Annotated in this window: 47 protein-coding genes; 33 read left to right on the plus strand and 14 right to left on the minus strand. The window is 41.5% G+C overall.

All coding sequences use genetic code 11. The features are described from left to right. Positions 1 to 328: 328 nt before the first annotated feature. The 4 genes from RMY31_RS35700 (at position 329) to RMY31_RS35715 (ending at position 5372) form a co-directional block, all read left to right on the plus strand. Entirely contained in the window at positions 329 to 778 is a 450-nt protein-coding gene (locus tag RMY31_RS35700; protein ID WP_322660427.1) for a phosphomannose isomerase type II C-terminal cupin domain, read from the plus strand. Positions 779 to 789: 11 nt separating this feature from the next. Next, positions 790 to 2007 (plus strand): GAF domain-containing sensor histidine kinase, encoded by a 1218-nt coding sequence (locus RMY31_RS35705; protein WP_322660361.1) that lies wholly within the window; start codon positions 790 to 792, stop codon positions 2005 to 2007. Positions 2008 to 3192: 1185 nt separating this feature from the next. Further along, positions 3193 to 4683 (plus strand): ATP-binding protein, encoded by a 1491-nt coding sequence (locus RMY31_RS35710; protein WP_322660363.1) that lies wholly within the window; start codon positions 3193 to 3195, stop codon positions 4681 to 4683. An 11-nt stretch (positions 4684 to 4694) separates the two neighbouring features. Beyond that, positions 4695 to 5372: a response regulator transcription factor gene (locus RMY31_RS35715; RefSeq protein ID WP_322660365.1), complete on the plus strand. Its 678-nt coding sequence runs from the start codon at positions 4695 to 4697 to the stop codon at positions 5370 to 5372. On the opposite strand, the gene RMY31_RS35720 is transcribed toward RMY31_RS35715, so the two are convergent. Continuing rightward, positions 5369 to 5668, minus strand: a complete 300-nt coding sequence (locus RMY31_RS35720; protein WP_322660367.1) for a hypothetical protein — start codon at positions 5666 to 5668, stop codon at positions 5369 to 5371. The two genes, RMY31_RS35715 and RMY31_RS35720, sit on opposite strands and share 4 nt — an antisense overlap. A 573-nt stretch (positions 5669 to 6241) precedes the next feature. On the opposite strand from RMY31_RS35720, the gene RMY31_RS35725 reads away from it, so the two are divergent. The 6 genes from RMY31_RS35725 to RMY31_RS35750 all read left to right on the plus strand — a co-directional run bounded on the left by RMY31_RS35725 (position 6242) and on the right by RMY31_RS35750 (position 12711). After that, positions 6242 to 7201 (plus strand): WecB/TagA/CpsF family glycosyltransferase, encoded by a 960-nt coding sequence (locus tag RMY31_RS35725; RefSeq protein WP_322660369.1) that lies wholly within the window; start codon positions 6242 to 6244, stop codon positions 7199 to 7201. Positions 7202 to 7324: 123 nt separating this feature from the next. Next, a complete protein-coding gene (locus tag RMY31_RS35730) occupies positions 7325 to 7657 on the plus strand; it encodes an STAS domain-containing protein (RefSeq protein WP_322660371.1) in 333 nt (110 codons plus the stop codon). A gap of 143 nt (positions 7658 to 7800) precedes the next feature. Further along, positions 7801 to 8493 (plus strand): sugar transferase, encoded by a 693-nt coding sequence (locus tag RMY31_RS35735; protein WP_322660373.1) that lies wholly within the window; start codon positions 7801 to 7803, stop codon positions 8491 to 8493. A 440-nt stretch (positions 8494 to 8933) separates the two neighbouring features. Further along, positions 8934 to 10361: an NAD(P)/FAD-dependent oxidoreductase gene (locus RMY31_RS35740; RefSeq protein WP_322660375.1), complete on the plus strand. Its 1428-nt coding sequence runs from the start codon at positions 8934 to 8936 to the stop codon at positions 10359 to 10361. 83 nt (positions 10362 to 10444) lie between these two features. Next, the gene (locus RMY31_RS35745; protein WP_322660377.1) at positions 10445 to 10960 is read left to right on the plus strand and encodes a DoxX family membrane protein; all 516 of its coding nucleotides are present in this window, start codon (positions 10445 to 10447) and stop codon (positions 10958 to 10960) included. A gap of 194 nt (positions 10961 to 11154) precedes the next feature. After that, positions 11155 to 12711: a GMC family oxidoreductase gene (locus RMY31_RS35750; protein ID WP_322660379.1), complete on the plus strand. Its 1557-nt coding sequence runs from the start codon at positions 11155 to 11157 to the stop codon at positions 12709 to 12711. Between the two features lie 148 nt (positions 12712 to 12859). Here the strand turns inward: RMY31_RS35750 and RMY31_RS35755 are convergent, their stop codons facing one another. Together RMY31_RS35755 and psbP are read right to left on the minus strand one after the other, a co-directional pair. Next, a complete protein-coding gene (locus tag RMY31_RS35755) occupies positions 12860 to 13456 on the minus strand; it encodes a Maf family protein (RefSeq protein WP_322660383.1) in 597 nt (198 codons plus the stop codon). A gap of 222 nt (positions 13457 to 13678) precedes the next feature. Continuing rightward, positions 13679 to 14224: a photosystem II reaction center PsbP gene (psbP, locus tag RMY31_RS35760; protein WP_322660385.1), complete on the minus strand. Its 546-nt coding sequence runs from the start codon at positions 14222 to 14224 to the stop codon at positions 13679 to 13681. A gap of 58 nt (positions 14225 to 14282) precedes the next feature. Between psbP and RMY31_RS35765 the strand changes: the two genes are divergently transcribed. The 3 genes from RMY31_RS35765 (at position 14283) to RMY31_RS35775 (ending at position 16296) form a co-directional block, all read left to right on the plus strand. Continuing rightward, positions 14283 to 14405: a hypothetical protein gene (locus tag RMY31_RS35765; RefSeq protein ID WP_409879628.1), complete on the plus strand. Its 123-nt coding sequence runs from the start codon at positions 14283 to 14285 to the stop codon at positions 14403 to 14405. A gap of 7 nt (positions 14406 to 14412) precedes the next feature. Continuing rightward, on the plus strand, positions 14413 to 15036 hold the full coding sequence (locus tag RMY31_RS35770; protein WP_322660387.1) for a hypothetical protein: 624 nt from the start codon (positions 14413 to 14415) through the stop codon (positions 15034 to 15036). Positions 15037 to 15303: 267 nt separating this feature from the next. Further along, entirely contained in the window at positions 15304 to 16296 is a 993-nt protein-coding gene (locus RMY31_RS35775) for a DUF2278 family protein (RefSeq protein ID WP_322660389.1), read from the plus strand. Positions 16297 to 16396: 100 nt separating this feature from the next. Here RMY31_RS35775 and RMY31_RS35780 read toward each other — a convergent pair whose 3' ends face one another. Then, positions 16397 to 20767: a PAS domain S-box protein gene (locus RMY31_RS35780; protein WP_322660392.1), complete on the minus strand. Its 4371-nt coding sequence runs from the start codon at positions 20765 to 20767 to the stop codon at positions 16397 to 16399. A 200-nt stretch (positions 20768 to 20967) separates the two neighbouring features. Here RMY31_RS35780 and RMY31_RS35785 point away from each other — a divergent pair, with 200 nt between their 5' ends. Together RMY31_RS35785 and cls are read left to right on the plus strand one after the other, a co-directional pair. Continuing rightward, positions 20968 to 21813: an endonuclease/exonuclease/phosphatase family protein gene (locus RMY31_RS35785; RefSeq protein WP_322660394.1), complete on the plus strand. Its 846-nt coding sequence runs from the start codon at positions 20968 to 20970 to the stop codon at positions 21811 to 21813. Position 21814: 1 nt separating this feature from the next. Continuing rightward, the gene (gene cls / locus RMY31_RS35790) at positions 21815 to 23260 is read left to right on the plus strand and encodes a cardiolipin synthase (RefSeq protein WP_322660396.1); all 1446 of its coding nucleotides are present in this window, start codon (positions 21815 to 21817) and stop codon (positions 23258 to 23260) included. A 19-nt stretch (positions 23261 to 23279) separates the two neighbouring features. On the opposite strand, the gene RMY31_RS35795 is transcribed toward cls, so the two are convergent. Further along, positions 23280 to 28556 (minus strand): eIF2A-related protein, encoded by a 5277-nt coding sequence (locus RMY31_RS35795; protein ID WP_322660398.1) that lies wholly within the window; start codon positions 28554 to 28556, stop codon positions 23280 to 23282. Between the two features lie 581 nt (positions 28557 to 29137). Here RMY31_RS35795 and RMY31_RS35800 point away from each other — a divergent pair. Both RMY31_RS35800 and RMY31_RS35805 read left to right on the plus strand, forming a co-directional pair. Further along, positions 29138 to 29404 carry a hypothetical protein gene (locus RMY31_RS35800; protein ID WP_322660400.1) on the plus strand — a complete coding sequence of 89 codons (267 nt, stop codon included), beginning with the start codon at positions 29138 to 29140 and terminating at the stop codon, positions 29402 to 29404. A gap of 540 nt (positions 29405 to 29944) precedes the next feature. Beyond that, positions 29945 to 30154, plus strand: coding sequence for a hypothetical protein (locus RMY31_RS35805; RefSeq protein ID WP_322660402.1), 210 nt, complete (start codon positions 29945 to 29947; stop codon positions 30152 to 30154). A gap of 151 nt (positions 30155 to 30305) precedes the next feature. Here the strand turns inward: RMY31_RS35805 and RMY31_RS35810 are convergent, their stop codons facing one another. Next, positions 30306 to 32297 carry a putative bifunctional diguanylate cyclase/phosphodiesterase gene (locus tag RMY31_RS35810; RefSeq protein ID WP_322660429.1) on the minus strand — a complete coding sequence of 664 codons (1992 nt, stop codon included), beginning with the start codon at positions 32295 to 32297 and terminating at the stop codon, positions 30306 to 30308. Positions 32298 to 33225: 928 nt separating this feature from the next. Here RMY31_RS35810 and aroC point away from each other — a divergent pair. Next, complete coding sequence (aroC, locus tag RMY31_RS35815) at positions 33226 to 34314, plus strand: chorismate synthase (protein ID WP_322660404.1); 1089 nt, start codon at positions 33226 to 33228, stop codon at positions 34312 to 34314. 46 nt (positions 34315 to 34360) lie between these two features. On the opposite strand, the gene RMY31_RS35820 is transcribed toward aroC, so the two are convergent. The 5 genes from RMY31_RS35820 to RMY31_RS35840 all read right to left on the minus strand — a co-directional run bounded on the left by RMY31_RS35820 (position 34361) and on the right by RMY31_RS35840 (position 40600). Beyond that, the gene (locus RMY31_RS35820; RefSeq protein WP_322660406.1) at positions 34361 to 35578 is read right to left on the minus strand and encodes an ABC transporter permease; all 1218 of its coding nucleotides are present in this window, start codon (positions 35576 to 35578) and stop codon (positions 34361 to 34363) included. A gap of 50 nt (positions 35579 to 35628) precedes the next feature. Then, positions 35629 to 37086 (minus strand): efflux RND transporter periplasmic adaptor subunit, encoded by a 1458-nt coding sequence (locus tag RMY31_RS35825; protein WP_322660408.1) that lies wholly within the window; start codon positions 37084 to 37086, stop codon positions 35629 to 35631. 725 nt (positions 37087 to 37811) lie between these two features. Then, positions 37812 to 38576, minus strand: a complete 765-nt coding sequence (locus RMY31_RS35830; RefSeq protein ID WP_322660410.1) for a MinD/ParA family protein — start codon at positions 38574 to 38576, stop codon at positions 37812 to 37814. 86 nt (positions 38577 to 38662) lie between these two features. After that, positions 38663 to 38962 (minus strand): ArsR family transcriptional regulator, encoded by a 300-nt coding sequence (locus RMY31_RS35835; protein WP_322660412.1) that lies wholly within the window; start codon positions 38960 to 38962, stop codon positions 38663 to 38665. Between the two features lie 12 nt (positions 38963 to 38974). Continuing rightward, positions 38975 to 40600 (minus strand): CHASE2 domain-containing protein, encoded by a 1626-nt coding sequence (locus RMY31_RS35840; RefSeq protein WP_409879635.1) that lies wholly within the window; start codon positions 40598 to 40600, stop codon positions 38975 to 38977. A 635-nt stretch (positions 40601 to 41235) separates the two neighbouring features. Here RMY31_RS35840 and RMY31_RS35845 point away from each other — a divergent pair. The 7 genes from RMY31_RS35845 (at position 41236) to RMY31_RS35875 (ending at position 45926) form a co-directional block, all read left to right on the plus strand. Then, positions 41236 to 42057 carry a DUF928 domain-containing protein gene (locus tag RMY31_RS35845; RefSeq protein ID WP_322660416.1) on the plus strand — a complete coding sequence of 274 codons (822 nt, stop codon included), beginning with the start codon at positions 41236 to 41238 and terminating at the stop codon, positions 42055 to 42057. Positions 42058 to 42188: 131 nt separating this feature from the next. Then, positions 42189 to 42842, plus strand: a complete 654-nt coding sequence (locus RMY31_RS35850; RefSeq protein ID WP_322660418.1) for a MotA/TolQ/ExbB proton channel family protein — start codon at positions 42189 to 42191, stop codon at positions 42840 to 42842. 187 nt (positions 42843 to 43029) lie between these two features. Further along, on the plus strand, positions 43030 to 43236 hold the full coding sequence (locus tag RMY31_RS35855) for a glycogen debranching protein (protein WP_322660421.1): 207 nt from the start codon (positions 43030 to 43032) through the stop codon (positions 43234 to 43236). A 330-nt stretch (positions 43237 to 43566) separates the two neighbouring features. Continuing rightward, entirely contained in the window at positions 43567 to 44115 is a 549-nt protein-coding gene (locus tag RMY31_RS35860; RefSeq protein WP_322660423.1) for a methylmalonic aciduria and homocystinuria type D protein, read from the plus strand. Positions 44116 to 44625: 510 nt separating this feature from the next. Then, positions 44626 to 45567, plus strand: coding sequence for a DUF3445 domain-containing protein (locus RMY31_RS35865; RefSeq protein WP_322667155.1), 942 nt, complete (start codon positions 44626 to 44628; stop codon positions 45565 to 45567). Positions 45568 to 45602: 35 nt separating this feature from the next. Continuing rightward, positions 45603 to 45755, plus strand: a complete 153-nt coding sequence (locus RMY31_RS35870; protein ID WP_322667134.1) for a hypothetical protein — start codon at positions 45603 to 45605, stop codon at positions 45753 to 45755. A gap of 21 nt (positions 45756 to 45776) precedes the next feature. Further along, positions 45777 to 45926 carry a hypothetical protein gene (locus tag RMY31_RS35875; protein ID WP_409879639.1) on the plus strand — a complete coding sequence of 50 codons (150 nt, stop codon included), beginning with the start codon at positions 45777 to 45779 and terminating at the stop codon, positions 45924 to 45926. Here RMY31_RS35875 and RMY31_RS35880 read toward each other — a convergent pair. Both RMY31_RS35880 and RMY31_RS35885 read right to left on the minus strand, forming a co-directional pair. Next, positions 45923 to 47794 carry an SUMF1/EgtB/PvdO family nonheme iron enzyme gene (locus RMY31_RS35880; protein WP_322667157.1) on the minus strand — a complete coding sequence of 624 codons (1872 nt, stop codon included), beginning with the start codon at positions 47792 to 47794 and terminating at the stop codon, positions 45923 to 45925. The genes RMY31_RS35875 and RMY31_RS35880 overlap by 4 nt on opposite strands. A 135-nt stretch (positions 47795 to 47929) precedes the next feature. Further along, on the minus strand, positions 47930 to 48994 hold the full coding sequence (locus RMY31_RS35885; RefSeq protein WP_322667135.1) for a potassium channel protein: 1065 nt from the start codon (positions 48992 to 48994) through the stop codon (positions 47930 to 47932). Positions 48995 to 49141: 147 nt separating this feature from the next. On the opposite strand from RMY31_RS35885, the gene RMY31_RS35890 reads away from it, so the two are divergent. Then, on the plus strand, positions 49142 to 50422 hold the full coding sequence (locus RMY31_RS35890; RefSeq protein ID WP_322667137.1) for an aspartate aminotransferase family protein: 1281 nt from the start codon (positions 49142 to 49144) through the stop codon (positions 50420 to 50422). 107 nt (positions 50423 to 50529) lie between these two features. Here RMY31_RS35890 and RMY31_RS35895 read toward each other — a convergent pair whose 3' ends face one another. Further along, on the minus strand, positions 50530 to 50916 hold the full coding sequence (locus RMY31_RS35895; RefSeq protein WP_322667139.1) for a hypothetical protein: 387 nt from the start codon (positions 50914 to 50916) through the stop codon (positions 50530 to 50532). A 357-nt stretch (positions 50917 to 51273) separates the two neighbouring features. Here RMY31_RS35895 and RMY31_RS35900 point away from each other — a divergent pair, with 357 nt between their 5' ends. The 7 genes from RMY31_RS35900 to RMY31_RS35930 all read left to right on the plus strand — a co-directional run bounded on the left by RMY31_RS35900 (position 51274) and on the right by RMY31_RS35930 (position 57651). Beyond that, entirely contained in the window at positions 51274 to 51489 is a 216-nt protein-coding gene (locus RMY31_RS35900; protein ID WP_322667141.1) for a hypothetical protein, read from the plus strand. Next, complete coding sequence (locus RMY31_RS35905) at positions 51446 to 53539, plus strand: bifunctional metallophosphatase/5'-nucleotidase (protein WP_409879644.1); 2094 nt, start codon at positions 51446 to 51448, stop codon at positions 53537 to 53539. Before RMY31_RS35900 ends, RMY31_RS35905 begins: the two co-directional genes overlap by 44 nt. 17 nt (positions 53540 to 53556) lie before the next feature. Beyond that, complete coding sequence (locus tag RMY31_RS35910) at positions 53557 to 53832, plus strand: hypothetical protein (RefSeq protein ID WP_322667145.1); 276 nt, start codon at positions 53557 to 53559, stop codon at positions 53830 to 53832. Further along, a complete protein-coding gene (locus tag RMY31_RS35915) occupies positions 53832 to 54179 on the plus strand; it encodes a GNAT family N-acetyltransferase (RefSeq protein ID WP_322667147.1) in 348 nt (115 codons plus the stop codon). Before RMY31_RS35910 ends, RMY31_RS35915 begins: the two co-directional genes overlap by 1 nt. A gap of 19 nt (positions 54180 to 54198) precedes the next feature. Further along, complete coding sequence (locus RMY31_RS35920; RefSeq protein ID WP_322667149.1) at positions 54199 to 54981, plus strand: class I SAM-dependent methyltransferase; 783 nt, start codon at positions 54199 to 54201, stop codon at positions 54979 to 54981. A 65-nt stretch (positions 54982 to 55046) separates the two neighbouring features. Continuing rightward, a complete protein-coding gene (locus RMY31_RS35925) occupies positions 55047 to 55736 on the plus strand; it encodes an SAM-dependent methyltransferase (protein ID WP_322667151.1) in 690 nt (229 codons plus the stop codon). Positions 55737 to 55974: 238 nt separating this feature from the next. After that, entirely contained in the window at positions 55975 to 57651 is a 1677-nt protein-coding gene (locus RMY31_RS35930) for a glycosyltransferase family 4 protein (protein WP_322667153.1), read from the plus strand. Positions 57652 to 57671: the final 20 nt, after the last annotated feature.

Consider the following 57671-nt stretch of genomic DNA (forward strand, 5'->3'; position numbering starts at 1 on the left):
TGCATAGAAAAAATTTCGGCGTTGCTGAATAAGGGGATGATTAAGGCTGACGCGGGGACGCAAAGACACAGAGACACGGTGAGACGGCGCTGCGGGAGGGTTTCCAACGCCAGTCGCTCATTGGGGAGACCCCCAAGACCGCGCTGGCTCCTCCGCAGGCGACTGCGTTAGCGCAGCGTTAGCGAGCTTGCGAGCGTCACCCGAAGGGGGATTACACTTGACGCAAATTCCAAAATCATCCCGTAATTATGCAACACCAAAATTTCATACTTTGCTCTGACAATTTTTGAAAACACAGAGATTTATTATGTCCGCAAATGAGGTAACTATGGCTCCATCTCAGGAAACAATGCAAATTAATGCCTTATCCCTAGTTAAAGTTGACAATTTCAATAGTCTAGCAGCAACTGAGTTGCGCCCTTGGGGTGCTTTTACAGTTTTGGAAGAAGGACGTGGATACAAAATCAAGCGCATAGAAGTTAAACCCGGACACCGCCTCAGCTTACAAATGCACCACCACCGTAGCGAACATTGGATAGTTGTTTCTGGTACGGCAAAAGTAACTTGTGGCGATCGCGAAGTATTGTTAACCAATAACCAGTCTACCTACGTACCTCAATGTACGCCTCATCGTTTAGAAAATCCTGGAGTTATTTCCTTAGTATTGATTGAAGTCCAAAATGGTGAATACTTAGGAGAAGATGATATTATTCGCTTTCAAGATGACTATGCCCGTACTAAGAATGACAACTTAGAAAGCAAAGCAATAAAAAAATAATAACCTCGTTAATGAAAGCTACATTGGCTCAAAATGAAATGGCAAGGCTGGAAGCCCTTCGCCGCTATCACATTCTGGACACAATCTGCGAAGCAGCCTTCGATGACCTAACCCGTTTAGCAGCACAAATTTGTGGCACTCCCATAGCTTTAATCAGCTTGGTTGATGAGTGTCGTCAATGGTTCAAATCAAAACTAGGAATAGATGCTGAGTCAACGTCACGAGATGTAGCGTTTTGTGCCCATGCTATTTTACAACCTAATGAGATTTTGATTGTTCCTGATACTCTACTTGACCCTCGGTTCGCCACTAATCCAGCGGTAACATCAGAGCCTTATATTCGGTTTTATGCTGGTGCGCCATTGGTTACACCTGAAGGATATGCATTGGGAACAATTTGTGTAGTTGACTATGTTCCACGACAGCTTAGTCTCGAACAACTTGAGGCATTGCGTACCTTGAGTCGTCAAGTCATTGCCCAACTGGAATTGAAGCGTAATCTAGACAAACTAGAGAAAATAACCATTGCTGAACGCCAACAAATAGACGATCTCATCTCCACCTTTTCACACGGTATGCGTACCCCTTTGCTAGCCACTCGTAGCGCTCTACACGCTGTGTTAGGTGGAGCTTTTGGTGAGATAAGCGATAGTTGCACAGATGTGGTTAAAGAATGTAGTTTGGCTAATGAAAACATCCTCAATCTGGTTGAAGGTCTCTTAGATGTCTCTCGTCATCAAAATGAGTTTGCTAATAGTCTAAACTACGAAATCCTCAACTGGGAAAATATCTTTATCCAAGCCATTAAGCAGAACAATAGTACCTGGAAGCAAAAGTGTACGATTACCTACAAGATTTCACCATCACTACCAACTGTTTACGGTGATGAACTTGAGATTCAACGAGTTGTACACAACTTGCTTGATAATGCCGTGCGAGTAAGTGCGCCTGATCGGAAAGTTATCCTTGAAGTAGAACATTCGGGACTCCATACAGTAAAGGTATCAGTACGCGACAATGGATTCGGGATTTCTCCCCAACAGAAGGAAAAGCTCTTCCATCGCTTTATACAAGGACGAAGAGGATCTAATGGAACTGGGCTTGGTCTGTACTTATGCCGCCAGATTGTAGAGGCTCATGGAGGAAATATTGGTGTTGAAACCAATCTCGGTGAAGGTAGCACCTTTTGGTTTACTCTACCTGTTGACTTAGGTTTACTCTGCCGTTGACTTAATTTCAATTGAATTTTCATACCTTGAGAGATAGAAAAATTCAAGCGCATCGCTTAAATTGCATGATAACAGTTAACTGCTATGTAATGTGATGTTACCTCGATCGTTTAAATACCGATTAGACGAGCGAGTTACACAAAAACTTTTCTACTATATTGCTTGTTTAAATCGTATTTACTCACAATTCTCTTTTGTCAAAGTTATAGCCGTAGCCACATAGGTTAGGACATTTTAAAAGCGTAAATACTAGGAATGGTAATAGTTTTACCTCTTGCCTCCTGCTATACATACCTAGCAAAAGTCATGTTATTAACTATTTAATATTGCATTAATTTTTTAATAAAAGTTGGCTTGCATTCATTAAGTCAGATTCAAATGTTTACAGTCGTCAACATACAACTTGACTATCAAAAAAAGTAAGAAAAGTAAGAAAAGTAAGAAAAGTAGGAAACTTTACTATGACTCATTTACTTTTAAGTAAAAAAACTGTAAATTAATATATTAAATATACTGGACTAAATTAATTAGGCTTTGTCTTTTTATTCAAACTATATTAGGGGAGGTGACACTAAACAGTACGTAAGTAAAGATATCTTTTTGTTTTATGTAGTTACATAGATTGCCTCTGTCAAAAAAAATAGAAACGCTTATAAGCGTTTTTATAAGCATTAATTTCAGAGAGCGATCGCTAAGCCCTGAAAGCAGTTGCACTAAAGCATCAACGTTAGCGTATTTTTACACGATCGAGAAAAAATGCTTGATCAGTGTAACAACTTGATGTTATTATTGCATCGTATACATCAGTTACATAACTTAGTAACAGCAGTCATGGTTCGTTGTTTTGTAATAAAATGACGTTTTTATAACTTGCTGTAACCATCACAGTAAAGGGAGTAATAGCTATTAGAATTAAACTAAATCTATGATTTGATAACCGTATTTACTTCTACCGAATATGGTTACAAAATTTCTTTAATTTGTTATGTCTTTGTTGAGTATTTATCTTGTTACTATTATAGCTACGGAGCTAGAAAAAGTAGCCGATAAACTGAACTGAATTCTACGCAATCTTTACCAATCAATTCAGTGCTGACAAAGATATTAAAGCAACATAACTTTGAATCAACTAATAGGCTGCCAAATATCTGGTATTACCTATATACGAGCATCCCAAACTGTCAGATGGTCTTAGCGATTAATTTGGTGCGTTTTACTGCTCCAAGAACTCTAAAAACCCATTTATTTGCCCCCTTGTATAGTAGCTTAATGGTGCTGGTGTTATTAATAATGGGGCAACAAAGTTTAAATATTTGGATAGCTATCCTCTGTAAGGAAGCAGCTAATGAGGTAAACCAAACTTTTATAGTAAAGCGTGAAGGAGAACATCTACTAAATGCTGTGGTAGATGAGGAAAGGAGTTGGCGAGAGAATCTTAATAATCAACCCTTCTCTTTCTATGGTAGTCTCAACCGCTTGAAAACTCTTGTAAAAGATAACCCCAATCAAGTTAATCAACTCTCTAAGATCGATAATCTCTACGTTGAATGGCAAGAGCAGTTGGCTGGTAGGGAGCTACTTAGCTCTAGCAGTGAATCTACAACAGAGGGGGAAAAGGTTTTATTTAATTCTCTACGTACTCAGATTCAGACATTGGTTGAACGCGAGGAAATTTATTTGAGCGATGTGGAAAATTGCTTACAGCAAATCCAGCAAATAAAAATTGTTGTGAATATCTTGACTTCATTGGTAATTATTACTGGAATGTGGATAAATTACCAAATTTTACGAGGACGAGTCGAGGTTCCTTTACGCAAATTGATAGAGGTAGGCGAAACTTGGCGAATAGGTCGAATGGAAGCCCGGCTTGCTTATTCAGCTCCTGATGAAATAGGCCGGCTAAGTGAAATTCTCAATGCAATGGCAGGCGAGGTTCGCGAGCGTCAGGAATGCATTGAAGTACGCAACAAACAGCTTGAAAACTTAATCTGCGCTCTTTCCCACGACCTGCGTACTCCCTTGCTTGCTAGCCGCATAACTGTGGATAGTATGCTCAAAGGAGCTTTTGGCCCTGTTAGCGATACTTATAAAGAAGTGTTCCAAGATTATCGTCAAGGTAACGAAGATCTTCTCAAACTTGTGGAAGCTCTCTTGAACATCTCCCGTTATGAAGCTGGTTACAGCGATCGCTTGAACTACGAGCCTCTTGATTGGGAGAAAATTTTTGTCAAAACAATTACTCAAATCAAAACTACTTCCACATCTGAGTTCACCTTCAACTACAAAATTCCCCAATCATTGCCGACTGTTTACGCTGATGAGTTAGAGATCCAAAGAGTTATCCAAAATCTGCTTGATAATGCCGTGCGGGTGAGCGAACCAAATAAAGAAATTTCTCTTGAAGTTGCAACTCTTGGGGAAAACGAAGTGCAGGTATTTGTATGCGACCAAGGTTCAGGAATTGCACCGCAGGATAAGGAACAACTTTTTCACCGCTTTGTTCAGGGGCAAGGTCGGCGTGGGAGATCTGGATTGGGTCTATACTTGTGCCGTCAAATCATTGAGGCTCACGGAGGCAACATCGGGGTTGAAAGTTCTCTTGGAGAGGGTAGCACCTTTTGGTTTACTCTCCCAGTTGCTACAGACAAGTTTAACTTCCAAGATGAACAGATATAGGAGAAGGAAAAATGCCTGAAAATGCTCAAGCAAATATAGTGCGAATTCTATTAGTAGACGATCATAGTTTGATACGTCGAGGCATGAAAGGTCAATTTTCCCTTGAGCCAGGCTTTAGTGTGGTTGGAGAAGCAGGGAACGGCGTACAGGCTATTGAATGTGTTGCTCAACTCCAGCCAGATGTAATTTTGATGGACATTGATATGCCAGTTATGGATGGTATCACCGCTACTCAGCAGATAAAAAGCGATCGCCCTGCTACTCGTATCCTCGCTTTGAGTGCATTCGATCGCGATACTCAGGTGATGGGGATGCTTGCCGCTGGTGCAGACGGTTACTGTCTTAAAACTATCGAATGGGGACAGCTAATTACTGTCATTCAATTAATCCTTCAGGGTGGTGCTTATCTAGATCCTCAAATAGCTCAAAAGGTTGCTCGGATGCTTAAACCCCCAGTTGTTTCAAGTGGAGTTCCGACATCTGATACGCCCCAACAAACGCTTTTGAGTAATCGCGAGCGAGAGATACTAAAACTGATTGCTAAAGGATGTTCAAATCAGGAGATCGCTGATCAGCTCTATCTCTCTTTAGGAACTGTAAAGTCATATGTGCGTATGATCCTCAACAAACTCAGCGTTGACGATCGCGTTCAAGCAGCAGCTATGGCTGTGCGTGAAGGGTTAATTTAAATCTGGAGTACTTCTTGCAGACGTACATACAATTCTGTGGGTGTGCTAACTAATGGTGTTTCTTCATCTATAGCCTCTTCCGACCATAAAATCCAAGGTTGAAGTATTGGGCACTGAAAATCTTGAGGTATGGGTACACATAGCACCAAAACATGAGGAGCGAAGACATTAATTTCTTCAACCAAGGGCACACCATAGTACGGAAAGACTTCTAAATTCTTTTTCAAACAGTGATTACTGACGCGTTGCACAGTATTGACATTACTACCAATGACCATTACCCGATGCCTTTCCATAGCAAATCAAGGTTATTAATTAGGGAACTTTATACACACAGTAATTAAGGAAGAGACACAGGGTTTATGGCAATAACCATAGCCAAGTAATTTCTTTTTAATTAGCTAAAAAAATATGCTAATGAAGATATTTAAATGTTGTGTTTTTAGATAAATATTGCATAGTTGTGCAACATTTTTGGCAGCGATAAATAAGCAATAAATACTAGTATTTTTATTTATTTAGCCAGTATGTATCTAGTATGAGGCTTAGACTGTCTTTACACTACGACCAAGCGGATAGCTAGGTGGACAGTTCTATCTACCTCTGAGGATACTGTATTCACTAGCTTCTAGGTAACTCTGAGAAATAACCGTCAGATAGTATTTGCGATCGCTGTTTGAAGAGGAAACTGTACGAAGAGTTACGGATAAGGTCTCAGGTTCTATCAAGTCTTTACGTTGTAATTACGTATGAATGTGTTACGCAAGTAAGCTAAAAGCATTGATATATCAAAGTTTCAGCTTATTTGTAGACATCATTTCTAATACAAGCAATTGTACTAGGTCGATCTCATTTAAACATCAGGCGGTATGTACTTGCTCAAAGAAAGCAGAAAACTGCCTGTGCTTCGCATTGCAGCATTTTCAAAATTTAAATCAGGAATCACAAGTTATATGGCACACCAACCCTTAGATCGCATCTTCCCATATCAAACACTCAAGTTTTTACCAGTACAGTTTTTGAAACCTCAGAGTAAATCGATTGGGCAGGAGTTAAGCCAGACACAAAAAGTTAATCTGTTAAATATTGAGATTGACAATGTATTCAAAACAGAAGTTTTAGAAAATCTTCGATCTGGTATTGTATTTACTCCTAACGTAGATCATCTGATGAAATTACAAGGCGATCGAGAATTTCTTCAGGCTTATAAGATGGCTGATTACAAACTGTGTGATAGTCAAATTTTAATGTATGCATCTCGATTCTTAGGTCAGCCAATAAAAGAAAAGATATCGGGTTCTGATTTCTTCCCAGCATTTTATAATTTTCACAAAAAAAATGAAAATATTAAAGTTTTTTTATTGGGAGCAGCAAAAGGAGTTGCTATTAAGGCTCAGGAGAAAATCAATGCGAAAGTTCAGAGGAATATGATTGTAGGTTCTTACTCACCACCTTTTGGATTTGAAAAAAACGAAGCAGAGTGTCAGAAAATAATTGAGATGATTAATCGTTCTGATGCCACAGTATTAGCAGTAGGATTAGGGGCACCAAAACAAGAAAAATGGATATACCAATACAGAGAACAACTACCAAATATTAGAATATTTTTAGCCATAGGTGCAACTCTTGATTTTGAAGCAGGTAATCTCCAAAGAGCGCCAAAATATATTAGTGATTTGGGGTTGGAATGGTTATATAGAATGGTTTCCGAACCTAAAAGATTATGGAAAAGATATTTGATAGAAGGATTACCTTTTTTTTGGTTAATTCTGCAACAAAAGTTGAATATTTATAAAATGACAAATCATGAAGTACAGAGTTACGAATAAAGAAAAATAATTAACCAGATTTCCGGAAATATTTAGTAATTGTTCAAACAACCTCTGACATAGATGGTGGCAGATATATATAAGAGTTCACCAACTATTACATCACAATCCACTGGAAAGCTTATGAATCTCACACAAGAATATCAACTAGTTGTGCTTCAGCCTCAGGGATGTTTAGACTCGGACAATAGTAAAACTTTTAGGGAACAGCTAGCTAGTTTAGTACCTCAACCCCATCAACTCTGGGTAATCGATCTAAGTAAAGTAGATTTTATTGATAGTTCAGGGTTAGCTGTTTTAGTCAATGGGTTTTCTGCTGCACGTTCCAGTGGTTGTCGCTTGGTAATTTGCAATATGCAAGCACCTGTCCGAATAATTTTTGAACTAACTCAGCTCTCTTTAGTGTTTGAAATTTTTGATAGTTACGACACTGTCCTAGACAAATTTAACCCTTAGGTATGAAGTATTGACCGAGCATTACACTCGCTTCTAGCAGCCATTTGCTAATGGTTAAGTAATTTCATTAATACGTAACAAGTGACTTAACTATTGGCTTTTCAAAGACTGAATTTGCAAACTCACTAACTGAAACTGTTACCATGTCTAATCTATCTACTTCACACCACATTCAGCTATCAATATCGGATGTTGCATACGACTCTCATTTGGCTCAACTTGTAGTTCATCCTTCTGTGACAAGCACAGTGAAGCGCATAATTGACATCATAGGTGCCATTGTAGGACTGGGGATTACAGCAGTCGTAGCAATTCCTGTTGCTATAGCTACTTTTTTGGATAACCCCGGACCGATATTCTACAGTCAAATTCGCTGTGGTCTTAAAGGTCGTACTTTCCATATTTGGAAATTTCGCTCTATGGTAGTCGGAGCCGATCGACTGCAACATCTAGTCAATAATGAAGCTAAAGGTCACTATATCTTCAAGAATGAAAATGACCCTCGGATAACTTGTATAGGCAAGTTTCTCCGACGCACTAGCCTAGACGAACTACCTCAGTTCTGGAACGTGCTACTAGGGGAAATGAGCCTTGTCGGTACCCGTCCTCCGACTGCTAATGAAGTGACACACTATTCAAGTTATCACTGGCAACGGTTGAATGTTAAACCAGGTATTACTGGCGAATGGCAGACTAATGGTCGCTCCTGCATCAAAGACTTTGAAGATATTGTTCGTATGGATTTAGAATATCAACGTAAATGGTCTATTACCTACGATATTAATTTAATCCTGAAAACTCTAAAGGTCTTGTTAACTAAAAGCGGTGCTTATTGAAGAAGGCAGGAGGACGGCAGTTGCTCCACTTGGGGAGACCCCAAGACCGCACTGCCTCCAGAGGGCAGAGGGTAGAAGGTTTCGTTTACAAGGGGATTTAGTCCCCAATGGCACTAAGTTTAGTTATTTATTGAGGTGAGGCAGGAGGTAGTTCTTGCTAGAGGCAGGAGTTTTAAAACCTTGTGCTGCAAGCTTTTCAGATATTTATCTTGTCTCTACCTTCTGCCTCCTGCCTCCTGCCTTATCTTCGTGCTATTCGTCTATATACCTTTGATATAACCACTATAGTAATTTAATAAACTGAATTATTGCTGAGAAAGTAGTGAAAACTATGTCGCAAATTCCCTTGAATTTCTCAGCCAAGCTTTATTCTTTCATCACTTAAGAGTTGTTAAGTGCCGCAATACTAAGAGCAGTTCACAAAAGCAACTCTTACATCTATGCAGCAAGCGTCTCATGCCACAGTCATCCTAGGTGGTGGCTTTGCTGGACTGTTTACAGCTCTGCACCTCAGCCATCAAAATTATCCGCATCCAATTATTCTAATTGAGCAACGCGATCGCTTCAGTTTCAAACCACTATTGTATGAACTGTTAAGCGGTGAATTGCATAGCGCACAGGTTTATCCCCGCTACAAGGAGCTTTTAGCAGGCAGTAGTGTAACTTTCGTGCAAGATACGGTGAAATCAATTCATCTCAATCAACGCAGAGTTACCGTAGCTTCTGGAAAGGTTTTTGACTACAGCAACTTAGTGTTAGCACTGGGCGGCAAAACAACCTACTTTAATACTCCCGATGCGGCAGAATATGCGATGCCGTTGACTTCTGGAGAAGAAGCGATCGCTTTGCGAAAACACTTGCGCCAAAGACTGCATCAGGCAATCCAAACTCAAGACTCAGAAAGTCGTCGGCTACTGCTGACTGTTGCCATTATTGGGGCAGGCCCGGCTGGTATTGAATTAGCGTGTACATTAGCAGATTTACTACCCATTTGGTATGACGAGTTGGGCGGCGATGCCAATGAAATTCAGATTGTTTTAATCAATCGCAGCCGGGAAATTCTCAAAGGGGATGTGAATAGCCATTTGCGTTGCACAGTCCAGCGGGCGCTCAAACATCGGGTAGTTCCCGTTGATTTCTTATTTGATGCGGCTGTCACTAAGATTCAGGCAGATGGTGTAGAGTACCGTCAACACGACAAAATACAAGTTTTGCAGGCTGGGACGATCGCTTGGACTGCTGGAACTGCTCCTAATCCGCTGTTGATGGAGTTACCAATCTTAGCCCAAAGACGCGATCAACGCGGGCGGCTAGTGGTGACACCCACATTGCAACTTCTTGATTTCCCCGAAGTCTTTGCGGCTGGAGACTGTGCCGCAGATAGCGATAATCCCCAACCACCCACAGCCCAAGTTGCCTATCAACAAGGAAAAGCGATCGCTCAAAATCTTCAGCGGCTTTGGGAAGGCAACCCAGCTATACCCGTGCAAATTCAGATGCGCGGCACTTTGATGAAACTGGGACTCAACGAAGGTGTTGCTAACTTATTCAATAAAGTCCAGATTAAAGGGCAGCCCGGTCATTTCATCCGAGAGGCAACATATTTACAACTGCTGCCAAACTCTGCACATAATCGCAAAGTTACAACTGAGTGGTTAACCGACGAATTATTTCAGCGCGATCGCCCTTTTTCGCATATACAGCTGGGACAAACTCCTTGGCTATCCGGGATTGCCACTGTTGCTGCCGGACTGATTTTGGCAACTCCCCTCGTCTGGCGGGCTGCTCAACCTATGCAATTTCAGCAAAACTTCGGTTGGACGGGCGTACCGACGTTACTCGACCAGCTTGCACCCCCTCCTCATTGAAGGGCATAGAGATTCCTAACAGCTTTACCATCGTTTCTTCTACCAACTATTAAAACCTCAATCTCATCTCTAGGAGTTTACTTATGAAATATCTACTCAACCTACGGACAGCTGTTGTTGTCAATCGCGTGACTATGGGTGTTTTCTTTTTTCTCTCTGGGATTGCTAACTATCTTAACTTCAGCGTTACTAACGGTTTCTACCAAACTGTTCTGACGCAGAAACTCCAAATAATTGGCCCTGGAATTCCGCCAGGATGGGAAGGTGTGGGGCCACTGCCTTGGTTAATTGCCATTCCTTATGGCTGGTTACTACCTTTAGCAGAAATTGTGCTGGGTGCTTTGTTTGCTCTCAACTTTTGGGTGCGGTGGACAGGATTACTACTGATTCTAATGACGTTTAGTATTATTCTGGCATTTGGCATTATTCCTGCTGGCAGTTTGTTTCCTAATGCAGCAGAAAGCTTTAACAAAAACATTTTATTCATGACTTTAATTTGGATGTGTATTGCTTACGATGCTTACGAACAGAAAATGAGCCGTCGTCGTACCCAAGTAGCAGCTGATTATACTCTCACCGCTTCTAACGACGATATGTAAAAGCTCACGCAGATTAAAATATCTGTGTGTGACAGTATCTTTGCGTAAAATCGGAGCGTTTTTAAACGCAGAGAAACGCAAAGGAACGCGGAGTTTTTTCGAGTAGAATTCGCTACGAATTACAAGTCTTGCAACGGACAGACATCACGCTTCATCTATTCTTATTTAGCCTTTGCTTTACTTGGAGAAAAATCATGACCGCTTCACACTACGATTTGATTATCATTGGTACTGGTGCAGGTGGCGGTACACTTGCTTATCGTCTGGCTCCCACTGGGAAGAAAATTCTGATTTTGGAACGCGGCCCTTTTTTGCCTCGTGAGAAAGCAAACTGGGACACGGTTGAAGTGGTTCACAAAGACCGCTATCACACTAACGAAGTTTGGTACGACCAAAAAGGAAATGCCATTCATCCGGGTACTGGCTACTTTGTAGGTGGTAACACTAAGGTGTATGGTGGTGCGCTGTTTCGCTGGCGCGAACAAGACTTCGATCGCGTGGTTCACAAGGGGGGTATTTCGCCAGAATGGCCGCTAAAATACCGCGATTTTGAACCCTACTATACTGAAGCTGAAAAGCTTTATGAAGTGCATGGCAAACGGGGTTTAGATCCGACTGAGCCATCTGCAACTGAAGATTATTTTTATCCGGCTATTCGCCACGAACCGCGTATTCAAGAGATTCATGACTCTTTGCAAGGTGAAGGTTATCATCCGTTTTATCTACCACTGGCAATTAAACTCAATGAGGTAAATCGTCGTTTGAGTACCTGCATTCGTTGCAATACTTGCGATGGGTTTCCTTGTTTAGTGGATGCGAAAGCAGATGCAGATGTGAACTGTGTACGTCCAGCAGAGCAGTTTGATAATGTCACCCTCATTACAGAAGCTAAGGTAAAACGTCTACATACTAGTTTTTCTGGACGAGAAATAACTGCTGTGGAAGCCGAAATTAATGGGGAAATTCATTTCTTTTCTAGCGATATTGTAGTCGTTTCCTGTGGGGCGATTAATTCAGCTGCTTTGTTGTTGCGTTCTGCTAACGAACAGCATCCTAATGGATTGGCAAATAGTTCAAATCAGGTAGGACGGAACTTAATGAAGCATCAGAACGGAGCCATCATTGGAGTGAGTTTGAAATCGAATCCAACTTCGTTTCAAAAAACCTTAGCAATCAATGATTTTTACTGGGGTGATGAAGATTTCGATTACCCAATGGGGCATGTGCAGTTATTGGGAAAAGTAAATGCAGATATGATTGCTCAAGAGTCTCCATCAGTTTTGGGAGTTTCATTTCAAGAGAGACATACTTTTGAAGCGATCGCTACTCGTTCGGTAGACTGGTGGCTGACTGCTGAAGATTTGCCAGATCCTAATAACCGCGTCAAACTTCGGGGTGATTCTATCCAGTTACATTACACTGAGAACAACACCGAAGCCTACAATCGCCTTCTCAATCGCTGGACGCAAGTACTGAAAATAATTGGTTGCGGTGAACGGATTATTCCCGCCTCCTTTTATTTCCGAAAAAAATTGCCGTTGCAAGGTGTGGCGCATCAATGTGGCACTTGCCGCTTTGGTGAAGACCGCAAAACTTCGGTATTGGATATTAATTGCCGCACTCATGACATCGATAACTTGTATGTAGTAGATGGCAGTTTCTTCCGTTCTAGTGCTGCTGTTAATCCTACTCTGACTATTATTGCTAATGCTTTACGAGTAGGCGATCGCCTCATTGAACGTATGGCTTAAGGTGTATAAAGACAACGGGAGTTTATTTACGCCATTTTACTTAGTGGGAACCCAAGTAAAATGGCGATCGCAGCCTGATTCAACCTTTAGCCCACTATCTCACGGAGCCTCTTCTGCAACGCAAACAGATGTTGAATGAATGATTAATTCACTGTTGCCAGAAATCAGTAACTTCGTAACCCAGTTCCGCTAACATTTGTCGCAGCAGAGGTAAGCTGAGTCCGATCACGTTTGTGTGACAACCTGCGATCTTTTCTACGAATAAACTACCAAAACCTTCAATGGCAAAAGCCCCAGCACACTTGAGAGGTTCGCCTGTGGCAACATAGGCTTGAATTGCGCGATCGCTCATTTGAGCAAAGTAAACTCTTGTCACCTGAGACTTGACTAAAGTGCGATTTTGGGAAAGGTCAATCAAGACATGGCCTGTGTATAGGTCACCAAAGTTACCTTGCATCACTTGCCAGCGAGCGATCGCTTCGGAGGCATCCTCTGGTTTTCCATGAATCTCACCGTTAACCGCCAAAACAGAATCACAACCCATAATCAAAGCCGATTCAAACTGCGGGGCGACAGTTTCTGCTTTTCGTTGGGCGAGAGTTTGTACCAACTGTGCCGGCTCGCTAAGTTGAATTTGCGACTCATCAAAATCACTAGGTCTAACTATCGGTTTAATACCAACAGTTTGCAGCAAGCGAAGCCGTGCAGGGGAAGCAGAGGCAAGTACAAAAGTTGGAATGCCCATAAATAATTAGGGGGAGCAGGGGGAGCAGGGAGGCAGGGGGGCAGAGAGGCAGAGGAGCAGAGGGAGATGAGGAAGAAATAATAACTATTTTTGCCTATTCCCCTTCGGGTGACGCTCCTTCGTCGCTAACGCTGCGCTAACGCTACGCTATCGTGACGGAGACCGCCAAGACGGGGGCTGGTCTCACCTGTTCCCTGTTCTCTTTTTCTCCTGACAACTGAACTAATAAACAGAAAAAGAATTTACAACATCTTCCATATTCCGTTTAACTTTCTGCCAACGCCTTTCGGGTATCGAAGCGTTAAAGGTAAAAAGTTTGCCACGGCTGACAGCAACACTAGCGATGTTATGCCTTTGCTGCTGATTGGGAAGTTTCACTAAATACTCTAAAATGTAGTATGTTTTGCCGTCGGATTCTCGCTCAAGGGCGTTAACTAATTCAGCTGAACGACCAGAGTCAGGAGGAGCAAGAGCAGCTTTTCCTAGTTTATACCCTACTTCTGTTGGTGTTCCCAGTTCTGCTAAAGTTTTGTCATCTGGAACTGGACTAATAACCACAGATACATTTTCAGATACTTCTATTAAATCGTGGAATACCACATCGGGCCCATTGGCAACTTTTACCTGTAACCAACCATTAGGATATAAAAATTCATAGCCATCAGTAGTATCTACAAAACTTTTCAATCCAGCCGCAGCAGCTACACCAGGATTACTCAAGCTGAGGCTCAATAATAATAGCAAAATAAATGCAATTCGTTTCCACATTTCTACAAATTCCTTTGGGCTGGGAGCAATACAAGGCAAGCTTTATTTATCGTTTACATTGTCCCATCAAGCGGGTCGCTACGAATGGCAAGATGAGGGAGCAGGGGAAGCAGGGGGAGAACTTTTAACTCCTAGCTCTTGTACAGACGCGATTAATCGCGTCTGTACTCCTAACTTCTGATAAATTTATGCTCACAACTAACGAATTGCGCTGGTTTTATCCTGGTACCATACCAGAAGACATTGAATTTTGGTTTCAGCAAAATTGTCTGATTGACCAAATGCGATCGCCCCAAGAGCGAGAAGATAGGTATCTCTACACTCCTGAGTGTGATTACCTGGGAATCAAACTGCGGCAAGGACGATTTGAAGTTAAATGGCGCAAAGCCGAATTAGGCGTATTAAGTTTTGGGGAATTCGTAGAGGGCAAGGCAGAAAAATGGGGCAAGTGGCTGTGTGACGATCCTACAAAAGAAAGTTTTCAGCTTGCCCAAATTTCGGACAGTTCGTCTTGGGTAAATGTCCAGAAAGTTCGCTACTCCCAACCTTACCAGGTTTTATCTAACCTTTCAGTACAAGCCGTTGCCGCTAATGAACATATCGCTAACGGTTGTAATGTGGAAATTACTCAACTAATAATTCAGGAGCATACTTGGTGGAGTCTTGCCTTGGAAGCGTTTGGTGAAGATGCGCGTTTGATGGATAATCTCCGGACAACAGCAAGTTGGGTATTCAATACTTATCAGGGTGCAAAATTACTAGCAGCAAACTCTTACGCTTATCCCCATTGCCTATCGCTTGTTTATCGATGACTGGTTATCAAAGAAGCAACAATCACCCCACAGGGTACTATCATGCATAATAACACTGAATTATTATATTGATATTATACAAATTTAAGTTATACATGTGCTTAGTAATACTTAGATATAATTCTCATGCCTGTAAGTAAAGACTTTAGAATGCAAAGTATAAAGTCTAAATTGTTACATGCCTTTACTGCGATCGCTTATGGCTCACTGACAATATTGTAAGTTCACAACCAGCAGCACCCGCACCATGAAATTGAGGAGAAATAGATGGCTTTAAAAAATTACGGTGTTCTGAAAAGTCGGGCTATAAATCGCAAGCTAGGAGAAGGGCCTTCTCCCCATTACCAAGTACTTGTGACTGACGAGAAACAAAAGTATCGCATTGCTATCAACGTCAAATCCAAGCAAAGTCCCTCAGAATTGCTGTACTTTGTAGACGAAAATTTCTCTCATCCCATCACCAAGGAATTACAGGAACTAGATTTCGGCTTCCAGGAGTTAGTCAGAAAACCTGGTGGACTAGCTTTAGATTTTATCCGAGGGAATTTATTCGATCCCAGTCAAATGAAACCCTTGCCATACAATGTACCAGGGCCAGACAACGACCTCAACGAATTACTAGAACTATATATTGCAAGAGCAATCGCATCACCAGATGCAGTCCTCTATCCCTTTGGTGAAAGGTGGGGACCAGAAGAAGATGTCAAGGATAAATATTTTGGTTTTCTTCCTGGTAATGGTATTCATGATATCCACATGAACCAGGGTAATGCTGCTCAATTTCAAAAGGATAATGGTGTTTGGCAAGATGGCGGACTGCTCATTTATTACCCAACCCGCAATCAATGGGTGGGTATCTTTTTAGCCTTCCAGTCCCAGTCCTTCCATACTGACGACACTACCGGCAACAGACTTGATGTAGTGATTCCGCCCACAACTGCGGCAATTCGCATTCTTGCTGCTTTAGTGAATCCCTTTGGAGACGATATAGGCAAAGAAACAGTGAGTTTAATCAACACATCACCGGAGAAAGTGGAATTGAACGGTTGGGCACTTGCAGATCGCCTCAAACGCAAGCAAAGCCTTAATGGTATTATTAATCCGGGTGAAGTTGTAAGAGTGTCTTTGGGCAAAGATGGCATTCAACTAGACAATAATGGTGGTATCATTAGCCTTCTTGATGACAAAGGAACCAAAATTGACGGCGTTTCTTATACCAAGAAAGATAGCGAAAAGCAGGGTTGGACGATTGTGTTTTGATGTCAGAAGGCAGGAGGCAGGAGGCAGAAGTGAAGAATTATCTCCCTTGTCTCCCTTGTCCCCGCGTCCACCTCATCCTCCTCTGCCCCCCATCCTCTCTTCACGTGCGTCCCACGAGACTAGCAACTACTGTAGCTAATTCAGCTGGCTCAATGGGTTTAGGCAAATGCAATTGATAGCCTTCCTTGATTGCGCGCGTACGATCCTCTACTCTAGCATAGGCTGTCAAGGCTGCTGCTGGAATCTTTCCGCCTTGTTCGGGAGGTTGCGATCGCAGTTTGCGGATCAAGGAGTAACCATCCTCTTCAGGCATACCAATGTCGCTAACTAAAACATTTGGTTGCCACTGGGAAATTGCCTGCAATGCCTCTTGTACCGAGCCGACTGCTAGAACTTCGGCTTGACACTGTTGAAGTACTGTGGAGATAAAGTCACGACTATCGGCTTCGTCGTCTACAACCAGCACCCGCACGCCTGAGAGTGAAGAACCCAGGACTGGGGTAGAGGAAATGGGGGGCAGAGGGGAGGACACTTCCGTGCGGGGGTTCCCCCCGTTGAGGAAAGTGTCCGTCGCAGAGGAGCAGAAGGGCAGAGGAGCAGACGAGTTCTGGGGCAGCTTGACTGTAAACGTTGCTCCCTGCTGTTCGCCTCGGCTGTCTACGCTGACAGTACCGCCATGCAATTCTACTAAATGACGGACGATCGCTAATCCTAATCCCAATCCACCGTGTGACCTGGTACTGGAACTATCAGCTTGACGAAAGCGGTCAAAGACGTAAGGAAGAAATTCTCGATTGATGCCAATGCCTGTGTCAATCACTTGGATTTGAGCGTAGTTGTCGGTTTTCCATTGTTTTTCTTCACAACTAACAGTAGACAGCTTGATTTCAACCTTGCCGCCTCGCGGTGTAAATTTAATGGCATTAGATAACAGATTCCAGATGATTTGCTGCAAACGCTCGGCATCACCAGAAACTAAGACACTTGTAAAATGCTTGGCTATGAGCAAGCCAGTCTCTGGATTGTCGTTATTTACCTTTGATTGCGATTCTAGATTTTGTGGTTCCTCAATCGAAGACAGGAAAAATCTCAAATCGATTTCTTTGGCTTGGGCGGCTAGCTGGACAGTCTCTATTGCTGACTCAATAATCGGAATTAAATTGCAAGTACGAACATTGAGCCGCAACTTGCCTCTAATCATGCGTGAGATATCTAGCAAGTCTTCAATTAGCTGGGTTTGCATTCTAGCATTGCGCTCAATGGTTTCCAAGGCTTTAGCTGTCTGAGGTTCGCTAAGTTTGCGCGCACGTAGTAATTGTGCCCAACCGAGAATAGCGTTGAGGGGCGATCGCAATTCATGGGATAATATGGCTAAAAACTCGTCTTTCATGCGGTTGGCTTCACTCAACTGCTCTGTTTGTTGCTGTAAAGAAGCAATTAAGCTAGCACGTTCCATGGCAATCGCTATTTGGTCGCACACTGCTTGCATCATCCCTCTTTGATTATCGGTGAAGCCAGAGCGACTGCGACTGCCAAAGGAAAGAGTACCCAAAAGCCGCCCTTGGGTCATCAATGGGTAACAATAGTAAGCAGTAATGCCTAAAGAGCGGATCAAGTCTGTTTTTGGATCGTTTGAGTGCTGTACATGTTCTACAGAAATTGGTCGGCGTTGCTGGGCTACAGTACCGCAAACTGCTTGACCGTACTCCAGCCACTCGATTTCTTTGGCTAGTTTCTCAGAAATGCCTGTGAAGGAGGCTAGCCGCATTAAGCGATCGTCTTGAACTAAATAGTTAAAGTAAACATCCAAACCAATCTGTTCTGCAAGTTTGCGAAATACACTGTCGAGTAATGCTATTGGCTGTTGGCTAGATAGTAAATCGCTGGCTGTACTGAAAAGTAGTTGGAGCCTTTTGTAACCTAATGAAAGCGCTTTGTCTACCTGTTTAAGGTTGGTAATGTCTTGAAACGCCAACAAACAGGTGGCTGGATAACCGTGCATAGGAGGCAGACTATCAGCAAATATATGTAGCGATCGCACGCCTTTACTCGTATGCCAGTTTACTTCCAAGCCATCCAGTCGTTCTCCACGGGCAACCCGTACCCCAGGCATTTGCTCGTTGGGGATGCGTTCACCCACTGCATCTGTGTAGTGGTAAGCTGTATGATACTCCTCGACTGATACACCTTTAGGAAATTCGCCTCCTGCCAATTCATCAGCAGCTCGATTCGCAAAAGTTACTCGCGCCGTTCCTGGTTCGATAAACAACAGTGGCATCGGCATTAAGTTCAGCACATCTTCTAGCCATTTTTGCTGATTCCAAAGTATCGCCTCTGCCTGCTTACGCTCTGTAATATCCAAAAATGCACCAACTGAGCCTCTGGTTTTACCCTCTTCATCAAACAGTGGTGCAACATACTCTAGCAGCTTGACAATTTTTCCATTTTCATGAACGATATCAGCTTCAAAATCCAGGACTTCTACGCCATGAGTGGCAGCGTACTGCATGGGGAGTTCTTCTGGCGACAGTTCTTTACCCTCGCGGTAGACTTTAAACCTCGGTCTTTCGTTAATGGGAGCACTGAGGGAGGCATTGATATCTGATGATATCCCCAACTGCTTGGCGAAAGCGGGATTGACTTTGATATTTTGGCACTCAGGATCTTCGGCGATGCCAATCCCAATGGGAATGACTTCAAACAAAGTTTGTAACTCGGTGATGCGACGCTGTAGATCCTTGTTAAGTTGTACTATTTGTTCTTTTGCCTGCTTGCGCTCGGTGATGTCACGAGTTACAGTTGCTAAAGCTATTGGTTGACCAGTTTTGTTGTCTGTAACAATGAAAATGTTGTACTCAACTGGTATTGGCAAACCTGTCTGGAAGTGCCGAAAGCGGAATTCTCCCTGCCAGCGTCCTTGTGCTAGTACAGTCGGCAGAATATGTTCTCGAATAAAAGCTTTGTCTTCAGGCATTAGGTAATCTAATAATACCTTTTGCTTAGCTTCTTCAATGCTTTCAAGCCCTACAAGCTTTTGACCTGCATCGTTAAGATAAAGGGATTCACCTTCTAGGGTAGCTATGCTGATAAAGTCAGAGCTATTTTCTATCAGAGATACTAATTTTTGTTTCTCTGCCTCTGCTTGCTGGCGTTCGCTCAAGTCAAAGATAAAAGCAACTAATTCTTCCCGTTTTTCTCCTACTAGTACGTAACCAACTAATACCGGAATGCAGCTACCATCCTTATGAATGAATTCTTTTTTGTAAGGCGTACAAGTACCTTTTGTATTTGCCTTTGCTTGAGCGACACCTTGCTCGTCCAAGTATACATACTCTGGTGGTGTGATATTGCTCCAGTTTAATCTCCCTGCTAGTAGCTCTTCTTGCGTATAACCGAGCAACCTGAGAAATTCGTCGTTTGCTTGTTGGATACCCCCGTACACATCGCCAAACAAAATGCCAATGACGTTAGAATCTACAAAACTTCTGAGTTTTTCTTCATAGGTTCTCACAGCAGAATCATTTTGGCGGCAGAGGCGTTCAATAACTGTGGCACTTTGCCAAACCAAAAAAACAAAAATTACAATCAGGATGATAGCAAACAAAGATAGTGCGAAAGCTGGACTGTAATGTCCTAATTGTTGACCTTGAAGAATTAGCCACCCTAATACAAAAGGTACTGCGATCACGGCTACCAACAAACGACGTGCTAGTAAGCCACCGTAAGTATTGCTCGTGATTACCCCCATACATCCTTGGTCTGGACGCACCCACAAAATACCTGTACAAAGCACGATGAATGTCAATGCCGTGTGTAATGCCATTGATGTTGTGTAAGGGGCAAAACCGTAGAGAACTTGCACTTTGTAGGTATAGCCAATCACAGCCTGTAAGGAAATCAAAGCGGCTAAGAGGGCGAGAATCTGGGCATACCAATAGCTACGGTGGTTTTTTTGGTAGACTAGGAGATTGAAAGCTATGCTAATCAGCAAAAAATTTAATGCCGTATTCAACCCCATTAGCCCTGGACGGAATGTCGTCACAGCGGTTGGGGAGTCACGAAACATTAGTTCATTAATACTGAGATGCCAGCCGAACAGATATTCAACAAGTGCGAGCAAACTAATTAAGGCAACCGCTGTTGCTAAAATTCTGGAGAGCCTTAAATAGAAAACATGAGAACGAGGAGAGTTCTTTTTGTTTACCCTTGTTTTTGTCTGCTCATCCAAATCGAACCTATTACCCTTTGCTTTTTGCGACAGCCACAGCAAGATGCCAGATAGTATAAAGCATAGTGCTGTATTTGCCTTCATTGTTGCTGGACTGCCAGGGAAACCAGCCTTGAGAAATTCGATGTGGAAATTCCAGCCTAGTAGTACCAAGACACCGACCAGAACCGCGATCGCACTTGCAACTCGTACCACTAGTGAATTATGAAAATCTTGCGATCGTAAGCGGCTAACATTTAACATTGACGTTCTTCTAACCGCATCTATCTAGCGTAGTAATTTTTCTTACATTTTTCTACTTGAATGCGGTTATGTATATAATGCTACTGTCTAATGGCTAATTTTTCATCTATCTATGTGCATATCTTTTTTCAAAGTAGTCTAAAGTTGATAATTATTCTCCTTGCCCCCCTGCCCCTCTGCCTTATACTTAATTGCTAGTAATGCCTGATATTCAAGAACACGTAGATACTCTTGCCAGAAAATTTGTTCCATCCTACAGATTTCTTCGTTCACAAAAATCCACGATTGATAGCAGCCATTTTATTCAATCTGAATTCAAAAGCAAATCAATTAAAGTGTTGAGTTGGAACATTGCTAAGAACAATTACGATAAAATTTGGCTAAGAGATTTTTTAAACATTCGTAAACAATATCAACCAGACCTGATATTCTTACAAGAATTTCGCCTAGAAGTAGGAGTAGAAAAGGTAATAGAATGGCTAGATATGAGTTGGAATTTTGCTCCTAATTTTATAGATGCTCATCATCAAAGTTATTCTGGAATTTTCACAGCAGCTAGAACTAGTTCGCTTTCCAAAAAAGTTATAATCACTAAACATCACGAGCCGATTATCAAAACTCCTAAAATTTCGCTGATTACTGAGTATCCGCTATCTCATAACGGAGCAACTCTTTTAGCAATTAATAGTCATCTTATAAATTTTGTAGATATAAACAAATTTAGAATCCAACTGCATGAGTTAGAATTGGCTTTATCTGCACATCGTGGACCCATTATCTTTTCAGGAGATTTCAATACCTGGAGTCGAAAACGAGCAATTATTCTGGATAAAGCAGTAACTAAACTGGGGTTGATGCCAGTAAATTTTGCACCCCAGGAAAGCCGAAAAATTAAACGGTTCCTATTATCACCTCCCCTAGACTGGATTTTTTACCGAGAACTCAGTCAAAAGAAAACTAGCGCTCAAGTGCTAGACCACATTTATTCATCCGATCACAAGCCATTACTGGCAGAATTTTCTTATACCGATACCCAACAAAAATAAAATGCTTGTAGATGGTGGTGTTCTACTAGCTGTTTTTAGTACAGCTACAGTTGTTGTTCATGCCTTAGGAATTGCACATGCTGCCCATGCTGTAATGAATGTGCGTTCTTCTCAAGGGGCGATCGCTTGGAGCATTTCTCTGGTTACATTTCCCTGGTTAGTTATTCCGTTGTATTGGATTCTAGGAAGAACTAAATTTCACGGATATACCGAAAGCCTGCGCTCAGTTTATACACAACACCACAAGCTTGTCTGGCAGACTTACAATGAACTTGCAGAATTTAAAGTTGCACCACCAGATAATTTAGCACGTCTGCAAATACTGGCTGAGACTTTTACAGGAATTCCTTTCACATCAGGCAATGCTGCCGAATTGCTGATTGATGGCGAGCAAACCTATGAGGCAATGTTGAGAGCGATCGCGTCGGCGACAAATTATATTTTGTTGCAATCCTATACTGTTAATGACGATCGAGCTGGTAACACTTTTAGGGAAGCGTTGATTGACAAGGTAAAGCAAGGAATCAGAATCTATTTTCTTTACGATGAATTTGGTTCAAAAAAACTATCGCGCTCTTATATCAAGTCTCTACAAGAAAATGGCATTCAAGTGAGTGGATTTCGTGCCACCAAAGGCAAAGGCAATCGTTTCCAGCTCAATTTCCGCAACCATCGCAAGATTTTGGTGGTGGATGGTGAAATAGCATTTGTCGGTGGTTTGAATATTGGTGACGAATACTTGGGAAAAAATCGCCGCCTGAGTCCTTGGCGTGACACCCACATGATACTCCAAGGCCCAACTGTACAAACTCTGCAAAACACCTTTGTACGAGATTGGTACTGGGCAAATCGAAAAGTTCTCGAAGTTAACTGGCAGATTAAAGCTAATAAAGAAATCAACCAAACCGCATTAGTAATTCCGACAGGCCCCGCAGATCGGCTAAAAGCCTGTAACCTTTTTTTTGTCCATGCAATCAATCAAACAAAGACTCGCCTTTGGATTGCCAGCCCTTACTTTGTGCCAGATGATTCAACACTAACAGCCTTAAAGCTAGCAGCAATGCGCGGTGTCGATGTACGAATTATCTTACCAAACCACCCCGATCACTTATTAGTTTATTTATGTTCTTTTTCGTACTATACCGAAATGGAGGAAATCGGTATCAAGCTGTATCGCTATAAAAATGGGTTCATGCACCAGAAAATTATCCTCATTGATGACGACATGGCAGGTGTAGGAACTGTTAACTTGGATAATCGCTCATTCTTTCTTAACTTTGAAGTGATGTGCTTTATTGCTGAGTCTCGCTTTATTCAAAGTGTGGAAAAAATGTTACAGGTTGATTTGGCTGCTTCTGTTGCTATTGATTTATCTGAATACGATAGAAAACCTCTGTGGTTCAAATTAGCCGTGAGAGTCTCTCGGTTGCTGACTCCTTTGCTTTAAAGCAAGTTGATTGCAATTTTTACGAGCATAAGTGCTGAGAAACTAAACCAGAAGCATTGGGATTATGCTGAAGATAATCTGCTATTCTTGAGCATCCTTGCTGCATCAAATCATCTAAATCTAGATTCCACAGCATCACTCCGCTATCTGCACCACCACTTAGTAATAATTTACCATCAGGACTAAAGCTAACACTCTTTACTTGATTTGCATGTCCCAATAGTGTTTTCATTAATGTACCATCACTGATATTCCATAGTTTGATGGTATTATCAGCACTGCCAGAAGCTAGTATTTGTCCATCTGGACTGAAACTTAGGCTAGTTACGCCATCTGTATGACTAGAGAGGGTATTAATTAACCTGCCGTCTGTCACATTCCACAGTTTGATAGTATTGTCCCAACTGGCAGAAGCCAGCGTTTTGCCATCTGGACTGAATCTTACGGATGCGATCGCTAAACCATGACCAGTCAAATTTCTTACTAAAGTACCATCAACTTGCCAAAGTTTGACTGTATTATCAGCACTACCAGAAGCTAGCAGCTTACCGTCAGGACTAAAACTGACACTCGTTACCTCATCAGTATGTCCTGTGAGAGTTTGTAATAATTTACCATCAACAAAACGCCACAACTTAATAGTTTTATCAGCACTGCCAGAGGCAATAATTTGATTATCTGGACTCAAACTAATACTAGTAACTCTGTCGTTGTGTCCTGTAAGTGTTTTAATTAAATGCTGATTTTTTATATCCCAAATTTTAATAGTTTTATCACTAGCTGTCGCTATGTCATCAAGGCAAAAAATAACAGCATCAATAATATTGTTATTACCTTTAAACTTAATCAAGGGCGATGCACGAGCAATTTTATCTCTTTGCCAAATTGTGATATCTCCATCCCAACCCGCAGATGCAAACATTTTTCCATCTTGGCTGAAGCTTACATCATGAACGTTATCTGTTTGATTTTTATTATTTAACTTCCACAATCTAATAGTTTTATCAGCACTGGCAGAAGCAATAATTTGACCATCAGGGCTAAAGCTAACATCTCTAATTTTTTCGCCATGCCCTTTAATAGTTGCCAATAAATTACCATCCAACTGCCAGATTTTGATAGTGTTGTCAGCAGCAGAAGCTAAAATCTGGCTGTCTGGACTAAAGCTAGTACTGTTTACTTGTTCGCTGTCACCTTCTAAAGTTTGTAACAGTTGTCCTTCAATATTCCATAATTTGATAGTTTTATCGCCACTACTAGAAGCGAGAGTTTTGCCATTAGGACTAAACTTAATACGGGTAACGCGCCCTTTATGTCCCACAAGAATTTTAATTAACTTACCATCTGTTATCTGCCACAGTTTCACCATATTATCTTCACCACCAGAGGCGATAGTTTTTCCATCAGGGCTAAAACTGATAGTATTCACCCAGCCATTATGAGCATTCCAGGTGTTAATTAAAGTTCCATCAACACGCCACAATTTTATAGTTTTATCATGGCTAGCAGAAGCCAGAGTTTTACCATCAGGGCTAAAATTAACTTCAGTAATAATATCAGTATGTCCTGTGAAAGTTTGGATTAAGTTGGTATCAATATATTCTATACAAGTTTGTGTGTTTATTTCTCTCTTATTAATTACGCATGAATTATTAATTGTATAGAGTTTAATAGTATTATCAGCACTAGCAGCAGCGAGTAATTTACTATCTGGACTAAAAGCAATACTTGTAACTCTGTTTGTAGCTCCTGTAATTGTCGTAATCAATTGACCATTTGAATGCCATAGTTTTATTGTCTTGTCATCGCTAGCAGAAGCCAAAATCTTACCATCAAGGCTAAAACTGATAGCATTAACTTGTTGACTGTGACTTTGCAGACGATTAATTTCTTGAGTTTGATTAATAGCCTGCTGGAAAGTTGCCGTAGTAGCTAACTGAATATCTTTTGGAGGTGCAAAAAATTGCTTGAGTCCTTGTCCAGCTTTCACACTAGAAATTACAGCTTCTAGTTGCTGGTTTGAAAACAAAAATGCTTCTGATGATGCATTTAAAGCAGCAATTTCTCGCAACTGAGCTGCTTGCTTTTGAAAGTAAGCTAAACCGCCAAAACCACTTGCAGCAATGCCCAATACACTAATAATTGCCACAGCCCTTTGAGCTTGTCTGAGTCTTTTCTTTTGCTCAAGTTGTTGTTGCTGTCTAGCTTCTAAACAAGCAGCTATGAAACATTGGACATCAACAGATAATTCATCTGTGTATTTGACATAAATTTCTTCTGCTTCTGCAAGGCGGACACCATGCAACAAAAAATCTGGTTGCTGGCTATTGTGTTTCCATAAAGCTGCTGCTTGTTCAATTTGGCGAGTCAGCCGCAACCTGCTGCGATTTTCTTCTAACCACCAGCGCAAAGTTGACCAATGACGGATGAGGATTTCATGAGCAACTTCGATTGTGACAGCAGAAGAGATGGGGGCAGGGGAGGCAGGGGGAGCAGGGGAGGAAGATTTATTTTCGTTGTCTGTTTCCTTATCTCCTCTGCTACTGCCAAAAGTTCCATCTTCTTCTAAATTCACGACAACTAACTTTGCAGCAGTTAACGCCAAGAGGGTTCTTTCAATTAATTCATTTGGGTACTTTTTCACCACCAACTCTGATTTAAATACTCTGCGCCTAGTATCTTCTGTACCCTCTCCTAATTGGGTTAGCGACAGAAAAATCCAACGAGCGCAATCTTGAGCTTGGTTATCTAAACTTTCGTAAACTTCCTGCGCCTTACGTTCTAATGCCCCTTTAATTCCACCGATTTGCTGCTGGTAAGCCACTAGTGTCAACTCGCCTGCTTTGCGGAATTCCCACAACTGTTCTAGGACAAATTCTAAAAGCGGTAAATCTCCGGCTGAGTGGTTTAACTCTTGCAAGAGAACCTCTACTAGTCCGGGTTCTACTTGTAACCCCACTTGTTGGGCTGGGTTGACAATAACACGGCGGTAGTCATCATCACTCAGTTTGGGAGGTATCAACACGCTCGACTGTTGTAATAACGTAGCCAATGCTGGTACTTCTAGACAGGAAGCGATAAAGTCTGCCCGCACAGTAATTATCAATTTAAACTTATCAGAGGCATAGGCGATCGCTCCTAACATCAGTTCTAAAAACCGTTGTCTATCTTCACTAGGCGCAAGAGTAAATAATTCCTCAAACTGATCTATCACCAAAATCACCATCGGTTCTGGTCGGCTACGCACCCAGTAGACAAAGCCCTCTACCCCCTGGTACAGCATTGCTTCGAGTAAAAGATGAGCAGATGAGGAAGATGTTGATATTACCCCCCCTGCTTCTTCTACCCCTCTGCTCCTCTGCCCCTCTGCCCCTCTGCCCCTCTGCCCCTCTGCTCCCTTGCTCCCCTCCCCCAGTCGTCGCGCTAAAGTCTCCAAAGGATTCGCGCCGGGACGCAAGTTTTTAATTAACCAAGAATCACTACCAGGTAATTGTTTACCTGGGCGCAGTTGGGCGATTAATCCCGCTTGCACAATCGAAGACTTTCCACTACCAGAAGCACCCACTACAGCCAAAAATGATTTGTGAGCGAGTTGGGCAATCAATTGCTGAGTTAAAGATTCTCTGCCATAGAAATATTGAGCATCTTCCTCACCAAAAGCTTTTAATCCACGGTAGGGACAAATTCTTAAATCCAATGCTGCTGTTTTGTTACTGCGCGTGCCAGCGATCGCAGGTACAATTTCAATTACGCCTTGTGTGCCTGATAGCCAAATATGCAATGGCAAAGATGGAAGGAGTTGCGTTTGTGCTGCTAGGTGGACTTGTAATTGAGTAATCCAACCAGCAACCGATAAGCCAACGGGTTTAGAGCTAGTTTTTAAAGTCTCAATCAGTGCTTGGGCAAATAGTTCTGGATTGTCTTTTGGAAAGGCAGCAGCAATAATGCACTGTCCTTTTTCCGACCCTAGTTGCAGGTCTTCAACCCATTCCTGTATTGGTGCAAGACCTTGTGCCCCTACAGGACAATCTAAAATAATAATTTGTTGATTAACCTGAGAACGGCGTAACTGCTGTCTTAACCAAGAACGACTTAGCCAAATATCTTCTAACAAAACTAATGCTGCTTCTCCAGAGGGAGTTTCTTCAAGTCGTCCACGCACGTATAACAATATTGTTGCTGGTTCTTCAGTTCTGTGTGGCTGCGGTTGACTTACAGAACGCAGACATTCTTTAATGGCTTCGCGAACATCTTTGGCAGTTATGGTTCCAGAACGGGGTAAATATTCTAACTCAAAGGCACCAGCACTAGCCAAAACTTTACTGAAATCTAGTGCTGCTTGAGAGCCACTGATTCCCTCTATTACTAATGCTTTTCTCGGAGGTAGAGATTGAGCGATCGCAGGTATTGTACCTAGAATTAGTTCTCCAATTCCTTCTACAATCCGTTTGGGGGTTTGCAGAGGATATTCGCGCTCAAGTTGAGTATCGCCTTTGCCTCTTTTTTGCTGATTAATTAATCGTAATTGTTGATTAGTTTTATCTATATATTGCAGTGTTTGATGATAAACATAACGATAAAGTCCATCAGCAGAAATTACACCTTGAGCATCTACCGCATCACCGCGTAAACCCCGCATCAAATAATAAGTAAATACTCCATGTCCTAGTTCGGGAAACTCCCAAGATTGCTGGTCTGTATCGCAAGAAAGTAAAGCATAAAAACCTTTACTTTTAGCAGCGCGTTGCTGTAATACTTCTACTAATTGCGGTGTAGCATTGAGCAAAGGTTCTACTGTCTCTCTAAGCGACATCCCCCCACTATGACAAGCATCCAACCAGACTAACTGATTTTGTACCCCACTATTACTTAATAGATGTAACAATTCTTTTACAGCTAAACCTGTTTTTTCTAGGTTATCTTTTTGCGTATCTGCTAAACATAAAAATGCTTGCTGTGTAGTTGGCTGGAGCATTCCATGTCCAGAAAAATAAAACAGAATTGTATCTGTTGGTTGAGCAGTAGTAGTAATTTCCTGTAAACTACTAAGAACAGTGGTTAAAAGTGGCAATTCAGCTGCAAAATCATGGTAAATTTTGATTTCTTTTTGGGAAAATTGCTCTTGTGTTGCACTTGTTAAAGCTTCTGCTAATACCTGACAATCAACTGCTGAGTAACGCAGACACGGAAGTTGCTCATCCTGGTATTGATTGACTCCCACTAGTAACAACCAAAGTTTGGGAGCAGTTATTTGTTTGGTTTGAGTTGAGCGACTGGTAGCAACACCGCGTGGCATTTTAGTTAAGTGTATTCTCTAGAATTATCTTGTTAATATTAGTAGCAAATACTAATTTGTAATTAATAGACATAGAAAATGGCTTGATACAGGGGGTTGACCCTGCGTTACTCTCCTCCTAAAACAATACAGGACTTACGCAAGGACTACGATTTTACGTCATTACGAGCGTACTCCTTCTCCTACAGAGACGCTAGCGCGAACGGAGAACCCGCAGGGTAGCGAAGTAATCGCAAAGGCTTAGTTTTTCGTTACGAGTGCGTAAGCCCTACAATAGATACTTTCCTATAGATAGGTTGGTGTGGTTTTATGCAGTGAATTTAGAAAATTTTATTACTTAACAGTACTATAGGAATCTTATTAGACTTTTACATACCTCCGTATTATCTCGTAGTTTTGTTCAATAATTAAATATTAGTCGGTAATATTTTTAATACTCTTTCAGAAATTTAACTTGAGAAAAAACTTCAAATCTGCTCTGAGTAAAGGTTATGGCAATTAAGTTGACAATCTTTGGAAAAAGTGTGTGTATAATCGGTAGCTGACAATCTGCAATGTATTTATCGCTGAAAGGCTATTATATGTCAGACCAATTCACATTTACCGTTACCAATCAAACCGAACAGGCAATTACAGAGTTGTGGGTATCTGTCGATGATGAAGAGTGGGCTCCATTCACCTTGAGTGATTCAGGGATTCCATCGGGTGAAACAGCAACAATTGCTTGGGCTGAATACACGAATGATTCGCCCTGTGAATGGTACATCTCTGCTGTATTTGAAGATGAATCAGAAACTGAGTCAGCCCTATTTAACTTTTGTGAAGAACCAGATTTAACAATCGGATAAATTCCCTATTGTAACCGCGCTTCACAGATGAAGAATCATCACCTCTAGGCATAAAAACAAAAGCCCTACCTCGAAAGCATCTAGGTGGGGCTTTAGATGCTACTCTAACGCCATTATGTGCCACATTCAATCATTTAGCAGGCACGCTACGTTATTCAATAGTTTGACGACATCGGGTTGAAAGTAGGTACAGTAAAGCATTCAGTTCCAGATTAGCCCGTAAAAAGCGCGATCGCCCCAGGTACAAGCATCTTAAGAAAACATTCCTGAAACTGTTGAAGGTTTATTTTTACACCCAACCTAGGCTTCGGGCTTCAATTGCTGCCCAAATGCGCCGTGTTTTCTCATTCAAATAGGGCAATTACGAATCATACTTGTCTTGAATGCTTTCTACTACCTGCTTATTAGACATATAAGCCTTTAATTCAGTTACATTCTGACGATCTAACCATTCGGTGAATTGTTCAAGTTATTTTTACATGATGCCTTAGCGATCCGATAAGTGGGAGATACAGCTTGATTTATGCAGTAGATGACTGGATGAACAGGCAGGACTGGTATGTGATACTGCCACTAGAATCATTAATTAGCTGGTTTGACGTTAGAGGTTTTGTAAAGGAAGACTCTGACAATGATTGGTGTTATGAAGCCTACCTTGACAGTGCTGATGAATGTTATGACACAAAACATGGCATAGAAAATGGCACAAAACATGGCAGGACTCTGGTAACGGCATCCTCGATCCGCTAGTAGAGCATTTTACTGTCAACCCCACCATAAGCATATGTAATAGATACTCTGTCTTATACTGCATTCTGCTTATTTATTTTCTTGCGTGTGGTATGCTTTTGGTATAAGATAAATACACCTCTCAGTAATTCTTGTCTAGCAACCATTTTGTTTAACACCATGCAACTAGACAAGAATTACTGACTCTGCAAGTTGTAGATTTTCGCAGCAATCTTGTGGCATCTTCTGCTGATAAGGGTCGGCTAAAAAGATAGCCTTGCATTAATTCACATTCAAGAATTCGCAATACATTTCGTTGTTCTTCAGTTTCCACACCTTCGGCAACAACTACAAGATTCAGTCCATGCGCCAAAGCAATTATCGCAGTTGTGATGGCTGCTTGACAATTCTCCTTAGTTAGATCGCACACGAAAGACTTGTCAATTTTTAAACAGTTGATAGGAAAATTTTTGAGATAACTAAGAGAACAATACCCCGTGCCAAAATCGTCTATGGAAATGGAGACACCCATATTACATAATTTACTCAAAATTCCCTTGGTTAAAGCCACGTTTTCCATGGCAATACTTTCGGTAATTTCTAACTCCAAACAATGGGAATTCAATTTAGTCTCCAACAATATTTGACTCACCAAATTGAGTAAGTTAGATTGCTGAAATTGTCGTGTAGAAAGATTAACTGCTACTGTCAGCGTCGGGAAACTAAGAGCATCCTGCCAAGCTTTATTTTGAGCGCAAGCAGTTCGTAAAATCCATTCACCTATGGGTACAATTAGTCCTGTTTCTTCAGCGATTGGGATAAATTTTTCAGGAGGAATTAAACCTAGTTTTGGGTGTTGCCAACGCAGCAAAGCTTCCATTTTCGTAATTTCACCCGTGGTGATATTCACCTGTGGTTGGTAGAAAACTCTAAATTCTTGCCGTTCTAGAGCATAGTACAAGCTATTTTCCAAAATTAACGATTCTGAAGCTTGTGAATTTATTTCTGGGTGATAAAATTGATAGTGATTTCGTCCCTGTGACTTGACACGATATAATGCTGCCTCAGCATGTTTAATCAAGGTTTTTGCATCTTTTCCATGCATAGGATATAGGGCAGTACCAATGCTGACACTAACATGCAAGTGATGATTTTTGATATCAAATCCAGGTTTAAAAGCTGCTAATATGCGTTCTTGTATGTGAGCTACATTCTTGGTATCGCTAACTTCGGGCAAAAGTATCGTGAACTCGTCACTTCCCCAACGGGAAATAGTATCAACCGATCGCAGGCATTTTTTCAAACGTTGAACTACACTTTGCAATAGTTCATCTCCAATGTCATGCCCTAGTGTATCATTGATGATTTTGAAGCGGTCTAAATCCAAAAAGCAGACTGCTAGTTCGCTGCCAGATCGATCTGCTTGTGCCAAGGACTCACAAAGCCGCTTATTAAACAAGACTCTGTTTGGTAAATCAGTTAAAAGGTCATGCAAAGTTTGATGGCGAATTGTGGCTTCTGCTAACTTATGAGCTGTAACATCCCGAAAACTCCAGACTCTGCCCACGATTTTGCCGCCAAGGCGTTGCGCTTCTGAATGTCGCTCAAATATGCTTCCATCTTTTAATGCGATCGCATCATCACTGTTTGTATCTGGTTGCAGATGTAATTTTCTCACAGTGGCTAGATACTTTTTCGGGTTTTCTAGCTGTTTTGCTATTACTCTCAGTGCTTGTCCAAAATTCCTTGAGTCAATCGATGACTCAGGAATCTGCCACATCTGCACAAATTTTTGATTAAAGTCTGCAATATTACCTTGATTATCTACTACTAAAATACCGTCAGTCGTGGATTCTAGTGTTGCCCGTTGCAAAGCAAGAGACTTCTCTAATTCTGCTTGGATTCGCTTGCGTTCGGCTATTTCCTTATGTAATTCAATAGTACGCTCATAGACACCATTTTCTAATTGACAGGCAAAATTTTGGTTTTCCGCAATCAATTTTTTTAGTATTTTTTCTAATGATAAGCATTCATATACTAAAGCAAGTAGACATGCTACGGCTGGCAAAAAGGCAATTTCTGTTGCTAACAACAGTTTTGACTCCATACATTTATCAAAGCCAGTAAAGCCTACAAAATCAACTTTGGTAATTATTGGTAACACCAAAATCGATAAGTCAATTAATTTTACGCTTAAGCAGCTGAATAAACCAACCATTAGAAGCATCGTGGTAGTCTCTGCTATCGTAGATAGGATATACTTTTTTGTTAAAATCTTGCTTTAATTTTCATTTGAAAAAGCTTTGATTTAATCTATCAACTAACTGAAATTAGTTGAAATATTTTTTGAGAATTTAGTTAAGTTTTATATGCATTTCGATCTCAACTGGATTTTTAAGTTTTCAAAACTTTCAGCATTAATCAAAATTTGCAAAAACTAGGATTTGCAAATTAAAAATGTTGTGTTATAATTTTAAACTTTATTTTGACTTTAGTAGTTATTATGATAGTTTACATTTCCTTAATATTCCTAGTAAAAGGCTTATTTAATTTTAATTTTTTAATCTTAATATTTAATTAAGAATTAAAATTATTACAAACTGTTAAGCTAAATACCATTATTTTTAGTTATTAAAAATAAGTAAAACAAAAAATGATACTTCTGTATCAGAAAAATTCACAGTGTTGTAACTGTTAGTTCTGAAACAGAAAATCATACAATTGAAAGAGTTATACGCTTATTAGTAGCATGCATGTATTAAAATTTAATGTATTCCTAAATACATATAATAGTAAGTAATAATAATTTCGTATATTACAGCTATAAATTATTCCTACTGCTTTCCTTTCTCTCCAAATCTGGGAAATTCAAAGAATTAGACAATTTAATCCCTACAGCATCAACAGGAAAAATTAGAGACAGCAGTTTGGCGTAAATATTCTTGTTGTTGCTGAATATTAGTTGCAGAAGAAGACAATTCGTGCTTTGGTTCCTAAAGTTGAAGAAAGTGACCATCGTGCAGAGGGCAAAGAACACTTTTACAAGACCTCTAGGTACAATACATAAGCTTCTTCCTTATTTCATAAATATTATGGGCAGCACTTTTGGGCATCTATTTAGCATCAGCACTTTTGGCGAGTCCCACGGCGGCGGTGTGGGAGTTGTAATTGACGGTTGTCCTCCACGGCTGGAAATTTCTGCCCAAGAAATTCAAGTAGAGTTAGACAGAAGACGACCGGGACAAAGTAAGATTACAACACCTCGCAAAGAAGCTGATTCCTGCGAGATTTTGTCTGGTGTGTTTGAAGGTAAAACTCTGGGGACACCCATAGCAATTTTGGTACGGAACAAAGACACGCGTTCTCAAGATTACGACGAGATGGTGCAGACGTATCGCCCTTCTCATGCGGATGCAACTTATGATGCCAAATATGGTATTCGCAATTGGCAAGGTGGGGGTAGGTCGTCAGCGCGTGAGACAATTGGAAGAGTAGCAGCAGGTGCGATCGCTAAAAAAATTCTCCGTCAAGTTGCCAATGTCGAAATCATCGGTTACGTCAAGCGCATCAAGGATTTAGAAGGTGTAGTCGATCCTAATACTGTCACCTTAGAACAAGTGGAAAGCAACATCGTCCGCTGTCCCGATGCTGAATGTGCCGATCGCATGATTGAATTAATTGAACAAACTGGCAGACAAGGTGATTCTATCGGCGGTGTTGTGGAATGCGTAGTGCGAAATGTCCCCAAAGGTTTAGGCGAACCAGTATTTGATAAATTAGAAGCTGATATCGCTAAGGCTGTGATGTCTCTTCCTGCTAGCAAAGGTTTTGAAATTGGTTCGGGTTTTGGCGGGACGTTGCTCACTGGTTTTGAGCATAACGATGAATTTTATATTGATGAAAATGGTAAAATTCGTACTGTGACTAACCGTTCTGGTGGCATTCAAGGTGGAATTTCCAACGGAGAAAATATTATTTTACGAGTTGCATTTAAGCCAACAGCAACAATTAGAAAAGAACAAAAAACAGTTACTAGTGAAGGTGAAGAAACAGTATTAGCCGCAAAAGGACGGCACGATCCTTGTGTGTTACCGCGTGCAGTTCCAATGGTGGAAGCGATGGTAGCTTTGGTACTGTGTGACCATTTGCTGCGGCATCATGGGCAGTGTAAGGTGTTGTAATCACACATACTTCGTGACTAGCGATCGCCTGACCAAGTTATTATCACTAAGCACTTCTCAAAGCAACAATTGGGTCGAGTTTAGCAGCACGACGTGCGGGAACGACACCAAAGAATAAACCAATACCGCCAGAAACACCAACGGCCATGGCAATTGCCAAAGGCGAAATTCCCGCTTCTAAGGGAGTTAAGGCTGCTACCAAGAAAATACCGCTGACACCAACCGCAGTCCCAACTAAGCCGCCAATGGCAGAAACAATCACTGCTTCAATCATAAACTGTAGCAAAATATCTTGCTCTGTTGCCCCGATCGCTTTTCGCAATCCGATTTCTTGGGTGCGTTCGGTGACGGAAACCAGCATAATATTCATGATGCCAATGCCACCGACAAACAGTGATATACCTGCGATCGCTGCTAGCATAATTGTCAATGCACCTGTGATTTGACCAACTGTTTGCAAAGCATCCTTTTGAGTGTTGATGGTAAAATCATCTTCTCCGGTAAGTTTGTGTCGCAAGCGCAGCAAATTGGTAATTTGAAACTGTGCGGCATCCACACTATCAGAATTTTTAGCCGAAGCAGTAATATAAGTTAACTCCAGTCCATAGGGAGAAGTTCGCCCAACAATTCGGTTTGCTGTTGTAATAATCGGCATCAATACTGCATCGTCATAATCGACACCCAGGTTTGAGCCTTTGGCTGTTAATACTCCAATCACTTGAAAGCTGGCATCTTTGATTCGCAACTGTTGACCTACAGCATTACTATTACCAAAAAATCTTTCTGCCAATTTCGCACCTAGCACCACCACTTGGTTGCTGCGCTTCATGTCTACGTTGGTGAAAAACCGCCCTTTGTCAATTTCAAAGTTTCGTACAGCTAAGAAACTAGGAGTTGTGCCAATAATGTTAATGGAAGTATTTCTGTTACGGGAAGTAACTACCTGCCTACTGTTTAACTCCGCTGTGACTGCTGCTATTGTTGGTACTTGAGTTGCGATCGCCTCGGCATCTTCTAACACCAGGGTTTTCGGCACATCTCTGGAGATGCGTTGAGTTTCCCGATTACCTGGAATCACAAACAACACATTTGGTCCCAACGACTCCAACTGTCCAGAAACGTATTTTTGCCCACCTTCGCCAATACCAATCATGGCAATCACCGAAGCATTACCAATAACTATACCCAGCATAGTAAGGGCGCTACGCAGCTTATTTGACAGCAGAGTTTTCCCTGCCATTTTGACGCTTTCTAAAAAATTCATGTCTTAATAATTACGAATTACGAATTACGAATTACGAATTACGAATTATTCTATTCTTTCGCCTTTTCGATTTTGTAGTCTTTCGGCGGGTTAATAAACACGCGATCGCCTTGTTTAATTCCTTCTAAAATCTGAGTTTGGTCTTTAATTTGTGCCCCGACTGTGACTTCGCGAAATAGAGGTTTATTGTTTGTATCTGGTACGAGTACGCCAGTTTGCCCTTTTTCAGTCACAATTGCTACAGTCGGTAAGACTAAAGCATCACTGACGCGATCGCCTAGGAAGGTAAGATCCACATTTAAGCCGGAACGGAGTTTCTCTGTACCAGTATCAAGAACTACTCGCACCTGGAAGGATGTCACGCCTTGTTCCACCACTGCTTCCGGAGCAATTAGCCGCACGCGACCTTGAAAAATTTGGTCGGGATAAGCATCAGCGATAATTTCCACTTGCTGTCCCTGATTAATTCTGCCAATATCAGCTTCTGGAACTTGAGCTAGTACTTCTAAACCCCGTGCTACGGCAACAATAGAACTAGAAGTTGCAGACGCACTACTAGAAGCAGAAGTTGTAGGTGTCACAAATGCACCAACGTTGGCATATTTTTGCGTGACAATTCCACTCAAGGGAGCGCGAATCACTGTATCTTGTAGCTTCACTTCTGCTGCGGCCAATTGAGCTTGAGCTGATTTCACTGCTGCTTGGCGTTGGGCAATTTCTTCAGGACGGCTGCCATTTTCTAATAGTACCAGTGCTGCCCTAGCTTCGGTAACAGCTGCTTCTTTGGCAGCAACTTCCTCGCTGCGAGTTCCACTTTCTAACAGCGATAATCTTTTTTGCGCTTCTTCTAAACTAGCTTTTGCTCTTTGGTCTTCACTGATGTACTGGTCAAGCTGATCTTGAGAAGTTGCTCCCTGCCTGGTTAATTCTCGATATCGGGTGACGCGTGCTTGCGTCAGGTTCACCTGTGCTTTCGCTGAGTTAACTTGAGCTTGAGCTTGTTCAATCTCTTGGGAACGATTACCAGCACGGGCTTGATTTAGCTGTGCCTGTGCTTGTGATAAACGGGCTTTGGCTTGGGCAATTTCTTGGGGACGATTTCCGGCGCGGGCTTCATCCAACTGGGCTTGAGATTGTGCTAAGTTAGCGCGGTACTGAAGGATTTGTGCTTGGATGTCGCCTAGATCCATCCGGGCAATAATTTGTCCTTGCTGCACGCGATCGCCCTGTTCCACATATAATTGCGCCAGCACCCCAGGATTTTTGGGACTGATATTCACACTTTGAACTGGCACTACCTTACCACTAGCTGTAATCCGCAGGGTAACGTTTTTTGCTTCTACAGGAACAGTTAATTGCGTAATATCTTGTTTGTTTGTGCCCTGATTTACAAAGTTGTAGGTTATGGTTGTCCCAACAACCAAAGTACCTGCTGTCATCAGCCCAATTAGCCAGCGTTGTGGATGTTTAACTTTACCAATAAAGGGAATTTCTATCTGCATCATCATAAATAGCAACTGACGAATATTGCTTTGCTTGAGTAGCCTTCAGTGGGAGGGTAAGTGCAGGAATATGAAAAACTTGTGGATTGAATATTTATCAATAAACTCATAAATAGACGAATAGGAAGCTTAATAGTTGCTTTATTTTCTTTTATACTAAGCTTTGGTGTTACTATGTGCCTTCACCTGATTGGGTGACTTTAGTTATACTAATTCGGAATTCGTAATTAAGAAAGTCAAGCTCTATTTGGGTTTATACATGCTTGTATCTGTTGCATTCTTTTTGAAAATTGGTATTATTGGTCAATATTTGAGAATCAAATGATTACTCTTGCCTTCATTCCTTTATGGCTGAACAACTTTTCGGCGATAACCATACTTCAACTTGATTGCATTTATAGTTTTATGCTGAAGTCATAGAAATTTTGCAACCCCCCTAGGAGTGAATTTTTCAAACTTCAAAAAATGGTATTTCTCAGCGTCGTAACTCTAAATTTAGCTGTACTTACCAAACTTGCGATCGCTGTAATAAATACAATCGGTTGAATGGGTTTGGCTAAATGTTTTTGAAAGCCAGTTCGCAGCGCTTGCCCTACCCCTGCTCTTAAGCAAGCTACGCGCAGCAGCGACCTTAGGAGAAGGCTAGCCGCCTGACGGACTGCTCACCTCACAGAATGGCTTTGGAGGTACCCTCCCGCAGAACTATCTCACTTTGTCTTTCTTATTTCCCCTTACTTCTGCATAATCATCTGGGCAACTTTTTCCATAACCTGACTGAAGGGATGTTCTGGGTGGCGCAAGCAGAAAACATCGCTACTTGCTAATTGCATCAATTCTTCTGCTACTGGCAAAATACCAGCTACAGGTGCGTTATAAGTCTTTTCTACCTGTTGCTGCAAAGCATCAAAGTCTAGTGCTGGTAATGCTTTGTTGATTAAAAGTAACATTTTTGGTACTTCCAACTTGCGGGCTACCTCAACTGTCACAGCAGTACCTTGAAAATCTTGGCGATCGGGACGTAAGATAAGAACTAAAATATCAGAGATGACGATTGAGAGCAAAGTCTCTTCGTTTAACCCTGGATGAGTATCAATAAATAAGTAATCTAAGTTTAGTACATCAAGCAGTTCTTGAAAGCCTTCATTGAGCAGATTAAAATCAAATCCTTCTCGCAGAACTTTGGTAATATCTCTAGCTTTAATACTAGAAGGAATTAGGTAAATGCGGCTATTTGCCTTTCCTGTTTTACCTAAAATCGAGCTGACATCATAGGCAGTCTCTTCAATATTACAGCGTCCCCAAAGATAATCGTTAAGTGAGTATTTCATTTTCTGCTCATCAAAACCAAACAGAACGTGAATACCTGGAGATTGAATATCAGTATCAATAATGCCAACCCGATGCCCATAGCGAGCTACTATTCCAGCTAGGTTAGCCGTTGAATTCGATTTGCCTGTACCACCCCGAAATGAGTGAATAGATACAATTTTTGACATAGATTAAATTGTTGACTGATTATCAACCACCACAAACAGGAACATTTATTTCTTTAGAATTGCCCATAAGATTAAAAAATAAAAATTTAAAGTTTGTTCCATATATTTTTATTAAGTCTGCTTTTCTTTTTGCTGATAAGATGAGGTTGATAGTAAACCACATCGCTATTTTCATTTGATTCCTGAATAATTCCTTGGAAAATCAGAGTCTCTAAATGTTTCTGTACAATTTCTTTTGCCAGATTTGTATGAACTATAACTTCCTCTAAAGTCACTTTTTTCTGACGAATTATCAAAGTAAAAATTTGCCGTTGTTCATCAGGCAAATTAATGGCATCTGCCAGGCCTTCTTGTGCTGATAATTCCTCAAAGTCTTGGTGATTCATATTTATTATCCTTTAACTTCCTTTTAGTCTCTTAGCTCGACGCTGTAATTGTTCTAAGTATTCTATTTCTTCCTGTTCTTCAACAGTTTCTTGTATCTGTTTTGCTTCTATGTTGTTAGCATCAGTACTATTTTCTTGTGTGTTGATTTGATTGCGTTTGTCACGCACCTGTTGCAAGTAATCTACTTCTTCTATTGGTTTTGTGGGTTGAGAATTTTTAGGGATATCAATTCTTTCTTCAAGACTGAGATTATGAGACTCTAAATTGTCGGTAACAACAGGTGCGATCGCTGTTTGCGAAACTTCTTTGTTATCCCGATTCCGCAAATCCTTGGCTTTTTGCTGTAATTCCAAAAAATAATCGCTTTCTGCGATCGCAGCTACTTCTGCATCCTTTTTGGCTTCGTCAATCTCAATGTTGATTTTCAGGAAGCCTTTAACTGTCTTGACAATTGTGACGGCGTATCTATCTATCAACGCTACACCAACAGCAGTTGCTAATAGTCCTAGTGCTGGCGGTACTAGAGGTATCCACCCAGCTTGGAGAATGATTATATATGCACCTCCGAATAAAATGGCGATCGCTACTCCACCACCTAAAATCAATAGCCAAGGTTTGCGAATCCGCCACGCCAAAAATCCTCCCACTAGTGACCAGGCAAATATCCACAAACTTTCTTGTCCTTGATTCCAATACCAAAAAAGCGATCGTTTATCCAAAACTGCACTCAATATCTGACTGGCATTTTGTACGTGAACTACCACGCCAGGCATTTTTTGGCTGTCTTCGGCTCCTCCACTATAAGGTGTGTAAAAATTATCTTTAACAATTGCTGCTGTATAGCCGAGCATCACAATCTTGTCTTTAATCAAAGGCGGATCGACTTTATCTGCAAGTATGTCGCTAAGTGATACTTGCTTGGCTGCATTCCTCGCAGAACGGTAGTTGAGCAATATTTGGTAATCCCCGATAGCGGTGTGGCGATAACCTGCTGCATTTGGCGATAAACGTTTAAGAACAGTAGATCCAAGTTTTAATTCTCCAGATTTAGTCAGTTCTGGCTCAATTCCTTGCCCTTGCAAGTAACGCACCACCATCTGAAAACTCAGGGATGGCAGTTGATTTTCTGAATTGACATAATTGCAGATATGTTCATTGGGTGCTGGCAGTTTCGAGGCTTGAGGAACGGAAATCACCATACCTTGCCGGACAATTCCACCAGCGTCTACGGGAAAATCGGCAACTCCAACGCGGTCTTCTGGTATGCCTGGTGCCGCCGCGATTCCGGGAGAGTCGGCCTTACTAATTGAACATGCTGCTACAATGCGATCGCTATCAGATAACCGCTTTACTAACTCTGCGCGACCTGCTGCTGGCCCTTGTGGGACATCTCTTAAAATATCTATACCAATTACACGCGGTTCATGCTTCTCTAGTTTCGCCAAAACCTCTGCTAAAGTCCCATCTTGAATCGGGTACTCTTTGCGTGTCTGAATATCTAAGTCATCGATACCAACTACTAAGAAGCGTTTGTCTGGGCCTTCATCGGGACGCATTCTGATTAGCCCATCAAAAGCAGCCAACTCTAGTCCTTCTAGACTACCTAGCACCCGCAATCCAACTATTATGCCAGTCATAGCTAGGCTAGTAACAATTACAGTCCCGCCTACAGTCAAGAACGAACTAAGCAATCTTTTGTTTTTCACTTGATATAAACATTTATTAATTTTTAAAATTTCCCAAAGCAGATAACAGCAGTTAGAAAGAATTTGCCAAGCTAAAATTCAATTTCACGATGGTTGGGCGCAATCAAGCATCACATTTAGGGTAATGGTAATCAGTATGCCCAATCAGTTAGTACAGCGTTTGATTAAGTCGTAGCAAATTCTCTTGGGAAAGACTCCGCCTTTCTCTGCGTTTAAAAACGTTACGATTCCAAGCAAAGCTGTACTTAGGTAAGGTTATAGCACTTATCCTGATTTTTTTACTAATTTTATAAAAAATACTCATAGTGATTGTACTGTGACAAACTAAATTCAAAATTTAATTAATTTATACAATTTATGTCTGTAAAGAGGAACTATCCTAAAAATGAGCAAGTCCTTGAAATGCAGAGTGTAACTAGTTTTTTCATTCTGCTAGGTGCAAAATTGTCTGTGGCGTATTTGCGTCAACGCCAAACGAAAAGTTAAGAGACATTGCCAGCAACAGATGTGTCCATTAATTACAAACTTGATTATTTTGAGCTACAGGTTAATTATTGTAAAAAATTATGCTTAAAAAAACTTTAATCTCGATCGCACTAGGCTTAACCCTATCTACAGATTTATCGCTCGCGACTGTGGCAGCAATAGCAATACCCTCAGATGCAATTTCACAACAAGTTTCTCAGGGTTCACAACCAAGATTTACACCGCGCCGCCGTTCCCTGTTACGATTCAAAGTACCTAGTATTAGAGGTTCTCGTAATCTAGAAGCAGGAGCAGCACGCGGCGAATGCAGTCCTCAAGTTATAAGTGCAGTTATACCCCCAAAACCTGCAACGATGGCATCTAATGACCTACCCGTGCAATTAACAGTAAGCGATCGCCCAACATTTTTTGTGAATGTACCCCAAACTTCCGCAAAGCAAGCAGAATTTTTGTTGCGGAATGAAACAGGAGAAAAAATACTCTTAAACAAAATTGTGCCTGTAACTGTCAGCAAAGGCATTATGAGCTATACCTTACCTGCCGATTTTCCAGGATTACAAGTTGGACAGAAATATAGTTGGCGCTTTTCCCTACTTTGCGATCCTACTGGAGGCGATCGTAGTGGCGATGCGATCGCCAGTGGCTGGATACAACGAGTGCAACCAATTGCAACAGTAGCTACACAGTTGCAGACAGCAACCCAGAGACAGCGCGTGTTGATTTATGCAGACAACGGTTATTGGCACGATACACTCAAAACTTTAGCTGATTTACGTGCGACAAATCCCAACGATTTGACCTTAGTTCGTGATTGGGTAGACCTTTTAAAATCAGTAGGCTTAGATGCGATCGTCAACCAACCCTTAATTCAACTCAACACTGCCACAGCTGTCAACAGATAAAAAAGTATCGATTGGTAAGTTGTCAGTAGTCAGTTATCAGTTGTTATTTTCCTTGTCCCCCTTGTCCCCATTGTCCTCAATCCCCATCTGTTAACCTAGGTGTGCATTATCGAAGAGTTGAAGAAAAATAGATGGCAATTGGTAATTTGTTTGCAGCAGGTGGCGTTGTCATGTGGCCTCTGCTGGGGTTTTCGCTGCTAGGTGTGGCGCTAATTATAGAACGTGTCATATTTTGGGTGAAGATAAATAGTCGGCAAAATCGCATTGTGCGAGATGTGCTAAAGCTTTACCGCCTTGACAATGTAGTTGGTGCTTTGGATAAATTGCAGGCAAATACTGATTTACCTATGTCCCGGATTTTTCTTGCTGCTTTAGAATTGGAGGAGCCAACGCCTGAAGAATTTCGCTTAGCATTAGAAAGTGAAGCGCAAGCCGAAATACCTATACTCAAACGCTTCCAAAATATTTTTGAGACAATTGTTGGTCTTGCACCTCTTTTGGGTCTTCTTGGCACAGTTTTGGGATTAATTTCTTCCTTCGCCTCCCTAGATATTGGTGATGTGGGAGGTACTAAAACCACAGGTGTCACGGCTGGGATTAGTGAAGCTTTAGTATCTACAGCATCAGGATTAGTTGTAGCTATCTTTACACTCTTATTTGCTAATACCTTTCGAGGACTTTACCAGCGTCAAATTGCTTGGATTCAGGAATATGGTGGACAGTTAGAATTACTCTACCGTCGTCGCTATGAAAGAGGGGATAAATCCTATACACCTTCCACATAAACCCAATATCCTAACTCAGAGCAACATTGTGTCCGCGATTGCTGTGATATTTGCGATTGGTTTACAAGTCAAATTTTTGACCTCTAAAACCCTAAGAAAAATACATTATTTCAATTCTTATCTCTAATGATATAACTCTTAAGAGATAAACTCTAAAATGAAACATCACTTTTTGAGAGGATACTCCATGAGCATTTGGGTAAATGAGCAAATCGATCCGTCTGGCATGATTTATGCCTGTATAGCCTGTTGTAATGAGTCTCAAGCCAAAGATTGTCATGAGTCGTTTCAGAAAAATTTGACCGAGATCCAAAGATCTAGCGGTTGGATAGCACGATTGCGGATAGTCGATTCTTGGGATGAAGTTCCAGTTAATGCTTTAAAACTCGATTAATTTTGTAGTATCCAACGACGGTAAAAAGGCAAGCAAGGGAGCCACTGCGGTGGACGGGTTTCCCGGCATAGAGCAAGTGGCGTGGAGCAGGGGAAGAAAAATTACAACTGACAACTAACTATTGCCTCCTACTTTGGAAAGTGGTAGCAGCAAACTCTATCAGTATTGGTTAATAAACGATAAAAATGAGATTAAAAATTTACACTTTATTGAAAATGGCTTTAAAGAAACCTCACTTCTAACAAAAATTTGATGATTTGTATGAAGTATTAAGAGTTATCATCGATCCGAAGGAATAAATTAACAACTTGCAAAAACCGAATTAATGTAGTGAATCCTAAAACTTGCATTTCGGAGCAAGGCTGTCCTATTAATTTGGTTGGCAAAACAGGACAAGCGGTTCAAATTTCAATTCATCGTCCTAGTCACTATATCTGTGCCAACCGCGAACGGATATTACCAGACTGGAAACAGCAAGCTTTTTTATGGGTTGTGATTGTCTTGCAACAATCACGATGTCAATTAGTAGAATGTACGGCAGAAATAGAAATAGAGAAAGAACGCCTACGAGAAAAGTTTATGAGATTTGGCTGCGATCTAGCATTTAATTTGCGCGATCGCAGTTATTTAGCAGACCTCATAGACCCCCGCACTGGCTATCCTTTACTTTCCCATCCGGGAGCAATTCCCCACAACGACACAGCCGTGGTGAAAGCTTTATTAAAATATCCTGTTATTAAAAACAAATGTTGCGTGCTAGTGCATCCTATCTGGGGTACGGCAGTTTATCCCAGCGTTTTGATATCAGAAGCACCACCATTCATTATTGAATCAATCGCTAAAGATATAGCACCTATGCATGGATGGAAAGAAGGATAGGGGACTTGGGAACGCGGAGAAACAAAGACGCGGGGACACGAAGACATCCAAAATTGGTATTAAGTAGGTCGGTGTGAATATTTATCGTTGAGACAAGGCAGAAGGCAGAGGGCAGAAGGCAGAAGGGAAGAGGGTTTGAGCTAAGTTTACTTTTCGTTATATAATTATGTTTATTTGCACCTTTCTACTTAGTCATCAAACAGGTGTTCTTTAATGAAGCGATCGCGTATTAATTTATGATCCATTTTTCAGTTGAAAAATCAGGATATCATGTACAAGAGTTACGCTAAGACGCATAAGTAATCGGACAGAATTAATTACACAATGTCATTGCGAGTGCAACGAAGTGAAACGAAGCAATTGCAAGGGTTTGGGATTGCTTCACTTTGTTCGCAATGACAGTAAATATTTTTGTCCAGCTACTTAGCACAAACTGTTCCTGGAGATAACTTATTTGTGGAAGCTCAGATAGTTGAAGTCTCTAACAGTACTGCTTGCTACTTCCCCTTGATGAGTGGACGCTATGAAGTTAAGCCGGGGATGATGCCTTTCGGTATTTGCTTGGGTAATGGTCAGGCTGACCAGCAGGTATTTCAAATTGATGACAATTTTATACATTACCGTCAGGCTAAACTTTTGGCTCGTGCCGAACGGTTGAGTAAATATTACCAGACGTGTAACTATTCTAAAGCTGTGGCAGGGGCGATCGCTCGTTTAATTATTAATCGCCTCACCCAAGAACACCCGCAATATTTTGACTGTCAAAAGTTAACAGCTAACACGCTGAAATTCCACAGTCAACTCACCCAAGAAACCCTTTACTTAGATGCAGACTGGCAGTTACAGCAAGTCCAGGGTAGTCAAGTTGTTCCAGTTTACGCCTCTACCCTCGATGCTTTAGCAACGCAGATACAAGAAGACCTGACAGTTATTTGTCGTGGTAGCGATGGTAGTAACTGGTTGAGCGCATTTCATCTGTGCTATCCCAACCACTGGTCTGCGGAGGAGAAAATTGGTACAGACTTTGCGACGATACACGCACCTGTGGCAGGCATGGAAAAAATAAATCGGCGCGCAGATGCGATCGCTCATACAATGATTACCCAAAAACCGATGGTTCGCTTTGCTTGGGGTTTGAGTACCGACACCCGCCTCAACCACCATCCCGAACCACCGCCTGATATTTCAGTTAGTCAGTGGCAGGGTAGAAGCTTTGATCTCCAACATCCCAAGCTTTATCTGCGAATTGAGCGCCAAGTAATTTGGGGACTGCCAGAATATGAAGCTGCGCTGTTTAGTATTCGTACTTACTTCAGAGATTGTACTGTAATTAAACAAGACTCAGTGTTAAGGTCTAAGCTGCATACTGCAATTCAGTCAATGTCGCTAGAGTCACTGCTCTATAAGGGTTTGGTAAAGAGTAAAGCTAGTATTTTGGAGTGGTTGAGCTAGGCGTAAGGTATCAAAAGATGTGTTAAAACCTAGTAATGAATATAACCCAGCCTAATTACATCGCAATTCGCCTAGCCCAAGCCTCCCCTGCTTCCCCTGCTCCACGCCACTTGCTCTATGCCGGGAAACCCGTCCACCGCAGTGGCTCCCCTGCTTGCCAAATTTTGGGTGATATCAAGTCTGGCTAATTAGTTATAATTCCCAAATCTATGCAGAAAGCCCAAAAACCCTTCCTCTCTGCCCCTCTGCCCCTCTGCGGTCTTAATGATAAATCTTTAACCGGACACGATATTAGCGGTGGCATAACGCATCTTCATCAGGCGATAGGTTATCGTAAAGTGCAAAATATAGGCTACTAAGTCCGAGTACCAGAACACGCAACTCGAAAACCATAATTGCTGTAACTGCTGCCTGCATCATAGATAAGACGAAACGCCGAACGGCAAAGCTTAGGACTGTAGTACCAAGAACCGCCCCGCAGCATACGATAATTATCATCACTCATCCAAGCACTACCGTCTGTTGGTGCTGCATTATAATTTTTGTGCCAGCCATCCTGACACCATTCAAATACATTACCATGTATGTCATATAAACCAAAGGCATTTGGTGAAAAATTTTCCACATCTGTTGTTTGTTTACGAAATTCTCCTTTAGGGCCCTCATTATAATTGCCTGGATACAATGTCTCCTGATAATTCCAGTCTGTTCCTCGATAATTTGCTAAATCAGTCGTAATCGTTTCGCCAAAATAAAACGGGGTAGTCGTTCCTGCCCGACAAGCATATTCCCACTCTGCTTCGCTAGGCAAGCGATAGCTCTTTCCAGTCTTATTAGATAATCTGGCACAAAATTCAATTACCTCATCCCAAGACACTCGCTCAACAGGTCGATTAGTCCCTTTAAAGTTCGATGGTTGGGAGTTTAAATCAATATTGACCTTGGAAAGTGAAGCAACAACTGTCCATTGACTCTGGGTAACTGGAAATTTCCCCATGAAGAAAGGTTGAATGGTGACATTGTGCTGTGGACTTTCATCACTATCTCGTTCTGGTTCATTCTCAGGCGAACCCATCAAGAATTTCCCGCCAGGAATTGCAACCATCTCTAGAATTACGTCATTGCTCAAGTCTTCTTTAAAAAACTTGGCTCGTTTACGACTGCGTTTAATTTCATGGGTTTTTCCCAAACCAAGCAATCCTGTTGATTTTACTGTTATGGTGGCAGTATCGAACTCAAAGGGCAGAGTCTGAATATTTGGAGAAGATTCTGGTACAGAAATTGGCGTAGATGATTCTGTTGCTGTTTGTTTTTGTAATTCTGCTTGCTGCCTTTGATATTCTGCTCTTTCTCGCTCTTGGCGTAATCTTTGTGCTTCCTGCTGTTGCTTTTGGGCTTCGGCTTTCTTATTTAGAAACGCTACATCGTCATCTTTTATCTTGTAGTATTGCTGCAATTTCTTCAAATCAGCTTTAGCTTTTTCTCCTAACGGATATCCTTGTGCATCTACTAACTTGGTAAAGATTTGCCTGTATTTATCTAGATTTTCTTTGTATCTCCCGTAAGGTTCTAATACTTTGTCTCGGACTGTACGAGCTTCTTGATCGGTTAATTCTAGCTTTTCCTGTAAATCTTTCAATATTTCAGATTCTACAAAAGAAATCTCACCATCAGCTGCAAATTCTTCAGCTTGCTGGCAGTACTCAGCTATGGCAGCTTCTTTTCTTGCAAGCGTGAGTTTTTGTTGACGCTTTTCAATGAGTTGCCCAGCAGCAGCCCTAATTCCCTGAGCTACATTTGCAAAGGCATCATCTCGATTAGTCCAAGATGTAATAGGTTCGGCATTCTTGGGTAAAGATTGCAGTTTAGCAAATGGAGTTTCACTCCAATCAACCCTTCGCAGAATAATTGGAATAACACAAGCTTCTCCAGCATTGTGACGTTCTATTGCTGTGGTGACTTCAATCTCCCAACAATAATTGGAAGCAATAAAGTCTGAACTTATAAGCAACAGAATAATATCGGCTGTGTTTAAATTTTCATTAATCTGGCGATCGCGCTCCTCTCCTGCTAGTATTTTGCGATCGTGCCAGCTGGATATTACGCCCTGCCGTGTCAAGATACTGAGGTGATTTGCTAATTCATCCCGTAGAGCTTCGTCTTTGTAAGAGTAAGAAAAGAAAAGCTTTAACGATAACTCTGGAATTTTGCGTTTTGAGAGTAGGATAAATTACGCTTGTAACAAATTATAGTATTTTTGCCGGATTTGCCTGACAAGCCGTCTTGAGAATGGGTGTAGGGGTGTAAGGGTGTAAGGGTTAAGGGGAAAGACATTTTCATCTAATCCCAATGCTTTCAAAACTCAACCATTTCTAGGCTTACGCAACTTCTGAGAACGAATTGGCCCAAGAAGTTGATTAAGGTCACGCAGTTGTTCAGCTGTACCCATGCAAATCAGCGTATCTCCTGGCATTAAAACTGTTTCGCCAGTGGGACCGCCAATGAGAGTACCATCGTTGCGACGAATAGCCAGAACTAATGCGCCAGTTTGCGATCGCAGCTTGGCTCTTTGCAAAGTTTGACCTACAAAGGGACACAAAGCAGGGTCAAGTAAAAATTCTTCCATATACAACTGGCGGTCTGCACCTGTTAAAATTCCATCCACAAAGTCTAAAACTTGCGGTCTGAGTGCTGCGGCTGCCATCCGCCTACCCCCAGTAATATAAGGAGAAATCACCGCATCTGCACCACCACGCTGTAACTTTTGCAAAGCTTCTTCTGTACTTGCCCGTGCGATCGCTCTAATTCCCGGATTTAGTGTTTTTGCTGATAAAACAGTGTATAAATTTTCTGCATCTGAAGGTAGTGCCGCAACGATACAAATTGCTCGTTCGATACCAACCTTCAAAAGGGTATCATCTAATGTGGCATCACCTTGGTATACTGTGTAACCCTCTACTTGCGCTCTTTGCACGGATTCTATCTCAGAATCAATGACGACAAAAGGTACGCCTTCTGCGCGAAATTCCTTGGCGATTTGCCGACCAGTTCGACTAAACCCACAGATAATGTAATGTTCTGATAGAGATTCCATTAACCGCCTCTGTTGCTGTAGTCGAATTCCTTGTTGAAAGTAGCCTTGAATTACTGCTTCTGTAAATCTGTTGACAATATAACCAATATTGATCACACCCAACAAAATTAGGGCAATGGTAAACAACCGTCCTCGGTTACCAAGTGGGTGTGTCTCTCCATATCCTACGGTAGCCAAGGTGATGACTGTCATGTAAGCTGCATCTTCCCATGACCAACCCTCTACTAGGGAATACCATAAAGTGCCAATGAGGAAAACACCACCAAGAGCGATCGCCCCGGCCATTAACTCTTTTTGAATACGTTGATATTTTTGCTCAAGAGTCGAGTACAAAGTTTTTCACCACCGCCACACGTTTGAAGATATCTGAGCGTTAACCTAAGAGAAAGTATGACCTGCGGTAAAGTAAGAAGAAATTTCCCAGAATTTCTAGGAAACTAGTAAGTAAGTATACGATGAAAAATTTCAGGAGGCGCGGTAGTGAGCATACAAACTCTAATTGAGCAAGCCACCATCCCCCCGTCAGGTTCTGTGTCATCTAGCCCTTTTGATGCCGACAGCTTCGATGAAGCTGTCATGTCAACTTATGCCCGGTTTCCCTTAGCTTTAGAACGGGGTGCTGGTTGCCGGGTTTGGGATACACAGGGTCGGGAATATCTAGACTTTGTGGCTGGAATTGCCACTTGTACCCTAGGTCACGCCCATCCAGCTATGGTGGAAGCAGTGACACGCCAAATCCAGAAACTGCACCACGTTTCTAATTTGTACTACATTCCCGAACAAGGCGAACTAGCCCAATGGATTATTCAACATTCCTGTGCCGATCGCGTATTTTTCTGCAACTCTGGAGCTGAGGCCAATGAAGCGGCAATAAAACTAGCTAGAAAATATGCCCACACAGTTCTAGACATTGAAAAGCCTATTATTCTCACAGCCAATGCAAGTTTCCACGGACGGACTCTGGCAACGATTACTGCTACAGCACAACCAAAGTATCAAAAACATTTTGATCCCTTGGTTCCAGGTTTCCACTATGTAAATTACAACGATATCAGCGCGGTAGAAGCGGCAATTAGCGAGTTGGATGAAGGGGATTACCGCGTGGCGGCAATTCTTATAGAACCATTGCAGGGAGAAGGTGGCGTGCGTCCGGGAGATGTTGCTTACTTCCAAAAACTGCGGCAGATTTGCGATGAAACTGGCGTTTTATTGATTTTCGATGAAGTGCAAGTTGGTATGGGGCGCAGCGGCAAGTTATGGGCTTACGAACATCTCGGCGTTGAACCGGATATTTTCACCAGTGCCAAGGGCTTAGGCGGTGGTATCCCCATTGGGGCAATGATGAGTAAAAAATTCTGCGATGTTTTCCAACCAGGGGAACACGCTAGCACCTTTGGCGGCAATCCCTTTGTTTGTGGCGTGGCACTTGCTGTCTGCCAAACATTGGAACGGGAGAATATTTTGCAGAACGTCGAAGCACGAGGCGAACAGTTGCGAAATGGGTTAAAAGCGATCGCCGCGAAATATCCTAATTATATTTCTGACGTGCGGGGTTGGGGTTTAATCAATGGTTTGGAGTTGCAAGCAGATATTCAGCTAACCGCAGCCGATGTGGTTAACGCTGCCATCAAGGAAGGCGTATTGCTTGTACCAGCCGGGCCAAAAGTTGTCCGGTTTGTCCCACCGCTGATTGTAACAGAAGCAGAAATAGATACAGCCTTGGCAGCTGTTGAGGAGGCGATCGCCACTTTCACCAAATAGGAGTGAAGGGGAAGGGAAAGAGAAAGAAAAAGGGAAGGACTTGAGCTAATCTATCCTCTTTTTTCCCCATCTGCTTTATTCCTTGTCTTCCCTTACCCTTCAAATCCTTATTTACTTATGACATTTTCAACAGCTTCTTTCGCTTTTGTAGCAAGATTTTTTTGAGAACCTGATTGTTTTTCCGCTTTGAGATTTCTTTCATAAGCCTTCTCTATAGAATTAAGGCTTTCTCCATCTTTTACTGCTTGTTCATAAGCTTCTTGTCGATCTTCTTCTTGAATACCGACCCCAGGATCGTATTCGTTAGCGCGGTTAATCTTCTCTTCTGAATTTGGTTTATATTCTGGAGGTACCAGCTTCAACTCTTCAAGTGTCGTTGCATAGCTAGCCTGCTGAACAATGAACAAACCAGACAAACCAGTAAAAATCATCAAGCTAAAAATCAAAATGCTTGAGACGAATGCTTGCTTGAAAGTTATTAGAATTTTTTGCATAGAAAAACCTTCCTAATTGACTGTGACAAGCCTTTATCATCCAGAATGTAGATAACAAAATACAAGGCTCACAGGCATCCTAAGTGTTTAGGTACAGTTCTTACTTCTACCAAAAGATATATTAATTTATACTCCGTATATCACATAACACTCAAATTATAGAACTAAGTATTGTCAATGCAGTTCGCTAAAGTTTATTTGTCAAAAGTTTCTCCATCAACTCGAATTTAATAAGCAAAAAGGCATATTGCTTTCTCAAATCCCAGTTTGCTTTCTCAAACCCCAGTTTGCTTTCTCATTTCAGTACATCGCGCACTCCTTTTGTTGGAAATTCAGCATTAACTTAGAGGTGGCTTAATGAGTAAGACGTTGTATTTTGTGCGACATTGCCGAGCAATGGGGCAAGAACCCGATGCTATATTGACAACACAAGGACATCAGCAAGCGATCGCGTTAATCGATCTGCTGTACAATCGCAACATTGACTACACAAAAATTGTTTACCACTACGTGAATTCTATAAGCAAGCATGTCTACTTTAAATTTCAGAGTTCGTTGGTTGAGTCAGCTTAATACTCTTGATTTAAGTATTGTACAGATACGTTTGCTAGTTATATTTGGTATTTTTTGCTTACCAGGAACCACTGCTAGTCTGGCGCAAGTCAGAACCGCACCTAAACCTAGTTTCACACTGCAACTATTACACGCTTCCGATCAAGAAGCTGGCGTTCCGGCTTTGGAGGATGCACCAAACTTTTCTGCGGTGCTGAATGCACTCAAAAATCAAGATGCTAATCGCGACGGGAAACCCGATTATCCGAATACCTTAATTCTCTCATCTGGAGATGCTTATATTCCCAGTCCCTTTTTATTCGCTAGCGATACAGTATTTGGTGGTCAGGGAAGAGGTGATATTTTAATTCAAAATGCCCTTGGTTTTAGCGCGATCGCTTTTGGCAATCACGAATTCGATTTAGGTACAACCGTTGTTGCAGATTTAATCCAAGCCAAAGAAAATTACCCTGGTACAAAATTCCCTTATCTCAGCACAAACTTAGACTTTAGCACTGATAAAGACCTTGCCAAATTAGTTACAGAAGATGGGCAAGAGGCGAGTAAAATTCCTAATAAGATTGCCCGTAGCACTATCATCACTGTTAACGGAGAAACAATTGGTGTAGTGGGGGCGACAACTCCCACGCTAGCGACTATTTCCTCTACTGGTGGCGTGACTGTGTTACCTAAAAAATTTAATGACAAAAATGCCGCAGATATAGCCGCTTTAGCTGCGGAAATTCAAACTTCGGTTAATACGTTGCTGATAAAAAACCCAGAGATTAACAAAGTCATTTTGCTAACACATATGCAGCAAATTGCTATTGAATTAAAGCTGGCTGAGTTACTCAAGAACGTAGATATTATTGTCGCTGGTGGTTCCAATACCTTGTTAGCAGATAAGACAGACCGTCTGCGAGTAGGCGATCAGCCTGCTGGAACTTATCCCATCCTCAAAAAAGCAGCAGATGGTAATCCCATAGCCATAGTCAATACTGATGGTAACTATCGCTATGTTGGTCGTTTGGTTGTGGATTTTGATAGCAAGGGGGTGATTATTCCCAAAAGTATTAACTCTAAAATTAGCGGTGCTTACGTTACTGATTCCCAAGGTGTAGCAGCTGTCAGGGGAAAACCAGACCCTAAAATTGTCGCCATTACAGCTGCACTCAAAAAAGTGATTATTGCCCAAGACGGTAAGATTTTTGGGAAAACTAACGTCTTCCTCAACGGTTGGCGGGGTGATGTCCGCACACAAGAAACCAATTTAGGTAATCTCACAGCCGAAGCTAATTTAGCGATCGCCAAGCGTTACGATCCTCAGACAGTCATCTCCATCAAAAATGGCGGTGGTATGCGTGACAACATCGGCGTATACACCTTTCCAGCAGGTTCCACTCGTCCAGAAGATGTACTCAAATTACCACCCCAAGCCAATCCCACAGCAGGTAAAAAAGAGAAAGAAATTTCCCAACTTGATATTGCCAATGCACTGCGGTTTAATAATGGTTTAACACTTGTTACCTTGACCGCCGCAGAATTATTGGCAGTAATTGAACACAGTGTTGCAGCCGTAGTGCCTGGTGCTACACCCGGTAGTTTTCCCCAAATAGCGGGATTAGCCTTTAGCTTTGACCCCGATTTACCAGCAGGTAAACGTGTTAGATCGTTGGCTATCAAAGACAGTAAAGGCAAAATCATTGATGTAGTAGTTAAAAATGGCCAGTTAGTGGGTAATTCAACTCGTACCTTCCGCACTGTTACCCTCACCTTCTTGGCAGGTGGTGGAGATGGCTATCCCTTCCCCAAAGAACAAGTTGATTTGACATCAAAAGATACCGATCCCAGCAAGCGCACAGGTTTAGCCACCTTTGCCCCAGATGGTTCCGAACAAGATGCACTTGCAGAATATCTAGCTACTAACTTTAAACAGGTTCCATTCGCTCAAAAGGATGTGCCATCCGCAGAAGATAGCCGGATTCAAAACCTCAAATACCGTAAAGACGTAGTGTTATTAAACTCATTAATCGGTGGTAGAAAGTCTTCTAAATTAAATAAAAAATCCTAAGGAATTTTGCTTTTATTATGCCAGCAATAGAAACATTATCTACGCCTCGCATGATTGGCGATCGCTTACAAACCAAACATCTCGATTGGCTTTGCATTATGCATCAAGATCCTAAAGTTATGGCAACTTTGGCTGGTGTTCGTTCCAATGAGCAAACAAAGCTATTTCTTCAAGAAAATCTAACTCATTGGGAGCGTTACGGATTTGGTTTATGGATGTTTCGAGACAAAATTGGTAATCGTTTTGTTGGTCGTGGCGGTCTTCGGAATACTCATACCATTTCCCAAAAATAATGATACAGATCCAAACCCAGAAACCTAGACTAAATGGGACTTTCTTAATTACGAATTACGAATTACGAATTACGAATTGGTATCACATAGCTGGTAACGATGAGGTAGAGTTAGCTTACTCCCTGGTGGCAGAATTTTGGGGAAAAGGATTGGCAACAGAGATGGGTGAGGCAATCTTAAAAGTAGGTTTTGAGCAAATAGGCTTACCAGAGATAGTTTGCTTTACCATGACAACCAATTTTGCATCACAACGGGTTATGCAAAAACTGGGTTTTCAATACGAACGCGATATTGTCCATGCGGATTTACCCCATGTATTTTATCGCCTGAAGGCTCCAGCAAAGTAGTTGATTTAAAGTTTTGAAAATGCCTATCTATGATTCCATTGGTCAACAATATACAAAAACTCGTGTTCCTGACATGCGGATTGTCAATAAGTTAATCGACCTGCTCAATCAGCCCCAAAATAGTATTATCGCTGATATTGGCGCTGGTACTGGTGGTTACAGTCGAGCGATCGCCAACCAAGGATATTCTATCTACGCTGTAGAACCTTCATCAGTTATGCAGACACAAGCAGTAGAACATCCTCAAGTCCAATGGTTGGCTGGCTATGCAGAGGCTCTCCCTTTACCAGATAAGTCTGTTGATGCAGTCATAAGTATCTTGGCAATTCATCATTTTTCTAACTTAGAAACAGCCTTTCAGGAAATGCATCGAGTGATTAAATCAGGTGCGATCGTTTTGTTAACTTTTGATATTAGATTGGCTCAAAAAATCTGGCTCTACGATTACTTTCCTTGGCTTTGGGAAGATGCACTACGATTCCTTCCACTCAATGAACAGATAGAAATGATTCAATCAAATACCCAAAGACGTGTTGAAGCATTTCCTTTGATGTTGCCCTACGATTTATCCGATTTGTTTGCCGCAGCAGCTTGGAGACGACCTGAATTGTATCTTCAGCCAGAGGTGCGTGCGGGAATATCTTCTTTTGCTTTAGCTAATGCGAGTTTAGTTGAACCAGGAGTGAAGTCACTCGCCGCAGATTTAAGTAATGGTGAATGGGAAGTAAAGTATGGAGATATCCGCAAAATAACAGAGATTGATGTAGGTTATCGTTTTTTACGTGCAACAATTGACAATTGATACTAATTATTCCAAATAAGGCTATAGATGTGTAGTATTTTTGGCAGATATTGAGGTAAATTCTGATGGCGATGATTTTAGATAAAGTCGTTCCTTTTGGCAGGTCAATGGATGAATATGTAAAAATATTCAATTTAACAGATGCAGATTTAAATAAAAAAATTATTGGTATTGGGGATGGCCCTGCAAGCTTTAATGCAGAAATGACACGTCAAGGTAAAAGTGTAGTTTCTGTCGATCCACTGTACCAATTTTCTAGTGCTGAAATATTACAAAGATTTAATGAAGTAGTTGATAATATTATTAACCAAGTGAAAGCTACACCCCATGATTGGGTGTGGAGCTACCATAAATCTCCAGATGATTTGCGACGCAATCGAGTAAAAGTCATTCAAGAATTTCTGCCTGATTACGAGAATGGCAAAAATAGCAATAGATATGTAATTGGCCAATTACCAAATTTAGAATACCAAACCCAAGAATTTCAAATAGCTCTTTGTTCGCATTTGTTATTTTTATATTCTGACCAATTCGATTATAATTTTCACTTAAAATCTGTAAATGAAATGCTGCGTATCGCTCAAGAAGTGAGAATATTTCCGCTTCTGACTTTAATGTTGAAACCTTATCCACATTTAGATGGAATTATAGAATATTACAAAGCCAAAGGTTACAAAGTAAATATTGAACAAGTTGAATACGAATTACAACTTGGTGGCAATCAAATGTTGAAGATCGCCAGAGATGTCATTTGAATACTAGCTTGGTATCAGCTTTTGGACGCTTCATCTGTTGCAACTCATATTCCGAAGCTTAACTTTTAGCACCATAATTTTGTGTAAAAATACACTGTTATCAGCAGCAATTGATAAGTAGCCGTCATGAACTACATACACCAGGACAGATGAAAAAACTTTCTTTCCTTCTGCCATCTGCCATCTGCCCTCTGCCTTTTTCAAGTCAGCTTGGTTGATTCAATCCAACAATCTTAATATGAATAACACTGCCGCAATTTTATACAAAAGAGATGGTTATGATACTTCTGGGAAAAGACTCCTAGGTCGTCAAGCTGCGGGTGAAGGGTTTCTCAGAGCTTTAGTCCAACATGGAACGGCTGATTATCTGTATTGTTACGCAGATAGCCAGACAGAATTCGCTGAATTTTGCCACCGCATTCAACCTTGGATGAAACGTTCTCGTCAAGTGCAATGGTTACCCACCAGCAATCATCAGTTACTTGCACAAGCAGGGACAATTTATCACCCCGATCCCCTACTATCTAAAGTTGCCTGGATTAGAAGATTTGGCGAGCAACAAGGATATAGTATCTGTGGAGTGACTCATACTATTGCAAGTACAGGAGTCATGGAAGGCATTGGTGATTTGCTGATTGCACCTCTTCAGTCTTGGGATGCTCTCATTTGTACCTCTGTTGCAGTGAAGACTGCTATTGAACGTCTTCTCAATACTTGGGCTGAATATTTAGCTCAACGTACAGGTGGCAAACCTAATATTGATATCCAACTGCCAATTATCCCTCTGGGTATTGATTGTGATGCTGTTGACCACGGCGATCGCAGTACGAACATCAAAAGAAGTCTGCGTCAAATACTCGGCATTCCCCAAGATGAGATTGTTGTGCTGTTTGTCGGCAGATTGTGTTTTTATGCTAAGGCACACCCTGTACCGATGTATTTAGCTTTGGAAAAGGCAGCACAAGCGACCAAAGCCAAAATACATTTTGTGCAGGCTGGTTGGTTTGAAGATGAAAGAGAGGAAGTCAGCTTTAAAGCGAGCGCTCAGATGTTTTGTCCATCAGTCAATTGTATTTTTGTCGATGGACGTAAACCAGAAATTCGTTCGGGAATCTGGTCTGCCGCAGATATTTTTATTTCTTTAGTAGATAACATTCAAGAAACCTTTGGACTGACACCAATTGAAGCGATGGCAGCTGGTTTACCTGTAATTGTCTCAGATTGGAATGGTTATCAAGAGTCTGTGCGTCATGAAATTGATGGTTTGCGAGTTCCCACGCTGATGCCTGCACCAGGGTTGGGGCTAGATTTAGCCTCTGGATATCTTAGCGATCGCTTGAATTATAGTGCCTATATTGCTCATTCATCAATGGCAATTGCTGTCGATATTGATGCGGCATCAAGAGCATTAGTAGAGTTGATTGTTAATCCCGAACTGAGAAAGCGCTTAGGAGAGAACGGACGACAGCGGGCGAGGCAAACTTACGATTGGAAAGTTGTAATTGCAAGTTACGAAAATCTCTGGCAGGAATTAGCAGAAATCCGGGCTACTGCATCAATTTCTACACCAGTTCTACCAAGTAGACCACCTGCACCTTTGTGTGACGATCCTTTTAGGTTGTTTGCCCATTACACCAGTACAATACCCGCTCAAAACCTAGTGCTAACACTTAGTACTATGAGTACACCAGAGCATTTGCAACAACTCCGGCAAAATTGGATTACGAATTTTGGTGCAGACATAAGAAGCACGAATTCTACTATAGATGCGGTCTTAGCTGCGATCGCACAACACGGTTCAATTTCAATTGAAACAATTCTCAGACAACATCCAGATGTCTCTCCCACACTTTTACTTCGCACTCTTATATATCTAATAAAATTTGATGTGCTGCGTGTTGAAGGTTCATCGTGAAGAAGGCAGAGGGGCAGAGG

Origin of the sequence: Dendronalium sp. ChiSLP03b (genome assembly GCF_034531165.2) — a bacterium.
GTDB lineage: Bacteria > Cyanobacteriota > Cyanobacteriia > Cyanobacteriales > Nostocaceae > Dendronalium > Dendronalium minutum.

What these genes read in the sequence shown, in the direction of transcription:
- RMY31_RS35700 (WP_322660427.1), top strand. Translation starts at nt 329, where the DNA reads ATGGCTCCATCTCAGGAAACAATGCAAATTAATGCCTTATCCCTAGTT.
- RMY31_RS35705 (WP_322660361.1), top strand. Translation starts at nt 790, where the DNA reads ATGAAAGCTACATTGGCTCAAAATGAAATGGCAAGGCTGGAAGCCCTT.
- RMY31_RS35710 (WP_322660363.1), top strand. Translation starts at nt 3,193, where the DNA reads ATGGTCTTAGCGATTAATTTGGTGCGTTTTACTGCTCCAAGAACTCTA.
- RMY31_RS35715 (WP_322660365.1), top strand. Translation starts at nt 4,695, where the DNA reads ATGCCTGAAAATGCTCAAGCAAATATAGTGCGAATTCTATTAGTAGAC.
- RMY31_RS35720 (WP_322660367.1), bottom strand. Translation starts at nt 5,668, where the DNA reads ATGGAAAGGCATCGGGTAATGGTCATTGGTAGTAATGTCAATACTGTG.
- RMY31_RS35725 (WP_322660369.1), top strand. Translation starts at nt 6,242, where the DNA reads ATGTACTTGCTCAAAGAAAGCAGAAAACTGCCTGTGCTTCGCATTGCA.
- RMY31_RS35730 (WP_322660371.1), top strand. Translation starts at nt 7,325, where the DNA reads ATGAATCTCACACAAGAATATCAACTAGTTGTGCTTCAGCCTCAGGGA.
- RMY31_RS35735 (WP_322660373.1), top strand. Translation starts at nt 7,801, where the DNA reads ATGTCTAATCTATCTACTTCACACCACATTCAGCTATCAATATCGGAT.
- RMY31_RS35740 (WP_322660375.1), top strand. Translation starts at nt 8,934, where the DNA reads ATGCAGCAAGCGTCTCATGCCACAGTCATCCTAGGTGGTGGCTTTGCT.
- RMY31_RS35745 (WP_322660377.1), top strand. Translation starts at nt 10,445, where the DNA reads ATGAAATATCTACTCAACCTACGGACAGCTGTTGTTGTCAATCGCGTG.
- RMY31_RS35750 (WP_322660379.1), top strand. Translation starts at nt 11,155, where the DNA reads ATGACCGCTTCACACTACGATTTGATTATCATTGGTACTGGTGCAGGT.
- RMY31_RS35755 (WP_322660383.1), bottom strand. Translation starts at nt 13,456, where the DNA reads ATGGGCATTCCAACTTTTGTACTTGCCTCTGCTTCCCCTGCACGGCTT.
- psbP (WP_322660385.1), bottom strand. Translation starts at nt 14,224, where the DNA reads ATGTGGAAACGAATTGCATTTATTTTGCTATTATTATTGAGCCTCAGC.
- RMY31_RS35770 (WP_322660387.1), top strand. Translation starts at nt 14,413, where the DNA reads ATGCTCACAACTAACGAATTGCGCTGGTTTTATCCTGGTACCATACCA.
- RMY31_RS35775 (WP_322660389.1), top strand. Translation starts at nt 15,304, where the DNA reads ATGGCTTTAAAAAATTACGGTGTTCTGAAAAGTCGGGCTATAAATCGC.
- RMY31_RS35780 (WP_322660392.1), bottom strand. Translation starts at nt 20,767, where the DNA reads ATGTTAAATGTTAGCCGCTTACGATCGCAAGATTTTCATAATTCACTA.
- RMY31_RS35785 (WP_322660394.1), top strand. Translation starts at nt 20,968, where the DNA reads ATGCCTGATATTCAAGAACACGTAGATACTCTTGCCAGAAAATTTGTT.
- cls (WP_322660396.1), top strand. Translation starts at nt 21,815, where the DNA reads ATGCTTGTAGATGGTGGTGTTCTACTAGCTGTTTTTAGTACAGCTACA.
- RMY31_RS35795 (WP_322660398.1), bottom strand. Translation starts at nt 28,556, where the DNA reads ATGCCACGCGGTGTTGCTACCAGTCGCTCAACTCAAACCAAACAAATA.
- RMY31_RS35800 (WP_322660400.1), top strand. Translation starts at nt 29,138, where the DNA reads ATGTCAGACCAATTCACATTTACCGTTACCAATCAAACCGAACAGGCA.
- RMY31_RS35805 (WP_322660402.1), top strand. Translation starts at nt 29,945, where the DNA reads ATGAACAGGCAGGACTGGTATGTGATACTGCCACTAGAATCATTAATT.
- aroC (WP_322660404.1), top strand. Translation starts at nt 33,226, where the DNA reads ATGGGCAGCACTTTTGGGCATCTATTTAGCATCAGCACTTTTGGCGAG.
- RMY31_RS35820 (WP_322660406.1), bottom strand. Translation starts at nt 35,578, where the DNA reads ATGAATTTTTTAGAAAGCGTCAAAATGGCAGGGAAAACTCTGCTGTCA.
- RMY31_RS35825 (WP_322660408.1), bottom strand. Translation starts at nt 37,086, where the DNA reads ATGATGATGCAGATAGAAATTCCCTTTATTGGTAAAGTTAAACATCCA.
- RMY31_RS35830 (WP_322660410.1), bottom strand. Translation starts at nt 38,576, where the DNA reads ATGTCAAAAATTGTATCTATTCACTCATTTCGGGGTGGTACAGGCAAA.
- RMY31_RS35835 (WP_322660412.1), bottom strand. Translation starts at nt 38,962, where the DNA reads ATGAATCACCAAGACTTTGAGGAATTATCAGCACAAGAAGGCCTGGCA.
- RMY31_RS35840 (WP_409879635.1), bottom strand. Translation starts at nt 40,600, where the DNA reads ATGACTGGCATAATAGTTGGATTGCGGGTGCTAGGTAGTCTAGAAGGA.
- RMY31_RS35845 (WP_322660416.1), top strand. Translation starts at nt 41,236, where the DNA reads ATGCTTAAAAAAACTTTAATCTCGATCGCACTAGGCTTAACCCTATCT.
- RMY31_RS35850 (WP_322660418.1), top strand. Translation starts at nt 42,189, where the DNA reads ATGGCAATTGGTAATTTGTTTGCAGCAGGTGGCGTTGTCATGTGGCCT.
- RMY31_RS35855 (WP_322660421.1), top strand. Translation starts at nt 43,030, where the DNA reads ATGAGCATTTGGGTAAATGAGCAAATCGATCCGTCTGGCATGATTTAT.
- RMY31_RS35865 (WP_322667155.1), top strand. Translation starts at nt 44,626, where the DNA reads ATGAGTGGACGCTATGAAGTTAAGCCGGGGATGATGCCTTTCGGTATT.
- RMY31_RS35870 (WP_322667134.1), top strand. Translation starts at nt 45,603, where the DNA reads ATGAATATAACCCAGCCTAATTACATCGCAATTCGCCTAGCCCAAGCC.
- RMY31_RS35875 (WP_409879639.1), top strand. Translation starts at nt 45,777, where the DNA reads ATGCAGAAAGCCCAAAAACCCTTCCTCTCTGCCCCTCTGCCCCTCTGC.
- RMY31_RS35895 (WP_322667139.1), bottom strand. Translation starts at nt 50,916, where the DNA reads ATGCAAAAAATTCTAATAACTTTCAAGCAAGCATTCGTCTCAAGCATT.
- RMY31_RS35900 (WP_322667141.1), top strand. Translation starts at nt 51,274, where the DNA reads ATGAGTAAGACGTTGTATTTTGTGCGACATTGCCGAGCAATGGGGCAA.
- RMY31_RS35905 (WP_409879644.1), top strand. Translation starts at nt 51,446, where the DNA reads ATGTCTACTTTAAATTTCAGAGTTCGTTGGTTGAGTCAGCTTAATACT.
- RMY31_RS35910 (WP_322667145.1), top strand. Translation starts at nt 53,557, where the DNA reads ATGCCAGCAATAGAAACATTATCTACGCCTCGCATGATTGGCGATCGC.
- RMY31_RS35915 (WP_322667147.1), top strand. Translation starts at nt 53,832, where the DNA reads ATGATACAGATCCAAACCCAGAAACCTAGACTAAATGGGACTTTCTTA.
- RMY31_RS35920 (WP_322667149.1), top strand. Translation starts at nt 54,199, where the DNA reads ATGCCTATCTATGATTCCATTGGTCAACAATATACAAAAACTCGTGTT.
- RMY31_RS35925 (WP_322667151.1), top strand. Translation starts at nt 55,047, where the DNA reads ATGGCGATGATTTTAGATAAAGTCGTTCCTTTTGGCAGGTCAATGGAT.
- RMY31_RS35930 (WP_322667153.1), top strand. Translation starts at nt 55,975, where the DNA reads ATGAATAACACTGCCGCAATTTTATACAAAAGAGATGGTTATGATACT.